This window comes from Wolbachia endosymbiont (group A) of Andrena fulva, from assembly GCF_964026815.1.
In the GTDB taxonomy this organism is placed as follows: Bacteria; Pseudomonadota; Alphaproteobacteria; order Rickettsiales; family Anaplasmataceae; genus Wolbachia; species Wolbachia pipientis.
The window spans coordinates 346,029-403,699 of the sequence record NZ_OZ034701.1; the positions used below are offsets into that span (position 1 = coordinate 346,029).

59 protein-coding genes, 2 tRNA genes, 1 other RNA gene and 1 pseudogene (2 of these 63 cut by a window edge) are annotated in these 57,671 nt (G+C 34.6%); 33 read left to right on the forward strand and 30 right to left on the reverse strand.

The features are described 5' to 3' along the window. Positions 1-642, reverse strand: the start of a protein-coding gene (gene guaB, locus AAGD84_RS01745; RefSeq protein WP_065095043.1) for an IMP dehydrogenase. It extends 852 nt beyond the left edge of the window; only the first 642 of its 1,494 coding nucleotides appear in the window; its start codon is at positions 640-642; its stop codon lies beyond the left edge, outside the window. A gap of 116 nt (positions 643-758) precedes the next feature. Beyond that, a complete protein-coding gene (gene rsmA / locus AAGD84_RS01750) occupies positions 759-1,571 on the reverse strand; it encodes a 16S rRNA (adenine(1518)-N(6)/adenine(1519)-N(6))-dimethyltransferase RsmA (protein WP_264339302.1) in 813 nt (270 codons plus the stop codon). 78 nt (positions 1,572-1,649) lie between these two features. Here rsmA and AAGD84_RS01755 point away from each other — a divergent pair. Together AAGD84_RS01755 and AAGD84_RS01760 are read left to right on the forward strand one after the other, a co-directional pair. After that, positions 1,650-1,722, forward strand: a tRNA-Thr gene (locus AAGD84_RS01755). Positions 1,723-1,746: 24 nt separating this feature from the next. Next, entirely contained in the window at positions 1,747-2,475 is a 729-nt protein-coding gene (locus AAGD84_RS01760) for a triosephosphate isomerase (protein ID WP_015588848.1), read from the forward strand. Between the two features lie 74 nt (positions 2,476-2,549). Here the strand turns inward: AAGD84_RS01760 and dprA are convergent, their stop codons facing one another. Beyond that, a complete protein-coding gene (dprA, locus tag AAGD84_RS01765) occupies positions 2,550-3,638 on the reverse strand; it encodes a DNA-processing protein DprA (RefSeq protein WP_265038060.1) in 1,089 nt (362 codons plus the stop codon). 61 nt (positions 3,639-3,699) lie between these two features. Between dprA and AAGD84_RS01770 the strand changes: the two genes are divergently transcribed. The 9 genes and pseudogenes from AAGD84_RS01770 to AAGD84_RS01810 all read left to right on the forward strand — a co-directional run. Further along, a complete protein-coding gene (locus tag AAGD84_RS01770) occupies positions 3,700-4,074 on the forward strand; it encodes a ferredoxin family protein (protein ID WP_010082601.1) in 375 nt (124 codons plus the stop codon). A gap of 188 nt (positions 4,075-4,262) precedes the next feature. Further along, positions 4,263-4,838 (forward strand): RDD family protein, encoded by a 576-nt coding sequence (locus AAGD84_RS01775; protein WP_341818076.1) that lies wholly within the window; start codon positions 4,263-4,265, stop codon positions 4,836-4,838. Continuing rightward, positions 4,832-5,305: an RDD family protein gene (locus AAGD84_RS01780; RefSeq protein ID WP_341818077.1), complete on the forward strand. Its 474-nt coding sequence runs from the start codon at positions 4,832-4,834 to the stop codon at positions 5,303-5,305. The genes AAGD84_RS01775 and AAGD84_RS01780 overlap by 7 nt, the downstream gene beginning before the upstream one ends. A gap of 60 nt (positions 5,306-5,365) precedes the next feature. Further along, the gene (locus AAGD84_RS01785; RefSeq protein WP_265038052.1) at positions 5,366-6,385 is read left to right on the forward strand and encodes a D-alanine--D-alanine ligase; all 1,020 of its coding nucleotides are present in this window, start codon (positions 5,366-5,368) and stop codon (positions 6,383-6,385) included. After that, positions 6,366-7,124: a cell division protein FtsQ/DivIB gene (locus AAGD84_RS01790; protein WP_265029837.1), complete on the forward strand. Its 759-nt coding sequence runs from the start codon at positions 6,366-6,368 to the stop codon at positions 7,122-7,124. Before AAGD84_RS01785 ends, AAGD84_RS01790 begins: the two co-directional genes overlap by 20 nt. 707 nt (positions 7,125-7,831) lie before the next feature. Beyond that, a complete protein-coding gene (locus AAGD84_RS01795; protein WP_264723253.1) occupies positions 7,832-8,938 on the forward strand; it encodes a D-alanyl-D-alanine carboxypeptidase family protein in 1,107 nt (368 codons plus the stop codon). A 114-nt stretch (positions 8,939-9,052) separates the two neighbouring features. Then, entirely contained in the window at positions 9,053-9,352 is a 300-nt protein-coding gene (locus tag AAGD84_RS01800; RefSeq protein ID WP_265038047.1) for a DMT family transporter, read from the forward strand. Between the two features lie 16 nt (positions 9,353-9,368). After that, positions 9,369-9,713 (forward strand): DMT family transporter, encoded by a 345-nt coding sequence (locus tag AAGD84_RS01805; RefSeq protein WP_265038045.1) that lies wholly within the window; start codon positions 9,369-9,371, stop codon positions 9,711-9,713. Positions 9,714-9,979: 266 nt separating this feature from the next. Then, a pseudogene (locus AAGD84_RS01810) lies at positions 9,980-11,023 on the forward strand (transposase); the annotation flags it as partial. 33 nt (positions 11,024-11,056) lie between these two features. Here AAGD84_RS01810 and AAGD84_RS01815 read toward each other — a convergent pair. The 4 genes from AAGD84_RS01815 to secB all read right to left on the reverse strand — a co-directional run bounded on the left by AAGD84_RS01815 (position 11,057) and on the right by secB (position 18,587). After that, a protein-coding gene (locus AAGD84_RS01815) for an IS630 family transposase (protein ID WP_264705388.1) occupies positions 11,057-11,916 on the reverse strand; the annotation gives its coding sequence in 2 pieces (ribosomal slippage) (positions 11,057-11,592 and positions 11,592-11,916; 861 coding nt in all). 292 nt (positions 11,917-12,208) lie between these two features. Then, the gene (putA, locus tag AAGD84_RS01820; RefSeq protein WP_264723249.1) at positions 12,209-15,349 is read right to left on the reverse strand and encodes a bifunctional proline dehydrogenase/L-glutamate gamma-semialdehyde dehydrogenase PutA; all 3,141 of its coding nucleotides are present in this window, start codon (positions 15,347-15,349) and stop codon (positions 12,209-12,211) included. A gap of 134 nt (positions 15,350-15,483) precedes the next feature. After that, positions 15,484-18,069: an aconitate hydratase AcnA gene (gene acnA, locus AAGD84_RS01825; RefSeq protein WP_236514421.1), complete on the reverse strand. Its 2,586-nt coding sequence runs from the start codon at positions 18,067-18,069 to the stop codon at positions 15,484-15,486. Positions 18,070-18,083: 14 nt separating this feature from the next. Continuing rightward, a complete protein-coding gene (secB, locus tag AAGD84_RS01830; RefSeq protein WP_006279761.1) occupies positions 18,084-18,587 on the reverse strand; it encodes a protein-export chaperone SecB in 504 nt (167 codons plus the stop codon). A 164-nt stretch (positions 18,588-18,751) separates the two neighbouring features. Between secB and AAGD84_RS01835 the strand changes: the two genes are divergently transcribed. The 9 genes from AAGD84_RS01835 to AAGD84_RS01870 all read left to right on the forward strand — a co-directional run bounded on the left by AAGD84_RS01835 (position 18,752) and on the right by AAGD84_RS01870 (position 26,641). Further along, the gene (locus AAGD84_RS01835; protein WP_264723246.1) at positions 18,752-19,402 is read left to right on the forward strand and encodes a Tim44/TimA family putative adaptor protein; all 651 of its coding nucleotides are present in this window, start codon (positions 18,752-18,754) and stop codon (positions 19,400-19,402) included. A gap of 24 nt (positions 19,403-19,426) precedes the next feature. Beyond that, positions 19,427-20,122 carry a DNA polymerase III subunit epsilon gene (gene dnaQ / locus AAGD84_RS01840; protein ID WP_264723245.1) on the forward strand — a complete coding sequence of 232 codons (696 nt, stop codon included), beginning with the start codon at positions 19,427-19,429 and terminating at the stop codon, positions 20,120-20,122. Positions 20,123-20,166: 44 nt separating this feature from the next. After that, positions 20,167-20,775, forward strand: a complete 609-nt coding sequence (locus AAGD84_RS01845; RefSeq protein WP_264723244.1) for an SCO family protein — start codon at positions 20,167-20,169, stop codon at positions 20,773-20,775. A gap of 808 nt (positions 20,776-21,583) precedes the next feature. Next, on the forward strand, positions 21,584-23,971 hold the full coding sequence (gene gyrB / locus AAGD84_RS01850; RefSeq protein ID WP_264723442.1) for a DNA topoisomerase (ATP-hydrolyzing) subunit B: 2,388 nt from the start codon (positions 21,584-21,586) through the stop codon (positions 23,969-23,971). Positions 23,972-24,668: 697 nt separating this feature from the next. Beyond that, complete coding sequence (locus tag AAGD84_RS01855; protein ID WP_341818078.1) at positions 24,669-25,022, forward strand: transposase; 354 nt, start codon at positions 24,669-24,671, stop codon at positions 25,020-25,022. Between the two features lie 79 nt (positions 25,023-25,101). Further along, positions 25,102-25,398, forward strand: a complete 297-nt coding sequence (locus AAGD84_RS01860) for an IS3 family transposase (protein WP_231115910.1) — start codon at positions 25,102-25,104, stop codon at positions 25,396-25,398. 3 nt (positions 25,399-25,401) lie between these two features. Continuing rightward, positions 25,402-25,566, forward strand: coding sequence for a DDE-type integrase/transposase/recombinase (locus tag AAGD84_RS01865; protein WP_341818073.1), 165 nt, complete (start codon positions 25,402-25,404; stop codon positions 25,564-25,566). After that, on the forward strand, positions 25,556-25,756 hold the full coding sequence (locus AAGD84_RS07505; RefSeq protein ID WP_353271890.1) for an IS3 family transposase: 201 nt from the start codon (positions 25,556-25,558) through the stop codon (positions 25,754-25,756). The genes AAGD84_RS01865 and AAGD84_RS07505 overlap by 11 nt, the downstream gene beginning before the upstream one ends. 25 nt (positions 25,757-25,781) lie before the next feature. Continuing rightward, positions 25,782-26,641 (forward strand): IS630 family transposase gene (locus AAGD84_RS01870; protein WP_264705388.1). Its coding sequence is split into 2 segments (ribosomal slippage): positions 25,782-26,106 and positions 26,106-26,641, totalling 861 coding nucleotides; the frame shifts between segments, so codons are not numbered across the junction. 196 nt (positions 26,642-26,837) lie between these two features. Here AAGD84_RS01870 and AAGD84_RS01875 read toward each other — a convergent pair. The 18 genes from AAGD84_RS01875 to AAGD84_RS01960 form a co-directional block, all read right to left on the reverse strand. Then, positions 26,838-28,163, reverse strand: a complete 1,326-nt coding sequence (locus AAGD84_RS01875) for an IS4 family transposase (protein WP_410541712.1) — start codon at positions 28,161-28,163, stop codon at positions 26,838-26,840. A 188-nt stretch (positions 28,164-28,351) separates the two neighbouring features. Further along, complete coding sequence (ispG, locus tag AAGD84_RS01880; protein WP_341818080.1) at positions 28,352-29,632, reverse strand: flavodoxin-dependent (E)-4-hydroxy-3-methylbut-2-enyl-diphosphate synthase; 1,281 nt, start codon at positions 29,630-29,632, stop codon at positions 28,352-28,354. A gap of 25 nt (positions 29,633-29,657) precedes the next feature. Then, positions 29,658-30,278: a TRP75-related protein gene (locus AAGD84_RS01885; protein ID WP_070356736.1), complete on the reverse strand. Its 621-nt coding sequence runs from the start codon at positions 30,276-30,278 to the stop codon at positions 29,658-29,660. Positions 30,279-30,475: 197 nt separating this feature from the next. Beyond that, a complete protein-coding gene (locus AAGD84_RS01890; RefSeq protein WP_151807755.1) occupies positions 30,476-31,021 on the reverse strand; it encodes a hypothetical protein in 546 nt (181 codons plus the stop codon). Between the two features lie 197 nt (positions 31,022-31,218). After that, the gene (locus AAGD84_RS01895) at positions 31,219-32,076 is read right to left on the reverse strand and encodes an Rpn family recombination-promoting nuclease/putative transposase (protein WP_341818081.1); all 858 of its coding nucleotides are present in this window, start codon (positions 32,074-32,076) and stop codon (positions 31,219-31,221) included. Positions 32,077-32,258: 182 nt separating this feature from the next. Then, a complete protein-coding gene (locus AAGD84_RS01900; RefSeq protein WP_264723228.1) occupies positions 32,259-34,373 on the reverse strand; it encodes an FtsK/SpoIIIE family DNA translocase in 2,115 nt (704 codons plus the stop codon). Continuing rightward, the gene (locus tag AAGD84_RS01905; protein ID WP_006279515.1) at positions 34,374-34,652 is read right to left on the reverse strand and encodes a YggT family protein; all 279 of its coding nucleotides are present in this window, start codon (positions 34,650-34,652) and stop codon (positions 34,374-34,376) included. It lies immediately after the preceding gene. 171 nt (positions 34,653-34,823) lie between these two features. After that, positions 34,824-35,099 carry a type II toxin-antitoxin system RelE family toxin gene (locus AAGD84_RS01910; RefSeq protein WP_264723229.1) on the reverse strand — a complete coding sequence of 92 codons (276 nt, stop codon included), beginning with the start codon at positions 35,097-35,099 and terminating at the stop codon, positions 34,824-34,826. Continuing rightward, positions 35,090-35,311 carry a hypothetical protein gene (locus AAGD84_RS01915; protein WP_006279415.1) on the reverse strand — a complete coding sequence of 74 codons (222 nt, stop codon included), beginning with the start codon at positions 35,309-35,311 and terminating at the stop codon, positions 35,090-35,092. The genes AAGD84_RS01910 and AAGD84_RS01915 overlap by 10 nt, the downstream gene beginning before the upstream one ends. 83 nt (positions 35,312-35,394) lie before the next feature. Beyond that, on the reverse strand, positions 35,395-35,706 hold the full coding sequence (locus AAGD84_RS01920) for a type II toxin-antitoxin system RelE family toxin (protein WP_010962380.1): 312 nt from the start codon (positions 35,704-35,706) through the stop codon (positions 35,395-35,397). Then, positions 35,687-35,908: a hypothetical protein gene (locus tag AAGD84_RS01925; protein WP_095742622.1), complete on the reverse strand. Its 222-nt coding sequence runs from the start codon at positions 35,906-35,908 to the stop codon at positions 35,687-35,689. The genes AAGD84_RS01920 and AAGD84_RS01925 overlap by 20 nt, the downstream gene beginning before the upstream one ends. Positions 35,909-36,010: 102 nt before the next feature. After that, the gene (locus AAGD84_RS01930) at positions 36,011-36,316 is read right to left on the reverse strand and encodes a type II toxin-antitoxin system RelE family toxin (protein ID WP_310732675.1); all 306 of its coding nucleotides are present in this window, start codon (positions 36,314-36,316) and stop codon (positions 36,011-36,013) included. After that, positions 36,285-36,515 (reverse strand): hypothetical protein, encoded by a 231-nt coding sequence (locus tag AAGD84_RS01935; protein WP_264339247.1) that lies wholly within the window; start codon positions 36,513-36,515, stop codon positions 36,285-36,287. Before AAGD84_RS01935 ends, AAGD84_RS01930 begins: the two co-directional genes overlap by 32 nt. Before the next feature lie 188 nt (positions 36,516-36,703). Further along, positions 36,704-37,141 carry a ClpXP protease specificity-enhancing factor SspB gene (locus tag AAGD84_RS01940; RefSeq protein WP_006279412.1) on the reverse strand — a complete coding sequence of 146 codons (438 nt, stop codon included), beginning with the start codon at positions 37,139-37,141 and terminating at the stop codon, positions 36,704-36,706. A 22-nt stretch (positions 37,142-37,163) separates the two neighbouring features. Next, positions 37,164-37,494: a transfer-messenger RNA gene (gene ssrA / locus AAGD84_RS01945) on the reverse strand. Between the two features lie 124 nt (positions 37,495-37,618). After that, positions 37,619-38,209, reverse strand: a complete 591-nt coding sequence (locus AAGD84_RS01950; protein ID WP_010962383.1) for a CvpA family protein — start codon at positions 38,207-38,209, stop codon at positions 37,619-37,621. Positions 38,210-38,266: 57 nt separating this feature from the next. Then, positions 38,267-38,863: a riboflavin synthase gene (locus tag AAGD84_RS01955; RefSeq protein ID WP_010082169.1), complete on the reverse strand. Its 597-nt coding sequence runs from the start codon at positions 38,861-38,863 to the stop codon at positions 38,267-38,269. Between the two features lie 189 nt (positions 38,864-39,052). Continuing rightward, complete coding sequence (locus AAGD84_RS01960) at positions 39,053-40,831, reverse strand: hypothetical protein (RefSeq protein ID WP_341818082.1); 1,779 nt, start codon at positions 40,829-40,831, stop codon at positions 39,053-39,055. A gap of 146 nt (positions 40,832-40,977) precedes the next feature. Here AAGD84_RS01960 and pheS point away from each other — a divergent pair, with 146 nt between their 5' ends. Beyond that, positions 40,978-42,021: a phenylalanine--tRNA ligase subunit alpha gene (gene pheS / locus AAGD84_RS01965; RefSeq protein ID WP_264723232.1), complete on the forward strand. Its 1,044-nt coding sequence runs from the start codon at positions 40,978-40,980 to the stop codon at positions 42,019-42,021. Next, on the forward strand, positions 42,022-43,314 hold the full coding sequence (gene glmU, locus AAGD84_RS01970) for a bifunctional UDP-N-acetylglucosamine diphosphorylase/glucosamine-1-phosphate N-acetyltransferase GlmU (protein WP_264723233.1): 1,293 nt from the start codon (positions 42,022-42,024) through the stop codon (positions 43,312-43,314). 620 nt (positions 43,315-43,934) lie between these two features. Here the strand turns inward: glmU and AAGD84_RS01975 are convergent. Beyond that, a complete protein-coding gene (locus tag AAGD84_RS01975; RefSeq protein WP_213863100.1) occupies positions 43,935-44,192 on the reverse strand; it encodes a hypothetical protein in 258 nt (85 codons plus the stop codon). A gap of 219 nt (positions 44,193-44,411) precedes the next feature. On the opposite strand from AAGD84_RS01975, the gene rplU reads away from it, so the two are divergent. From rplU to ruvC, 8 genes are all read left to right on the forward strand, one after another. After that, on the forward strand, positions 44,412-44,714 hold the full coding sequence (rplU, locus tag AAGD84_RS01980) for a 50S ribosomal protein L21 (RefSeq protein ID WP_006279565.1): 303 nt from the start codon (positions 44,412-44,414) through the stop codon (positions 44,712-44,714). Positions 44,715-44,724: 10 nt separating this feature from the next. Next, positions 44,725-44,994: a 50S ribosomal protein L27 gene (rpmA, locus tag AAGD84_RS01985; RefSeq protein WP_006279564.1), complete on the forward strand. Its 270-nt coding sequence runs from the start codon at positions 44,725-44,727 to the stop codon at positions 44,992-44,994. Positions 44,995-45,003: 9 nt separating this feature from the next. Further along, positions 45,004-45,080, forward strand: a tRNA-Ile gene (locus tag AAGD84_RS01990). Between the two features lie 57 nt (positions 45,081-45,137). Further along, complete coding sequence (gene metK, locus AAGD84_RS01995) at positions 45,138-46,310, forward strand: methionine adenosyltransferase (protein ID WP_341818083.1); 1,173 nt, start codon at positions 45,138-45,140, stop codon at positions 46,308-46,310. Between the two features lie 126 nt (positions 46,311-46,436). Next, the gene (locus AAGD84_RS02000) at positions 46,437-47,120 is read left to right on the forward strand and encodes a TenA family protein (RefSeq protein WP_038249063.1); all 684 of its coding nucleotides are present in this window, start codon (positions 46,437-46,439) and stop codon (positions 47,118-47,120) included. Between the two features lie 44 nt (positions 47,121-47,164). Continuing rightward, entirely contained in the window at positions 47,165-47,824 is a 660-nt protein-coding gene (locus AAGD84_RS02005; protein ID WP_265038238.1) for a TenA family protein, read from the forward strand. A gap of 46 nt (positions 47,825-47,870) precedes the next feature. Further along, the gene (locus AAGD84_RS02010) at positions 47,871-48,698 is read left to right on the forward strand and encodes a cytochrome c oxidase subunit 3 (RefSeq protein ID WP_264723237.1); all 828 of its coding nucleotides are present in this window, start codon (positions 47,871-47,873) and stop codon (positions 48,696-48,698) included. Continuing rightward, a complete protein-coding gene (gene ruvC / locus AAGD84_RS02015) occupies positions 48,699-49,187 on the forward strand; it encodes a crossover junction endodeoxyribonuclease RuvC (protein WP_209473140.1) in 489 nt (162 codons plus the stop codon). 44 nt (positions 49,188-49,231) lie between these two features. Here the strand turns inward: ruvC and ruvX are convergent, their stop codons facing one another. Beyond that, the gene (gene ruvX / locus AAGD84_RS02020) at positions 49,232-49,699 is read right to left on the reverse strand and encodes a Holliday junction resolvase RuvX (protein WP_010082183.1); all 468 of its coding nucleotides are present in this window, start codon (positions 49,697-49,699) and stop codon (positions 49,232-49,234) included. Between the two features lie 1,516 nt (positions 49,700-51,215). Between ruvX and gatB the strand changes: the two genes are divergently transcribed. Both gatB and AAGD84_RS02030 read left to right on the forward strand, forming a co-directional pair. After that, the gene (gatB, locus tag AAGD84_RS02025; protein WP_265037765.1) at positions 51,216-52,640 is read left to right on the forward strand and encodes an Asp-tRNA(Asn)/Glu-tRNA(Gln) amidotransferase subunit GatB; all 1,425 of its coding nucleotides are present in this window, start codon (positions 51,216-51,218) and stop codon (positions 52,638-52,640) included. 141 nt (positions 52,641-52,781) lie between these two features. Further along, complete coding sequence (locus tag AAGD84_RS02030) at positions 52,782-55,193, forward strand: NB-ARC domain-containing protein (protein WP_341818084.1); 2,412 nt, start codon at positions 52,782-52,784, stop codon at positions 55,191-55,193. Here AAGD84_RS02030 and AAGD84_RS02035 read toward each other — a convergent pair. Then, on the reverse strand, positions 55,170-56,495 hold the full coding sequence (locus AAGD84_RS02035) for an IS4 family transposase (RefSeq protein ID WP_341817859.1): 1,326 nt from the start codon (positions 56,493-56,495) through the stop codon (positions 55,170-55,172). The genes AAGD84_RS02030 and AAGD84_RS02035 overlap by 24 nt on opposite strands. A gap of 87 nt (positions 56,496-56,582) precedes the next feature. Here AAGD84_RS02035 and AAGD84_RS02040 point away from each other — a divergent pair, with 87 nt between their 5' ends. Further along, positions 56,583-57,110: an ankyrin repeat domain-containing protein gene (locus AAGD84_RS02040; RefSeq protein ID WP_341818085.1), complete on the forward strand. Its 528-nt coding sequence runs from the start codon at positions 56,583-56,585 to the stop codon at positions 57,108-57,110. Positions 57,111-57,221: 111 nt separating this feature from the next. On the opposite strand, the gene AAGD84_RS02045 is transcribed toward AAGD84_RS02040, so the two are convergent. Continuing rightward, the gene (locus tag AAGD84_RS02045) at positions 57,222-57,641 is read right to left on the reverse strand and encodes a DedA family protein (RefSeq protein ID WP_265037847.1); all 420 of its coding nucleotides are present in this window, start codon (positions 57,639-57,641) and stop codon (positions 57,222-57,224) included. Between the two features lie 6 nt (positions 57,642-57,647). Continuing rightward, positions 57,648-57,671, reverse strand: partial view of a cysteine--tRNA ligase gene (gene cysS / locus AAGD84_RS02050; protein WP_264723211.1) — the final stretch only. It continues 1,350 nt past the right edge of the window; 24 of the gene's 1,374 nt are visible here — the last part of the coding sequence; its start codon lies beyond the right edge, outside the window; it ends in the stop codon at positions 57,648-57,650.

Below are 57,671 nucleotides of genomic sequence, written 5' to 3' on the forward strand. Positions count from 1 at the left end.
ACTGTCTTTACATGAATTTGGGTATCTATTGTATTTTTCAATGTCTTTAACCGTAATTAAACCTATACAACAAGAATTTTCATCTACAACCAAAAGCTTTTCTATTCTATTTTCATGCAACAATTTCATTGCTGAGGCACTATTCACTCCCTGCTCCCGCACTGTCACTAACTTATCTTTTGTCATCACTTCGGAAACTTTTACATTCATGTTCTGGTCTTCAATAAATCTCACATCTCGGTTAGTTAAAATTCCAACTAACTTGCGTTGATCGACTACAGGAATGCCAGAATAATTGTGCTCTCTCATTAATGAAATTGCTTCCGCAACTGTTTTATCCGGTGAAATCGTAATTGGGTTATACACGATCCAACTTTCATATTTTTTCACCCTTCTTACTTCTAAAACTTGTTCATCTATTGATAAATTCTTATGTATGCAACCTATCCCTCCATGTTGGGCAATAGCTATTGCAAAGCCCGATTCAGTAACAGTATCCATTGCAGAGGATATGAGAGGGATATTTAGTTCTATACTATTTGTTAAATAAGTTTTTGTATCTGCATCGCAAGGCAATATATTAGAATAGGCTGGCAAAAGAAGTATATCGTCAAACGAATAACAAGCTTCCATTTTTTTCATAGGCTTTATTTAAAGCTTATACGCCAATTAATTAAATTGCAATAGGCAAAATTAGCTAGGAGCCTTTAATTGTATAGCTCTAACTGTTTTTAGGAGATAGAAAAGCTATATAGTTGCTAATACATTTTATTGCAAAATAAGCATTCTACATTATTTGCCAGCAAACAAAACTGCTCAATAGTTAAGTTTTCTGGACGCTGGTTTCCGCTCAATTTAGCGTTTTCAAGGACAGTTTCAGCGTGGTTCGTTATATTTTGCAAGCTATTTCTCAGCATCTTTCTTCTTTGAGCAAAAACAGCACGTGTTAATTTTATTAAGGTTTCCAAGTTTACTACAAACTTTGGGGTAGGCAAAGGATTTACTGTAATTACTGAAGAATGTATTTTTGGTCTTGGAAAAAACTCTTTAGGTTCAATATCAAATTCCTTTTTTATATCGCATAGTAATTGGCTTAGCACTGATAAGGAACCATAATCTTTAGAATTGGGTCTTGCCGTAATGCGATCTGCTACCTCTTTTTGAAACATTAATGTCAAGTTCGTAAAAAATTTTATATTATTTAACCACTTTAAAAATAACACTACCGAGATATTGTAAGGCAAGTTAGCAATAACTTTAACTGGGCGCTCTATCAGCTCTTCTTCTGTAACATGCAGTGCATCCGCTTCTATAATTCTATACTTTCCTTGATGCTCATTTAGCAGTTGGTCATGGTGTTTTACTAAATCTCTATCTTTTTCTATAGAAAGTAGAGACTTTGGATTATGCACCAATATTTCTCTTGTTAATGCACCATATCCAGGACCAATTTCAATGACATTAAAATTTTCCAGACTACCAGCTAAAGCGACGATTTTTTTTGTTATCTCACTCGATAAAATAAAATTTTGCCCTAGACTCTTTTTTGGCTTCAGTAAAAATTTTTTCATATTATTTTCATTATACAGTATTTTAAAAATTAGTTGACGAAAATTCATTGATAATTGTATATTATTAATGTGTTTAACGCCGGCTTAGCTCAATTGGTAGAGCAACTGACTTGTAATCAGTAGGTTGTCAGTTCAAGTCCGACAGCCGGCACTCTCGCCCATATAAGTAAAGTTGATGTCCTTTTTAATAGTAGCAAATTGGAAAATGAATGGAATGCGTTCTTCATTTGTTGACTTTATAGGCAAACTTAACAACAAGAGCAACGAAATTACCTCTAAGCTAGTGATTTGCCCTCCTTTTACATCATTTCCAAGCAGTATAGAGTTGAACAATAATATTAATATAGGAGCACAGAATTGCCATCATAAAAAGTTCGGTTCTTACACAGGTGAAATTAGTGCAGAAATGTTAAAGGAACTAGGGTGTACTTACGTAATACTTGGGCATTCTGAAAGGGCTAATGAAAAAGATAGTGAAATAAAACTTAAGTCGGAAATAGCAATAGAATCAGGCTTACACCCAATTATCTGTGTGGGTGAAAATTCAGAAGATTATAAGAATGAAAAAACAAAAGAAGTAATAGAATATCAATGCAAAAACCGTTTGCCAACACACGGTGAATATACCGTAGCATATGAGCCAATATGGGCAATAGGCACAGGTCATGTGCCAAATAATGATGCAATTGCTAAGGTGATAGAGGTAATAAAATTGTGTACTAGTAAAAAACACATTATATATGGTGGTTCAGTCAGTTCAGAAAATATAGAAAATTTGCTCAGTATCTCAAATTTATCAGGAGTTTTAATTGGCAGTGCAAGCTTAGATTTCGATCACTTTTATAAAATTATACAACAAGTTGAAAAAAAGTTTTCTCTTATCAATTCTAAAATCAGCAACTAAGAATCCTATAACAAATGGCATCATTTCAGTGTCAAGCATATGTCTGTACGAGCATCTAGTATAGCTAAAGTAATCTAGAAAATTAACGATATTTTATTCCCCGGTGAACGCTCTATTTTGTTTTCCAACTCTAGTTCTAAAAGAGCCATTAGAGCTATGTTGGTAGAAAGTCCGCTTGCTAGTATAAGTTCATCTATGTCAACAGGTACAGAGTTAATATGATCAACTATAACAGATTTTGCCTGTTGTAATTTTTCTTGTTTTTGGTTAACAAAATGGTGCTCAACATCAAATAGGTTTTTTTGCTGCGGAGGTAAACTAAACCTAATACTCTCTATTATGTCATCAGCGGATTCGATAAGCTTAGCACCGTTTTTAATTAAATAATTACTACCACTACAGCGTGAATCTAAAGGGAAACCAGAAACTGCAAACACCTCTCTCCCTTGATTTAAAGCAAAATCTGCTGTTATTAGAGAGCCAGAACGTTTTGATGCTTCAATCACTGCAACACCCAGCGATAGACCAGATATAATTCGATTCCTCTGAGGAAAATATTGAGGCTTTGGTTTAGTAGCAAATGGAAGCTCAGTAATTACTAACCCACCGTTCCCAGTGATTTTTTTGTATAGATCAAAATTCTCTTTTGGATACACCACATCAATTCCGCTTGCTGTAACAGCAATAGTGGGATGATTTTTGTATATTACACTGTTTGCTGCAGTATCGATTCCTTTTGCAAGTCCAGAAACGATAACAAAACCAGCTTCGCTTAAATCAAGTGCCAACTTATTGGCAAAATTTCTTCCATTCATTGAAGAGTTACGCCCACCGATTATTGCAATTATCTCACGGCTTAATAATGATATATCACCAAGTGCAGTTATTACAGGAGGACAATTAGAGATATTTCTTAAAAGATCAGGGTAATCTGGGTCACATGCGGGTATAATTTTAGCTCCAATTCTTTCTGCATTATTGATTTCTTCTCGTGCATCTTGAATGCCATACACCTTATTATTAGCCACCCTATTGAGATATTTCAACACCTCATCTAGCGATCCATGTGTTCTTAGTATACTAAAAAACTTTATTGGTCCTATAGTTCTAGCCAAGCTTAACCATACTTCTAATTCTTTGTTGTTCAATTTATTTATCTTCATAAAAGACTTGAATTTCTTATCAATTTAGTGTACCCAAGATAATACAAATATACAGTGTTTTATGACGCATTTTGTTACAGATAAATGCATAAAATGTAAATATACGGACTGTGTGGAAGTATGTCCCGTTGACTGCTTCTATGAAGGTAAAAACATGCTCGTGATTAACCCAGATGAATGTATTGATTGCGGAGTGTGCATACCTGAGTGTCCAGTAGATGCAATTGTAACTGATGATTCCATAAAAGATATTTTAGAACTAGATGAAGAGTTGCTGAGCAGCGAACAAAAAACTTTCAAGTTATTTTACGATATAAATGTAGAATACTCACAAAAGTGGCCAAATATCACAGCTAAAAAACAACCTCTCTATACTGCAGAAGAGTATAAGGAAAAAAAGGATAAAACAGCTTATTTTGACGAAAATTTAGAATAATGCTACTGAAGGAAAAAGAAAATTTCTCTTGTATCTCACAATTATTGTTTTGCATTGCTGAAAGTGGCTGTATTGTTTATGTCCTTGATAGCATAACTAGTTTACTTGAGAATACAAATAGTAATACAGCAATTTTACTGCTATTTAACTGTTAATAGGTACATTAGACGGATCATATGGGGTATAAAATGGATATTAAAGTAAAATATGCGGGAATAACTAAGCGTGCTGCAGCTTATATAGTTGACCAAATTATATTCCTAGTCTGTTATTCATTATTTTATTTATTAATTTTATTCATATTATCAGGAGAGCCCCTTGCCGATGTTTTTAATTATGTCTTTCCTGATATTGACACTAATAGTGACCTTATATCAGAGCGATATGAAATATTAGAAGATTTAGATATATTATTGAAAGATTTAGTATATATAGCATTGGAAGTATTAATGATAACAAGACTTGGTTGGACTCCAGGAAAGTTGCTACTTGGTATATACATAAAAGATGCAAACACACTTAAAAACGCTGCTTTAATGCAAGTAGTGATGAGAAGCACTCTCAAGGCACTTTTGTGGGTACCCACCTACATTTCTGAGTGGTTTTTTATTTTACCAATATTGGTTCTAATGTTTGCAATATTTGATAAGCGCAAGCAGCTTTTCTACGACAAAATTACAAAAACAGTAGTAATGGATTATAGGTCTGAAGCATGCTACCCAAAATTAAACTATGTATATGTGGGAATAACTAGGGTGTGTTAGCGCATATTATTGACAGTCTTATTATTAAGGGAATTCCTTTATTCTGTTTGATTCTTGTAAGAGTGGTTTTTCACATTGCTAGACCTAAATTATTAATTATACGTATTTGCTTATCTTTTTTGCTATCGATAGTATTCGGAGTATTCATGATAAGAAGATTTGGTGGTACTCCAGGACAATTGTTATGCGGTATTAATATCAAAGATGCAAATACACTTGAAAATGTTACTCTAGTGCAAGCAATAGTTAGGCATATTTCATTTGAAGTTATTTGCTTCCCCATATTCATCACGAGAAGGAAATTTTTTGATAAGTATACCTCTGAATGGTGGTTTGATCCTTTATTAGGCTTAATCTTTATGACCACAATACTAATTTTCATATGTGCAATATTTGACCAACGCAAGCAGTTTCTTCATGATAAAATTGCAAAGACAGTGGCAGTAGATTATAAACCTCCAAGCTAACTTTCCCTTCTGTTTACAAGGTTCATATATGTAGTTATAATTAATAAGGTTCTTCTAAGAGTGCCCATGGTTCCAACTATAGCAATTTTAAGTGGTGGATTTTCTTGTGAGAGAGAAATATCACTTATGAGTGGAAGAGCAGTAAAGAAGGCACTTGATAGCCTTTCATATAATGCAATAGAAATAGATGTTGACAGCAACATTGCTGAAAAGCTTAAAAAAATTAATCCGGGCCTTGCTTTTATCGCTCTGCATGGACCTTATGGTGAAGATGGCTGCATTCAAGGTTTATTGGAAATCTTAGGTATAAAATATACACACTCAGGAGTTATGGCTTCTGCTGTTGCTATGAACAAGGCAATGTCAAAGCATATATTTTGGTCCCTTAGTATTGATACTCCAAAAGGTTATGTAATTAGCCGAGAAGATCTACTAAAAAATAATATTAAAATTGATTATCCGTACGTCTTAAAACCAATTAATGAAGGCTCTAGCATCGGAGTACATATTGTTTCCTCACATGAGGATTATTTAAAACTGAAATTTGATGTCATTCCAGCGCGTGACCAGGAAAAAAAAACAGTATCTGGCTACTTGGATGACAAGGAAGGAGCTACTTCTATGACAAGAGATTTGATGATCGTAGAAGAATACATACCGAGCATAGAGTTACATACTGCTGTATTGCTGGATGAAGCAATTGGCACTATGGAAATACGACCAAAAAATAAATTCTATGATTATGAAGCAAAGTATACAGATGGATTTGCAGAACATATATTTCCTGCTGAAATTCCTGACAATATATATAAAATGACCTTGGAACACGCACTGAAAGTTCATCAATTTTTAGGATGCAAAACTATTTCCCGCTCAGACTTTCGTTATAATCCCAAGAATAACACTTTAAAAATGCTTGAGATTAATACACATCCTGGCTTTACTGAGTTATCGTTAGTGCCAGAAATTGCAAAATTGGCAAAAGGAATCAATTTTAATGAATTAGTTAAAATTATTATTGAAGATAGTTTGCAGCACAAAAATATTAGGGATTTAAGTCATGTTGAGCAGTATTACTAGAAGCCAAAGGAGTTTTTTGCGTAAGTGTGCCTTGGTTATTATCACAGCACTTTTTCTTACGCTAATACTTTACAGCTCACTTGATAAAATAATAAATCGATTTAATTACTACTTTACTTGGTATAATGACTGCCTATCTAGTTTATTACTCAGTAGTGGATTTTCAATCGACGAAGTAGTCGTGAGCGGCAATAAATTTACAAACAAAAAGGATATTCTAAGTTTGACAGATAGAACGCAACCTATCCTGTATATATCACTTTCAAAACTTGCCGGTAACATACAATCCGTAAGCAGGTGGATAAAACACGTAAGAGTTCACAGAATTTTGCCCAATACTCTACGCATTAATATAGATGAGCATAAACCGTTTGCTCTCTGGAAAGATAATAACAAAACCTCGGTAATTGATTTCGAAGGCAAAGTGATCGTAGATGACTATCCAGTAGATGATCTTGTTGTAATTACAGGACAAAACTCGTTATCAAACCTAGAATTTGTTAGAGATGTGTTAGAGAGTAAAACTCAATTAAGTGACCACATTTCTTCTTTTGCTTATATAGGGAATAGAAGATGGAATATCATACTTGATAACGATTCCACAGTAAAACTGCCTGAAGATAACCCTTATAGTGCATGGGAATATTTAAACCACTTGCAAAATACAACTGATTTTACTTTCAGCGATTGGAGTATTATTGATATGCGTATTACTGATAAAATTTTTGTGAAGAGGTGATCTGCTGTAATCCAAGTAGCCCCTTTTCCTGTCATCCCAGTGCCCAGACACTGGAATCCCGCCGCGAACCGTCATACCGCGATTCATTCGCGGTATCTCTTAACATAGATCCCTTATTTAACCGCCATACCTTAACATAGATCCCGCTAACACGTAGCGGGATGACGGTTGTCGTTTAGCTATAAATATTTAAGAAATTTACCAAATGAAAAAAAAGGCAAAAGAAGCTCCGATTAATATCTATTTAAAAACATTGGCGTTTTTTTATATTTTAAACGTCTAATAACCGCGACTCAGCTGCTTTTTAATGCAACTAACCTTTAGTCATAAATATTTAAGAAATTTACTAAGCAGAAAAAAAGACAAAAGATATCCCGTGTTAGCTAGTTGTCACTCTCTAATCCTGCAAATTGGCGTTCTATACTGTCTTAAACGCTTTATAAGCGCGTTTCAGCTTATATAGGTAAAAACCTAGAAATGTTGTGAAGACATAAGGTGCTCATAGTGCAAAAAATTAAAAATAAGACGCCAATTACGTAATACTGTTGTCGTTTAATCTGCACAGATTGAAGATAAATGAATACCTCCAGTACCATGATAAGGGGGCTGGCGAAGGGTGTCAAGGAATTTTTATGTAAGAGATCTATTGAAATGCCCCTGTAAAATTATACTATTAATTAGTACACTATAAATTTAAAATTATAGATATGTTAAGCAGATTGATAATTTTGCTATTAGTTTTTATACTTCCTTTTTCTTCATACTCATACCAGTTTAGAACCAAAGCAAAGCAAGCAATAGTCTTAGATTTAGCTTCAGACTCGTTCATTTTTGACCATAATTCCGATGAAAAAATGGCCCCATCTTCAATGAGCAAGCTAATGACTTTATATATAGCCTTCGATTATCTAAAAGCTGGAATAATACACATGGAGGATAAATTTCGAGTAAGTAGAAAAGCGTGGGAAAGGAGAGGCTCTTCTATGTTTTTGAAAGAAGGTCAATCCGTTACGGTGAGGGAATTACTTGAAGGAATTACAATAGTCTCAGGCAATGATGCCTGCATAACACTAGCCGAGGGCATTGCAGGATCAGAAGAGAATTTTGTGGCTGAAATGAATGAAGTTGCACAAAATTTGAATCTGAATGACAGTCATTTTGTCAACTCAAGCGGGTGGCCAGATGAAGATCATTTTATGAACGCAAAAGACTTGGTAATGCTGGCAAAAAGGATTTTCACCGATTTTCCTGAATATTATGATTTATTTTCCGAACAATATTTGACATATAATGAAATTGTACAAAAGAATAAAAATCTTCTACTTTTTCACGATATTGGGGTTGATGGCTTAAAAACCGGTTATACAAATGCTGGTGGTTACGGCATTGTAGCATCTGCAAAACGAAATGATAGGAGAATTTTTGCTGTCGTAAATGGTTTAAACACTGAGAAAGAGCGAATAGAAGAAGCAAAAAGATTGATACAATACTCCTTAAATCATTTTAACACTAAGAAAATATTCGTTAAAGACAGCGTAGTTGAGGAAGTAAATGTTCTCTATGGAAAAGATAGAAAAGTGCCTGTCACAGTTGCAAACGATGTTACCATAACTTACAACCGCAAATTGCATGACCAAATTAAGGTGCGTATTGAATATAAAGATATGATACCTGCACCAATTAAAAAAGGTCAAGAAGTGGGCAAAGTTTTTGTAGAAATACCAGGTATTGAGCAACAAACTACACCACTTTATGCAGCAAATGACGTACAAGAATTGAATTTCGTAGAAAAGTTTTTTAGGATGTTGTTTTAAGTTTGATATTAAAGCAATTCCGAAAGAGAGATCTATTGCACTTTAGTGTAGTTTTAACTAACAATTTCTGTTACAATACAAGATTGAAATGTTACGAAAATGTGCTGGTTATATTTGTTGCTGTCTAGTATTCTAGAGATACTGTGGGCTGTAACGCTAAAGTTTAGTAACAGTTTTACTAAAGTTGTGCCTTCGATTGCAACATTGGTAATTATGATCATTAGCATTTACTTTTTATCTCTTGCAGCATGCTTTCTACCTATTAGAGTATGCTATGCAGTTTCCTCTGGAATACGCACAATTGGAATAACTATAATTGGTGCAACCACTTTCACAGAGAATATTAATTTATCTCAAGTTTTATGTATCGTTTTAATTGTAATAGGAACTATAGGGCTAAAGCTCTCTATTTAAACCTAAAAATTTATGCATGAATTGGATATATTTACTCTTATCGTCACTAATTGAAGTGTTCTGGGTCATAACACTTAAGCATAGTTATGGATTTACTCATCTCGTACCATCAATAATTAGCATATTCTCCATGGCTCTTAGTACATATTTACTTTCGCTTGCTACACGTTCTATACCTATCGGAGTATGCTATGCAATTTGGACTGGAGTGGGCGCTATAGGAGCTTCGATACTTGGAGTTTACCTATTTGATGAACCAGTTAATTTATTCGAAGTAATATGCTTTATTTTAGTTACATTCGGGATTATAGGATTAAAATTGTTTGATACTGCAAAACAAACTGTTAATAAAATGGAATAAAAGATCCCACTGGGATGAAAGAAGCAGATACTCCATATTGTCATGCAAATTGGAATCCAGACTTTTTTCTATATAGCATGGTGAAGACGGGAAACCGTAACCGTTCACACAATGGCGTCAACTTAAGGAAAAATGTCAGAGATTGTGTATAAAATTTCTCTCCAAATTTTTTATCATTAAATTATCCAAAGAGTGCAAGGGACAGCACTTTTGTTTCTATTTTATTGCAACAAAAAAGTTTAAAATGTGTCTTTTTTAGGTGAAGCATGCAAAAAGGAAAAGATCTTATCTTACAAATTAAAAATGCAATATACTCGAAAACTTTTCAGAAAATCCATTGTGTTGAGTTTTACACGAACAAGAAAACTTCCTTTTTCGACAGTATTTTCTATGATTTTAAAGTTAGTTAAAAAAAGTTTGGGAATAGAATGTGAACTTATGGAGCCATTGACATGTACCCTCAAAGCAAGCTTTTTCTAAAGCAAGGTATAAGATTTGCCATACAGGCTTTCAAGAATTTAAGCATCCAAACAGCCTATCAGGATGAACCTGAGTTGGAGAGGCTATAGACTTATTGCAGCAGATGGTTCTGGTATGAGATTACCCAGCTCTGGGGAAATTGTATCCGAGTTTGAACCAAATGGAACAACAGGCACCATTGGCAATTTGTTTGTTGATTTGTGTACTTCATTGATTTGCAGTGCTCGTCTTGCAGCTTGGAATATAGGTGAACAAACGTTGGCGGCAGAGCAATTACCCGAAGTTATCACTCAAATGCGTTTATTAAATCAAGAGAAATTATTATTTATCTATGATTGTCTTCAGTAAAATTCATTCAGCAGCATTATGATTTGGAAGTAGATTTTATTTTTCGCTTGCAAAAAAGAAATTATAGTAAGCTATGGGAACGCTGGCGAATTAGATTTTGATTTTATATTAGAAAATGAAAAGCTAAAAAATAAAATGAAAGGACAGAAAGTAAGAGTTATAGTGCTGACATTAGCCAACTGAGAAACAGAGTTTTTGACCGAGACTTTGGAGCAAAGCTTATGTGTTAAGGTGGCACATAGAGGAAACGACTCAAAGTAGGAGCAGAGTTAGAGAATTTTTCTGGAGAGGCTGTATTACAAGAATTTTGGGCAAACTTGGTCATGTGCAATATATTATCGCTTCATATATGTGATGCACAAGGGCCTTGGAACCCAGATCAAATTACTGAGTATCGTTTAAATTTTTCAGTTTTATTTAGTGTAATGAGACAGAAACTCTATCAGGTACTTATTGCGCCAAAAAACTTTCAAGCCCTTTTTAAGTATAGCATTTCTCATAATAGTCCGAACAGGTCATAGGAAGGCAGAATCAACAGCACGACGAAAGGATTCGAATAGAGGAATGTTTTTCCTGGCTCTGTTTTTTATAGCAAACCAATGATGCTCAATTTTGTTGAAATCTGGAGAATAAGGCGGCAGATACAAAATTTCTGCACCAACCCCTTTAGCAAGCTCGATAATCTTATCAGACTTATGAAAAGTAGCATTGTCAAGAATGACAGTCTGTCCAGGTTCCAAGATCGGTGTCAAAAATTGCTCAAACCATCCATTAAAAACATCCATATTACAGTGGCCTTCAAAGGTTAACGGAACAACTATCTTTCTTCCACTTAAGGCTGCAACCATACTGATTCGTTGAGTTTTCTTTCCAGATTTTAAGGCATAAAACCGCTGTCCTTTCTGGCAATATCCGTAGGGGTAGTCTTCGGTGTTATCAATGCCAGACTCATCTATATACACTAAGTTTTTAGGTTCTTTTGTCGCTATAATTTTCAAAAATTCAGCACGTTTTTCTTCGTTTCTTTCCTTGTATCCATATGTCTTTTTTTGCGCGTAAATCCAATTTTTTTAAGGGCTCGATAGATCGTTTGGATACTAACGTTGTTCCAAAGTTTAGCCATTTCCGATAGAGTCTTTCCTCCGTGTTCTCTGGCAAATTTGGCAAAGGTATCCCAGTCGGTAATTTTGTGATTGTAACCCCCATTTCCAAGTTTTTTTGATTGAAAGTCTCCTGTTTCTTTTCTTCTTTGCTGCCACTCCCATAAAGTAGTTCGTCCAATCTTAAATCTTGCTGCCACTGTTTCTCTGCTTTCTCCTTCGTCTAGCGCTTCCATTGCTTTTTTTCTTAAATCATAACTATATGCTGCTGGCATTCAACCTCCTTATCATCATCTACCCTTATCCTATCACATCCGGACTTTTATGGAAAGAGCTATATATGCGCTAAAGTTAAAATCCGACCGGGACAGCCGCAATAAAGTAGATAAGCCTAAACGCCATCATGTCTTTAGGAGAGTTTGCTAATGAAAGTTCTTAAGTTGACGCCATTGGCTGAACGGATACGATTTATTTCAGTGCATGAGCTGGTCCTTTTCGGATTTTAGCGCTGTGTACATAACTGCACGAACGTCTAGTTTAGGGGTAAGAAAAATTAGGGCCTGCAAATTAATCCAAACACATAAGTGTAGTGTTACCACCAAATGCTGTAGTGTTAACACTTACAACTTTTTCTGTAGAAAAACGCTGTAAATAATGAGGACCACCAGCTTTTGGCCCAGTGCCAGATAGTCCTCTACCACCAAATGGTTGTATCCCAACTGCTGCACCTATCTGGTTACGGTTGATGTAGACATTTCCAACTGATATTTTTTTACTTATAGTGTCAATTTGACTTTGTATACGACTCTGCAAAGAAAACGTAAGCCCATATCCAGTACTATTTATATCACTTATAACTTCATTTAATTGTGACTTGTTAAAACGTATGATATGTAAAATAGGACCAAATACCTCTTGCTTTAATTGCGAAATTTTTTGTATCTCATAAATATATGGAGGAAAGAAATAACCATTATGAGAATTTGTATCCATGGGTACTTTAAATAACAGATTTGAATCTTCATCCTCTGACATTTTTTGCGTATGTTGAGTTAGCATATCGATAGATGCTTTATCAATTATTGGACCAATATCAGTACTAAGTTGTATTGGGTCACCAATCTTGAGTTCTTGCGCTGCACCGCATATCATTTTTATCTGCTTCTCTGCTATGTCCTCTTGAATAAACAGCACTCTAAGCGCAGAACAGCGTTGGCCAGCGCTGCGAAACGCAGAAAGCAAAACATCCGTAGTCACTTGCTCTAAGAGAGCAGAGCTATCAACTATCATAGCATTGAGCCCTCCTGTTTCAGCAATAAGTGGTACGATAGGACCATCCCTATTTGCAAGCATTTTATTGATTATTTGAGCAGTTTGTGTTGAGCCAGTAAAAGCTACTCCGGCAATTCTATTGTCTGGAACTAATATTTTGCCTAAATATCCACCATCCCCAGGAATGAGGTGTAACACATTCTTTGGTATCCCAGCTTCATGTAGTATCTTAACAGCTTCGTAGGCAATAATCGGCGTTTGCTCTGCCGGTTTTGCCAGCACTGCATTACCTGCTGCAAGTGCAGCTGAGACCTGCCCAATGAAGATAGCGAGCGGAAAATTCCACGGTGATATGCATAAGAAAACTCCTCTGCCTTCAAAAAAGATGAAGTTATCTTCACCTGTTGGGCCCGGCAATTTTTTCCAGTCGCTCAGTTCATTTTTTGCTATCATTGCATAACAACGCAGAAAGTCGATTGCCTCTCTTACTTCTGCTATTGCATCGGATAAAATTTTTCCTGCTTCCACAATCAGAATGTAAATTAACTCTTTCATCCTTTCCTCAAGCAAATCTGCAGCTTTTTCAAGGCATTTAGCGCGCTCTTCTGCTGAAACATTCTGCCACTTAGCAAAAGCACTATGTGCTATTTCAAGAGCGTTTAAAGCTTGATCGCTTGTTGCACTTGACACTTCTCCAATTACATTTTCCAAATGTGCAGGATTCACTACTTCGATAAATTCAGCATTATCAAATAGTGCTTTTCCATCAATTATTGGTCCAACTTGCCACTTTTTTTCACTAAAACCCTTTATATCATCTGCAAATTGTGAGACTATCACAGAATCACTAATATCCATCCCCAAGGAATTTTTTCTTTCTGGTCCCAAAATATCTTGTGGTAATGGAATGCCTGGATGAGGTTCATAATTAAAATTTATAGCTTTTTCCAGTGGATCTGAAATTAACTCATCGATTTTAACGTTAGGATCACTTATTTGATTAACAAACGAACTATTAGCTCCATTTTCAAGAAGGCGTCTTATAAGATAAGGCAACAAGTCACTATGTTCCCCAACGGGTGCGTAGACACGACAGCTAACATTTGTTGCAAGCTCTGACATTGCATAATCATATAAGTCTTTTGCCATTCCATGTAAGCGTTGAAATTCAAATCCAGGGTGGTTTTTATCAGCAAGTTCCATGATAGAAGCAAAAGTATAGACGTTATGAGTTCCAAAGCATGGGTAAAAGCTGTTTGGTTTACTCAAAAGTTTCTGTGCGCACACGAGGTAAGATACGTCAGTATAGCTTTTTCTTGTAAATACTGAGTAATCATTTAATCCCAATTCTTGCGTACACTTGATTTCTGAATCCCAATATGCACCTTTTACAAGCCTCACCATAATTTTATGATTTGATCGAATAGCAACATCCTCTACAAAGTCAAGAACAGATAAAGCACGTTTTTGATATGCTTGTACAGCCAAGCCGAGCCCTTCCCACTCAGAAAGTGATTCATCAAGCCGTAATTGTTCAAACAAGATTAAGGAAATTTCAAGCCTTTCTGTTTCTTCTGCGTCTATGCATAGTGAAATGTTGTATTTTTTTGCCTCGCGGCAGAGCTCTAAAACCTTAGTGAATATCTCACCAGCAATTCGGCCAAATTGACTAAATTCATAACGTGGGTGTAAAGCAGAAAGTTTGATTGAAATTCCATGGGATTTAAAACAATCATTTATTTCAGTGGATTCACCTATAGCTTTTATTGAGTGCATGTATGAATTAAAATACTCTTCTGCATCCTCAGTTGTGTGAGCAGCTTCGCCAAGCATATCAAAAGAGTATAAAAACTTACTATTGTCATCTAGTTTTGCGTACCTTAAAGCTTCTTCTATGGTTTCTCCAACAACAAAATGATTACCAAGCATAGACATTGCTTGTTTTACTGCTTTGCGAATGATCGGTTCTCCTAAATTCTTAAGTAACTTAGAAATTGCGTAATAGAACTTCGAATCGCCTTCATTATCTCTCAATATACTGCTACCTATCATCAAGCTCCATGTGGAAGCATTAACAAACAACGAAGAAGAGTGCCCTAAATATTTATTCCATTCCTGATTGGCAATTTTATCTTTGATTAGCTCGTCTATTGTATAATCATCTGGTATTCTAAGTAGTGACTCAGCAAGACACATAAGCGCTATTCCTTCATCATTGGAAAGCGAGTATTGCTGCATAAAGGAATCTACAATACTTAATTTATTGTGTTTGATTTTTTCAATAACTTGTTTTGCTATATTATAAATTCTATTTTTTGAATCAGCCGAAAGCTCTGCTTTTTCTACAAGATAACGTATATAACTCTTTTCATCAGTACGATAAAATCCTTGTAAACGTTTTCTGAGTTCATTAGGTTCTTGTATAGAGCTTATCATATATAATTATCTCCAAAAAATACTCCGACACCATATGTATGGTGAAATTATATCATAACTTTGCGCAGAGCAAATTGCTATTTACAAAGGGATCAGGGCTGGCTAAAAGAAGTCCATGCAATAACTTCACTAAATCAAAAAGATTGTGCAAGTATGTAGCTCAACACTCCACCACACATCAAGTATTTAGTCTCAGTTGCGGTTTGTACACAGCATTTGAGTTGAATTGATTGCCTTGAATTATCCTTTCTTTTGATGATACATTCTAGATTTCCACTCGGCACTATTTCACCTTTTATGCTTATTACCTCGCTACCATCAAATATCTTTCTGGTTATTCCATTTTGGAATATAAGTGGAAGAACACCCATACCAACTAAGTTGGACCTATGTATACGCTCAAAGCTTTCTGCAATTACAACTTTAATCCCCAACAATAAAGTACCCTTTGCTGCCCAATCCCTACTTGAACCTGTGCCATACTCCTTTCCTGCCACAATGATGAGAGCTTCCTTGTAGCGCATCGCCGCATCAAAAATTGGCATAGTTTCTTGAGAAGGAATATATTTTGTATATCCACCTTCGGTGCTAACCATTTCATTTTTTATTCTAATGTTAGCAAAAGTCCCACGCATCATTACATTGTGATTACCACGACGAGATCCATATGAATTGAAATCCTGTGGTTCAATTCCAAGCCCTTTTAAATATAGACCGGCAGGACTACTCGAGGCAATATTTCCCGCAGGGGAAATATGATCAGTAGTTATGCTATCGCCAAACATTGCTAATATTTGTGCACCCTTTATATCGATTTTATTATTTTTAGGTGATAAGTTATCAAAATAAGGCGGATTTTGTATGTAAGTGCTGTTTGCATCCCAATTATAGATTTCACTTTTTTCACACTTTATCTTTCGCCAATGTTCATCACCAGAAAAAACATCCTTATACTTTTGTATGAACATCTCACGTGTTACCACACTTTTAACACAATCTTCGATTTCATTGTTTGTTGGCCATATATCTTTGAGATAGACATCATTTCCATTCTTATCTTTGCATATTGAATCTTTTGTCAGATCAATTTGCACAGTACCAGCAAGTGCATATGCAACAACAAGTGGCGGAGATGCCAAGTAATTAGCTTTGACTAACGGATGAATTCTTCCTTCAAAGTTACGATTGCCAGATAAAACTGCAGCAACGGTTAAGTTTTTGTTTTTAATGCCATTTTCTATATCTTTATTAAGTGGACCAGAATTCCCAATGCAAGTTGTGCAACCATATCCAACTAGATTAAAACCCAAAGCATTTAGATCTACCTGCAATCCAGACTTTTCTAAATATTCTGTTACAACTTGTGACCCTGGAGCAAGAGAAGTTTTAACCCAAGGCTTTGATTTTAATCCAAGTTTAATTGCATTACGAGCTACAAGACCTGCAGCAATCATCACACTTGGATTTGAGGTATTAGTGCAGCTTGTTATTGCTGCAATAACTACACTTCCATCTTGGAGTTTATCGCTTTCCTTTGACTCATTAACTGAAAATGATTTAGAAAAAGACTCTGCCACTTGTGAAAGAAAAACCTTATCTTGTGGTCTTTTAGGACCAGCCATTACTGGCTTCACGCTCGATAAATCAAGTTCTAGTGCGTCAAAAAATGCTAACTCATTATTGCCACGCCACAATCCTTGCTCTTTCGCATAAGCCTCAACTAACTTAATCAGCTTTTCTGGTCGCCCTGTTAAATGTAAATAATCGAGTGTTTTCTGATCAATTGGAAAAAACCCACAAGTTGCACCATACTCTGGGGCCATGTTTGCTATAGTGGCTCTATCTGCCAAAGATAAATAATCTAAACCATCACCATAAAATTCTACAAACTTACCAACAACGCCTTTTGTTCTTAGGATATTGGTAACCGTCAGCACTAAATCAGTCGCAGTTACTCCTTCCGGCAATCTGCCAATTAATTTAAATCCAACTACTTCTGGAATCACCATACTAATTGGTTGACCAAGCATCACAGACTCAGCTTCTATGCCTCCAACACCCCAACCAAGAACTGATAATCCGTTAACCATTGTAGTATGGCTGTCAGTACCAACTAAAGTGTCAGGATATATGACTCCATCATTATTACACACAACTTGCGCTAAATATTCAAGATTCACTTGGTGGCAAATCCCTGTGCCAGGCGGCACTACTCTAAAATTTGTGAAGGACGATTCCCCCCACTTTAAAAATTGATATCTCTCCAAATTTCTTTTTACTTCTAGCTCAACATTCTTACTGAATGCGGAAACACTTCCATAACTATCTACTTGAACAGAATGGTCAATCACAAGATCAACCGGTACAGACGGATTTATGTTGCTCGGGTTTCCTCCATTTTTCTTAACATAGCTCCGCATTGAAGCTAGATCAACAACAGCAGGAACCCCTGTAAAATCTTGCATCAACACCCTTGCTGGTTTATAGCTAATTTCGTGATTAGTGTGTTTATTAACGCAGTCTGCTAGCACTCTTATGTCATCCAGCTTTACGTTTACTCCATCTTCATTGCGCAATAAATTTTCAAGCAGAACCTTAAGTGAGCAGGGCAATTTAGTCACATCTATTCCTAAAAATTCACTAACACTACTTAGGCTAAAATAGTTGTATGACTTCCCGTCAATGTTTAAAGTCGTTTTTGCGTTTAAAGAATTATTCATCAAGTTACATCATATTAGTTAAAATTGGAATTACTACCGTTACTTTTTTGTTGTTGACCTTGCTGCTCATACATAGTTTCAAAATCTATAGGATCTAGCATCAGTGGGGGAAATCCACCACTACTTGTAACTCTTGCAATTATTTCTCTTGCAAAAGGGAAAAGAAAAGTAGGTCCGCCAATAAACAAAGCTTGTCTTACCTCTTCCTCACTCAACTCTTTTAAATTTTCTATTGAAAAAATACCACAATATTTCGTCTCACAAATGAAAGCTACGCCATCTTTTATGCCTTCATCTTTTACCGTTGCTTTGACTTCTATATGCAAAGTAATTTCATGGAAAGATTTTTCTTCATTCACTTCTTCTTTGTTTTTCGTCCCTTCTAATTTTGCTGAATTGATATTAACCATTACATTAATATCTGGAGCTTTACTAGAAGAAAGGAATGGCGAATTCGGATTCTCAAATGATAGATCTTTAACATATTGACCGTGAATTCTCATTTTTTGTTGTGGCATTTCTTATGTCTCCTTTAATTAAGTTGAGATATTTAATACTTTCTTATATAATATATTCATTTACAAACGAATAGCAAACCTGATTATAAGTTGATATGAAAAACATATTTTCATTAATAATTAATAATGTTCGGATACTTTATATGCCAAGGAGTTGAGTTACTATGATAGAGCTTGTAATATATGCTTTATTAGCAGCGTTCATTTTTTCACGTTTGTATAATTCTTTAGGAAGATCAGCCAACCTCAACCTAAAAAAGCTAACTAGTGTATTGGATGTAAGCCGAAGTAGAGAAGATGTAGTAGAAAACATTGAGGGTTACATTGATAGCAATGATGAAAATTCAATAAAAGTTACTTATGAACAAATATTAAAAAAAAACAAAGATTTTTCTATTTCCCACTTTATAGAAGGTTCAAGCATAGCTTTTGAATTAATAATAAAATATTTCAATCAAGGAAATTTGTCCCAGTTAGAATCTCTCTTGGATAAAGATTTATATAACAACTTCGCAAAAAAGATTAAACATCGTAAAGAGATGCACGAGTCTATAATTGTTTCTATCGTTTCACAAAAGATTTTAGAAATAAAGCTAATAAAAAATGTAGTGTTTATTGCAGTATATTTCCTTTCAGAGCAAATTAACTTCGTTAAGAACAATGAAGGAGATATCATATCAGGTAGTACATCCACTATTAATAAAGTTGAGGATGTATGGCAATTCAAAAAAAATGTTAATTCATCAGACCCAAGCTGGTTGCTTGTTTCTATTCACTATAAAAAGACAAGTAACGATAAGACAAATGACAAGTAAGATTAGTTTTATTTAGAGTTAACCATGGAAAGCAAGCTACGCGAACTAGTACTTGACACTGAAACGACAGGTCTTGACACTGAATCTGGTCATCGAATTATTGAAATAGGGTGTGTGGAATTAATTAATCGTATTCCAACAGGTAAAGTATTCCATCGGTACCTTAACCCAGAAAGAGATATACCTTATCACTCGTTTAAGATTCACGGTATTAGTGAAGAATTTTTAGAAGATAAACCATTATTTTCAGATGTTGCACTTGAATTTCTTGACTTTATATCTAATGATATTTTGGTAATTCACAACGCTGAATTCGATGTTAAGTTCCTTAACATGGAGTTAAGCAAGCTGAATGCTGGGTTAATTTCCTCAGATAGAGTGCTAGATACATTACCTCTTGCAAGGAAAAAATTCGCAGGATCACCTGCTTCTTTGAATGCATTATGTAAGCGTTTTGATATATCGCTAGAGAATAGAGAATTGCACGGAGCACTAGTTGATGCTCAATTGCTTGCAAAGGTATATGTTGAACTTACAGGAGGGTTACAAACCTTTCTATTTGATAATGAATGCAATCAGGACAGTAACTCCACGTTCGTTCAGCATAAAGTGCGTAATCTAACTCCCAGAGAATATTCACCAAATAGTGAAGAAATTGATGAACATAAGAAACTGTTAGACAAAATTAACAATACACTTTGGAATAAATATATTGAATAGATCAACCAATAAAGATACAATTTAATTTTACTGAGAGCACCCTAATGGTAAGGTTTATAAGATTGTTATCTAATATGCTAGTAGCATTAGCAGTTGTTTTTTTAGGTTATTGTTATTTCACTAAAAAAGGCATATTTGCCCCAGCAGCGATTCACAACGCAGAAGTTAAGATAGGCGGAGATTTTTCTTTAATTAATCAGGACGGACAGATCTTGCGCAGTAGTGATTTTAAAGATAAATACATGATGATTTTCTTTGGGTTTTCCTCATGCAAAAGAATTTGCCCTATGAACCTTGGAATAATTTCAGAAACACTTGCAAAGTTAGATGAGAAAACTAACAACAAGCTACAAACATTCTTCATCACAGTCGATCCTGAGCGCGATAGCACGGAAAGACTTAAAGAATTTCAGCAGCAATTTGACCACAGAATACAAATGTTAACTGGTGAAAGAGAAAAAATAGACGAAGTAATTGCAAAGTATAAAGTATATGCTAGCAAAGTTGGTGGAGAAGAAGAAATCAACCATTCTTCAATAATGTACCTTATTGGCCCTGGAGGAAAATATGTTACACACCTTGCAGCTGATTTAAATTCAGACGAAAGTCAATCTGATAAGATTTTGGCTGAGATAAGAAAATACGTAAACTGAATTATAGATTTTTCTGTTAATTAGTCGAGCATGCAACTGCATGAGCATTATGATTTGAGAGCAATCTCCATGGGAAGACACACACAACTGTACGAACGTTGTAGTTTGGGAGCAATTCCCACCAGTGGGGTGTCATCCCAGTGCCCAGACACTGGGATCCAGCTTCTATGCAACTTAATTAAAAACGTTTGTTTTAGCGTAAGACAACTACCTTTAGCTCATCAGCTCAGTTATAAGCAAAATTTCTGGATTCCAGTGGGCTTTGTTGCATCGCTACTTATGAAAGGCTAACTATAGTTAGGATTATAAGTAACCTATTGAAAATCTTGTTTTTTTGCAATCAATCTGATCAAATTTAAGAATAGTAATTTGTTATTTATATTAATAAATTTAATTCTATTGAAAATAGCTAAAGCATTGAAATTCTTGAATTTTAGCCAGATTAGTGAGTGGTAGTGAAATTTCTTTTACTCAAATTTAGGTATTCATTGACCGTTCTTGTTATAAATACCAGAATAATAAGCTACTGATATTCTCCATCTTTTTTATCTTTAATCCATCATAGCTAGCGATGCAACAAAGCCATTCCAGTGTCAAGCACTGGAATGACATCATCTGTTGTGCAATTTACCTTCAAAAATGAATGTTCGTACAGTTATGGAAGACACATTGGAATGACACTATTTGCTGTCTTCAAAAATAAACATTCGTAAAGTTGTGCTTTTAATATGGGTTATCAGTTTAAAAATGTTGCTAATCAGCATATATGAATGTAATATTAATTAACATTCATAAACGAAGCAATACCATGGAAAATAGTTATAATGCCGATGCAATAAAAATCTTAAGGGGTCTTGATGCTGTAAGGAAACGTCCAGGTATGTACATTGGTGACACTGACGATGGATCTGGCTTGCACCACATGGTATATGAGGTTGTTGATAACGCAATAGATGAATCTTTAGCTGGATATTGTGATCAAATTGAAGTTAGCATAAATAAAGATGGTTCAGTATCTGTAACTGATAATGGTCGTGGCATTCCAACTGACATTCATGAAGAAGAAGGAATATCAGCAGCAGAGGTAATAATGACTCAACTCCATGCTGGTGGTAAATTTGACAGCAATACCTATAAAGTTTCTGGGGGATTACATGGTGTTGGAATCTCAGTTGTGAATGCATTATCAAGCTGGTTGGAATTAATTATTTGGCGCAATAAGAAAGAACACTTTATGCGTTTTGAAGATGGTGAGTCTATTGAACCTTTAAAGGTAGTCAACGAAAATACAAACAAAAGAGGAACTAAAGTCACGTTCATGCCATCAACAGAGACTTTTAATGGCATTAATTTCAGTTACTCAACGCTTGAAAGTCGTATAAGAGAATTAGCATTTTTAAATTCAAATATCGACATTACTTTACGTGATCTGCGCAATGAACCATATACAGAATCTCATTTCAATCAGAGCAATCAATCTAAAGACAATTTTGGTACAGCAAATTTTGTGCAGTATTTAGATAAGAATAAGACACATGTAACTAAAATTGCCAGTATGAAAGGAGATGCAGAAGATCTTGGCATCAGCTTGGAAATATCGATGGAATGGAATGATTCCTACTATGAGAATATGTTGTGTTTCACTAATAATATACGGCAACGAGATGGTGGTACGCATTTGGCAGGATTTAGATCTGCACTAACTAGATGTATCAATACCTATGCAACTAATGAAGGGTTTTTAAAGAAAGCAAAAGTAAATTTAACTGGAGAGGACGTTAGAGAAGGTTTAACTTGTGTTTTATCTCTTAAGATGCCTGATCCTAAGTTTTCTTCACAAACAAAAGATAAACTAGTTAGTTCTGAAGCACGTGCAGTTGTAGAAAGTATAGTTTCTGATAAATTGAGCACAATCCTTGAAACTGATCCCAAATTGGCAGCAAGCATAGTAGAAAGAGCAATCAGGTCAGCAAAAGGAAGAGAAGCTGCAAGAAAAGCGCGCGAGCTAGTTAAAAGCAAAAACAGTATTGATATTGCAACTCTGCCAGGAAAGCTTGCTGATTGTCAGGAAAAAGCTCCTGAGTTATCGGAATTATTTATAGTAGAGGGTAATTCAGCAGGTGGTACTGCAAAGCAGGGGCGTAATCGTAAAACACAAGCAGTGCTTGCCTTAAGAGGAAAAATTCTAAACGTAGAACGTGTAAGTTTAGATCGTATTTTTTCATCTGCAGAAATAGGCTCTTTAATTACTGCAATTGGTGCTGGAATAGGGAGTGAACACTTCGATATTGAAAAAGCTAGATATCATAAAATTATCATCATGACAGATGCAGATGTTGATGGTTCACATATAAGAACTTTGATTCTAACTTTCTTTTTTAGACATATGCGTGAAGTTATTGAAAAAGGTTACTTATACATAGCACAGCCACCCCTCTATAAAGTTACAAAGAATGCCAAAGACACTTATATTAAAGATGACGAAACTTTTGAAGAGTATATAATAAACTCAGCAGTTAAAAGATTAACACTAAGTGGTACAGCTACAGAATTTAACAACTTGCGCCTTATTTTGAATAAATGCGTTAGCACTTCTAATATTAGCAAAAATTATGATAGAGAAATACCACAAAATCTCTTAGAGTCATTGCTAATTTTAAGTAAAAAGAATGCTCTATCATCGGCTGATGAGATATTAAAGTATTTGAAGTTAATGTACAGCGAATACACTTGGGAAGTGGAAATAAAAGATGAAGAAAAAGAAATTCATATCTCTAAATTGTTTCAAGGATTGGCAGACAAATATATATTTGCACTTAGTATGCTTGAAGGCAAAGATATGCAAAACATATTAAGTTTGCTTGATGGTATAAGTAATTTATTTAATGGTGATTCATTTTTAAAGTCACAAGAAACTGAAATAAGAATCACTTCTCCAAGTACGCTTGCAAAAATAATAATGGACTATGGTAAAAAGGGTTTAACTCTGCAGAGATTTAAAGGTCTTGGTGAAATGAATGCCGATCAGCTATGGGATACTACGTTAAATCCTGAGGCTAGAACTTTATTAAAGGTTGAAATAAAAGATTGTGAAGAAGCTGATTCCATATTTTCAATATTAATGGGTGATATAGTTGAACCACGCCGTGATTTTATTAATAGCAATGCACTTAATGTGCATGATGTTGATATTTGAACTTTTAGCAAAATGTACGAACGTTACGGGTTTAAGCAAAGACTGTGTCATTCAAGTAGCTGACACTGGTTCCTTTATAACGGTGTCATTCCAGTGCTTGACACTGGAATCCAGGTTGCTCACAAGCAAACTAGCATAGAAAGTGGTTACAACGTTTTCGATGAGATTGCAGAAAGGCTGGATTCCAGTGTCAAGCACTGGAATGAAAGCAGTCCTACGTCATGCCGCGATTCATTCGCGGTATCTCTAGATCCCGCTAACAAGCAGCGGGATGACGGTTGTCAGGGTGTCATCCCACTACCTTCTCCTGTCATCCCAGTGCCTCCCTCCCCTGTCATCCAAGTAGCTTGACACTTGTATCTTTATGATGTGAGGCATTAGAGCTAAAATACCTCACAGGGAGGGTGAAGCTGATGCAACGCTAATGCCATTAAGGCCGAATCCCAGATTTTGCTTCCCTCCCATAGAGTTATAGCTCTTCTCATAATAATCCCAATAAGGTAAGAATGGATTTATGGTAGAGGGGTTTGTATGCCAGCAGCGTATAGTTACGACTTAAGGAAAAAAGCAATGGAAGCAATGGAAGCATTGGATGAAGGAGAAAGTAGAGCAACTGTTGCCAAGTGACCTTACCCAGAAAAAGTGGAGAGAAAGAAAGGAGTTTTTTCGGGTAAAATAAAATTTTGGAGGATTAGAAATGGCAAGAGAATATACGGCAGAATTCAAATTGGAAGCTGTTAAACTGGCAAATGAACAAAGAAAGGCAGGTCAAACAATTACAAAAATAGCAAAGGATTTAGGAATAAAGGGTGGTTTATTAGGAAAATGGATAAAGAAACACAACGAAAAAAAGTCGGCAGCAGATGCATTTCCAGGTAGAGGTAACATGGCTCCTTACGACAAAGAGAGGTTTGATTTACAAAGCAAGAGTAACAAGGGAAAGAGACATTTAAGAAAAAGCCCTGGCCAGTCAAAAAGAGTAAAATATTTTTTTATAAAAGAGCATAGTAACTGCTATAAAGTACAGGAATTATGTAGGATTTTCTGCTAGTGGCTACTATAAGTGGACCACAAGAAAAATAAGCAGTAGAGAATCAGCAAATAAAGAGCTACTCGCAGCTATTCAAAAAATATATCAAGTTTCTAAATGTAGATATGGAGCTCCTAAAATTCATGCTGAATTGAAGGCTTTGGGTAAAAGTTGCAATTTGAAAACGGTGCAAAGTATTATGCAGAAAAATGACATCAGGGCTATACTGAAAAGAAAGTTTAAAATTAAAAAACAACAAACAGATAATAGAGCTGTAGCTCCCAATATACTAGATCAAAACTTTATTGTTGATCAACCAAATAAAGTATGGGATTACTTACATCAAAACCAAGGAGGGATGGCTATATTTGGCAGCAATAATTCTCACGTATGGTAGTTAATGAGTAGTGCAATAAATAAACAATTGGTTATGAACTCTTTATTAATGGCCATTAATAGGCGTAAACCTGTTAAAAATCTACTGCTGCACAGTGACCAAGGTTCACAATATACTGCGCAAGGGTATCAATATCTCTTAGCTGTAAAGAATATAGATGAGTTATAAAGGTTGTTGTTACGACAATTCTGTTGTGGAAAGCTTCTTCAGTTCTCTAAAAAGGGAGTTACCAATAGACACCTCTCGGCACTCTAAACAGCATATCAAAACTGCTATATTTGAATATATAGAAATTTTTTATAACAAACAACGTCACTATTATAGCTCTTTCCATAAAAGTCCGGATGTGATAGGATAAGGGTAGATGATGATAAGGAGGTTGAATGCCAGCAGCATATAGTTATGATTTAAGAAAAAAAGCAATGGAAGCGCTAGACGAAGGAGAAAGCAGAGAAACAGTGGCAGCAAGATTTAAGATTGGACGAACTACTTTATGGGAGTGGCAGCAAAGAAGAAAAGAAACAGGAGACTTTCAATCAAAAAAACTTGGAAATGGGGGTTACAATCACAAAATTACCGACTGGGATACCTTTGCCAAATTTGCCAGAGAACACGGAGGAAAGACTCTATCGGAAATGGCTAAACTTTGGAACAACGTTAGTATCCAAACGATCTATCGAGCCCTTAAAAAAATTGGATTTACGCGCAAAAAAAGACATATGGATACAAGGAAAGAAACGAAGAAAAACGTGCTGAATTTTTGAAAATTATAGCGACAAAAGAACCTAAAAACTTAGTGTATATAGATGAGTCTGGCATTGATAACACCGAAGACTACCCCTACGGATATTGCCAGAAAGGACAGCGGTTTTATGCCTTAAAATCTGGAAAGAAAACTCAACGAATCAGTATGGTTGCAGCCTTAAGTGGAAGAAAGATAGTTGTTCCGTTAACCTTTGAAGGCCACTGTAATATGGATGTTTTTAATGGATGGTTTGAGCAATTTTTGACACCGATCTTGGAACCTGGACAGACTGTCATTCTTGACAATGCTACTTTTCATAAGTCTGATAAGATTATCGAGCTTGCTAAAGGGGTTGGTGCAGAAATTTTGTATCTGCCGCCTTATTCTCCAGATTTCAACAAAATTGAGCATCATTGGTTTGCTATAAAAAACAGAGCCAGGAAAAACATTCCTCTATTCGAATCCTTTCGTCGTGCTGTTGATTCTGCCTTCCTATGACCTGTTCGGACTATTATGAGAAATGCTATAACTATTGCATTCCTGAGCATTTTGATTCATCATTCTCTTTGTGAAAAACATTCCAAACTTTCTCTCCACTTTTTCTGGGTAAGGTCAGTCAAACCTCCATTTTTTTTATATCAATTTATTACTTTTTTTTCGGTTTGACACACTTTTTTGAACCATACGCGTCAAGTTAAGAGATTGTGAGCAAATTTAGAGAGGTTAAAGTGGATACTCTAGCCCTTCTACGTTTGTCTTTTAATGAAAATCGCGACCAAGTTATAGTGAGTTTTTTAAGAAATGCTTTTAAACTATTAATTTTGGTTAATACTAAAAATAACTCTCTAACCCGCCTTTTTAGCTCAATAAATGCCTTTGTTAAGCTAAGTTCTGTATTCTTTTTCACTTCTGTGCAACCAACTATGCCGTGAAATATAAGAATTGCGCACAATTTAGCATATAGTTCACATAATACTCTGCATGGCTTTCCTTTTAGCTTATCAAGCCTGATATGGCTTTTATACAATTTAAATAATAACTCAATTTGCCACCTTACTCTGTAAATCGTTAATACTTGCTCAGCACTAATTTTATTTTCTGGAACATTAGTTATAAATATTGACCAGTTCAACAATTTTTGATTTCTTTTAGAGGATGTATATCCCTGCGATCTTGCTAATCTATTAGCTTTCCTTCTTCTGGCCATAGACTGTTCTTCAGTTAGTTTCTGACATATAATTCTTACTCTAATTTTTGCTTCTTTTCCTAACAATACCTCGTTTTCTAAAAATAACTTATCCTCTAAACATTCTAATAACTCCATTTTTTGATTTGTTTCTACATCATATATGTTGGTATCGGATTTATAACGACTTATGAAATAAGCTCCTATTTCATTGATTTGTTTAAAAGAACTTGGCACAAAATAACCGAGATCAGATATTAGCAAATCATTGCTTAATATATTACTTAAATGTTTCCTATATCCCTGGTCTGATCTTACCCCCTCCGTTAAATTAAGTTGGTCTATTATCTGATTCATGTAGTCGAAAACTAATTGTAACTTTATTCCAGACTTAGTATTGCTTTCATAGCCACTGTAGCTAGTACCATAACCTTTATACATCTCTTCCATACTGTTAGGTAGAGTAATATAGCTACTGTCCAATAATTTAACACTATTAAATTGCTGTAAGATTTTGCAATCAACTTGCAAGATATTTTTAAAGAGAACCACAGATTCATTATACATCCTTTTCATAAATTCCACTGCTTCTTCAGTAAATCTAAAATCCAAACCTTGTTTTGTTATATCTATCGAGTCCTCGTTTAGTAATTGACACATTGTTTCTATGCTGCAATCATCAACTCCTATGTTACCAAAAACCATATCTTTTATGAATGATGAGCCATTAAGTTTTCTCTTTCTTTTTATAAAACCTACTGCAATTGATATTTCGTCTGCTTTTTCATTAAAGAATTCATTGAGGTCTTTTGATAAGCAAGCTATTCTGTCCATTGTAAGTTCTCTCATTCATATATCCAAGAGAATTTATACCTTATTATTTTCCTTCACTCTATCAACTTTACTTACACTTTTCCTTAACTTGACGCGTATGCTTTTTTGAACATTCCCAACGAAAAAAGAAAAACAAGGTTTAATTTTCTTTTTTATTTGCGATTTATCTATTAATTAACCGTGAAAGGTTACGTGTAATGCTTCTTCACATAATTATCAATAATTGCCTTAAATTCTTCAGAGACATTATCACCTTGTAAAGTTTTGAAATATTTGCCGTTTTTGTAGACTGCTGAAACAGGTTTTTCTCCATATCCAGGTAAGCTGATTCCCAAATTTGCGTGTTTGCTTTCTCCAGGACCATTTACTATGCATCCCATAACAGCAATGTTCATATGCTCTACACCTGGATTTTTTTTCTTCCACATCGGCATATGAGTTTTTATATAGCCATTCACCTCTTCAGTTAATATACGAAAACGATCGCTACTCGTGCGCCCACAACCAGGACATGAATTAACCTGAGGGTTAAAGTGTCGCAAGCCTATAGACTGCAATATTTCCTGACACACCACCACTTCATTAGTACGCGATTCACCAGGACGTTGAGTCAAAGAAGCCCGTATTGTATCTCCAATGCCATTTTGCAATAAATAAGTAAGCCCTGCTGCGGTATTTACCACACCTTTATTGCCCATACCAGCCTCAGTTAAACCCAAATGCAGCGCATAATTGGAAGATTTTGCAAGTGCCATATAAACTAAAATTAAATCTTGTACTTTGCTAACTTTACATGAAATGATTATTTTGTTTGAATTTAGACCAATTTCTTCAGCTTTTTTTGCACTATCAAGAGCAGACATTACAAGTGCTTTGCGCAGTATAACATCAGAAGGCCTTGAATTACTAAGCGAAGAGTTTTCATCCATCAATTTTTGCAAAAGGTATTTATCAAGACTACCCCAATTTACCCCAATTCTAACCGGAAGATCGTGCATTATTGCATACTCTATAACCCTTTCAAACTTCTCATCACGTTTGTTGCCAAAACCTATATTGCCTGGGTTTATCCTAATTTTACCCAGCATTTTGATGTTGTCTGGATAATCTTGAACTAATTTATCTAGCTCATACTGACCACAGCCTACCAATATTTTACCGTCAAAGCCTTCTTTATTTATCTCTTCTACTATATAAGGTATTGCTCTTGCTACCTCCTCTGAATTCAAAGCAATCCGTACTAACTCTGAACCTGCACGTGCTAGTTCTGTTATCTCTTTTGCATAATGTTTTGCGCTACTTTTTATATTATCAGAATCTATATGCACGCCAAGCGCCATAGATTGTACAACTACAGGATTATTTCCACCTATCTTTACTTTTCCAACTTCTACAACATGAGTTTTGTGCCTGGAAATCTGCGATAATTCATATGTATTATCATTCAATATCAGGTCTTTATCTAGCATATTATTAATGGCCAATATTGTGATACTATTTTACTGTGTCAGCTACACTGCCAAATGAACTTGAACCATTCAAACTATAAGCATCTACGTTATCCAAATTAGCAATAGAATCATGTGAGCACGTTCTTCTTGATGGAGTTTCTTTTATAGTGACATTTATAGGAGAAACTTTCTTTTCTCGTGTTGAAGTAACTTTCTTCTCTTCTTGTTGTTCACTTTCATGCTGCTTATTTTCATACTGGAAAACTGACTCTTGATCTATAAATACAGCACCCCTTAAACGTGCGATATTAATACCATGCTGATTTATCATAGTGCTCTCTTCATCGTCGACTATGCAAGCTTCCATGTCATTTGGCTCATTATCAAGACTAGCAATTTTTTTCTCTTTTAATTTTTTGATTAGATCTTCTTTATTTATAGCTCGATCTTGTAATTTTTTTTTCTTGAGCAATTCCCTACGCTTCTCATACAGTTTATATGACTCAGCAAAATCCTCATCTGTATGAAAGTTTGCACCACCAGGGTTACCAGGAGGTATGTATCTCTTACTGAGCTTAGATTTAGCTTCAGCACTATGCACAGTAAAAAAGCTAGAAACCAAAAACATTAATATAAATAAAATTTTAGAAAAAACCCTAAGCATATGGTGCTATAGTAAATATCGTGTTTTAAAAGATAGCAATTAACAAACTTTAAGTAAACCAGAATCTTTACTAACTTTACAATACAAATATTTTTCTAAAAAGTGATATGTTTGCTATCAAAAAAACCTACGCAGACTAAGAGAAGAGTAAGGTGTTACAAGTTGCGTAACACCTTTTCAAGAAAAGTGTTATGCAGCTATATGTTTGCAACTTTTAAGTTATTCTGTAGTTTTTCAGTACCATCGGTAGTATCTACATTACTAAGTTTTGCGTCTGGCGTATCTTTAGATAAGTCGTTTTTCTTCTCTTTATCAAGCTTAACTCCCTGATAGATACAGAATGCAACAAAACTAGTTATTGCTATTGCGGCAACAGCACTGACTATGATACAAATTGCCATTATTTTTTGTTGATCTGCTACTGCCTCTGCAAGTGTTTCCACTTTTTCTTGCAGGCCGTTTAAGTGCTCTTGCATAGCTTGAAACTGCTTAGTACCAATCTTGTCTTCTAATGCACTAAAAACTTTTTCAAACTGCTCAACATCTATCTTTTGAGCTTCTTGCCATTCTTTTAATGCACTAAATACCTCTTCAAACTGTTTAGCATCTATCTTTTGAGCTTCTTGCCATTCTTTTAATGCACCAAAAACTTTTTCAAACTGCTCAGCATCAATTTGTTGACTTTCCTGCAATGCTGTTATATCTGACTCATCAAAGCCAAGTACCCATTTAGTTATACCCATTTTTAACCCCCTAGTTAATTAATATATTATAATTTTACATTCCAAATATTTAAATTATTATTAAATCAATTGTCATTATGTATTGATCTTTTAATAATTTCGTTTGACTTGCTTTTTGAAAGTGCGAAAACTTAAATTAAGGTACTTACGAAATACATGAAGAAAAATGCTTATTGTATTTTTGTAACCATTCACACTTAATTCTGCAATTCTTTGATCTCACTCATGGAGAGGCCAGTAAACTTAACAATAGTGTTGACATCAACATTATTAGCTAGCATTGCTTTTATGACTTCAATTTTTCCTTTCCGTACACCTTTCTCTTCAGCAAGATCAAGTCTGTATTCAAGGATGGCTTCTTCTTTCTGTAGATCCATCACTCTTTCTTCATAAGCTAGGAGATCTTTTTCACTCCAGTGAAACTTGTCTAATTCATCGTATGCTAGCTTTATTATTGGTGATTCCTCTGCAATTTTCTTTAGATCTTCATCTGTCGTTTCTTCTGCATGCTTAAAAAAGAAGCACCACCTTTCTATTGTGCTTTCTAGTTCCTCCACTCTGCTTTTTGAAAATTTAGGTAATTCTATAAAGACAAATTGAAAATCTTTTAAGTAATGGCCGTTGGTTTTTATATCACGTATATTGTGAGTAGAAATATACTCAACCTCTTCAGGGAATAGCATACCATTGGAAATAACAATGAAGAAAACCTTCTTTAAATTAATGTAATTTTTATCAGCCTGCCTTGAGTAAGCCTTAGCAGCATAGAGTTGTGCGCGCTTTTCAAAGCCCTTGTCGCGAGCGAGCTGCATCTCAATTATATATCTTGACCCACTAAAATCCCTGCAAAGAACATCAACTATACTTTGTCTATCAGAGGCAATTTCAGGGTCCATAATGGTGCTTAAGAATTCTACTTCTTGTATAGTATTGACTTCAGTACATCCTAAAATATCATTTAAAAAATGGATAAGAATATTCTTATTTTTTTCAGTACCAAAGATTTTCTTAAATGTTAAATCTAACTTTGGATCGAGAAATTTTGAAAAAGCCATAATAAGTACAGTTAGGAAACGTTAATAATTATACACTATTATTAACAATTATTCAATCATATTTTTAAGGAAGACAACTTTTAACTTTGTAAAAGATAGCCAAGAAAGTTGCATTTGCAGCAAATTTTAAGATACCCATCTATGGCCTAACTTAACGCGCATGAACGTTCTCAGAAGCCCTGTTATTCCACCAATATCTCTCTCTTTCCTGAATAATTTGGAGCACTGACAATACCTTCTTTTTCCATTCTTTCAACGATGTTTGCAGCTCTGTTATAGCCTATTCTAAGTTGTCGCTGAATGTAACTGGTTGAAACTTTTTGATCTCTTTGAATGATGGCCACTGCTTGGTTGTAAAGGTCGTTTTCTTCATCCTCTGTTTCACCTTCTGATTCCACAGAAGAATTTTCATCTTCCTTGGTAATTTCCTCCATGTAATTTGGCTCACCTTGCATTTTCAGATGATCAACTATATCTTGCACCTCATCATCGCTCACAAATGGGCCGTGAATTCGAATAATCTTACCACCAGAGGCCATATAAAGCATATCACCCATGCCGAGCAATTGTTCAGCCCCTTGTTCGCCAAGTATTGTACGGCTATCTATCTTAGAAGTAACAGCAAAACTGATTCTCGTTGGAAAGTTTGCTTTTATCACACCTGTTATCACATCCACGGATGGACGTTGTGTTGCCATTATGATATGTATTCCTGCAGCTCTGGCCATTTGCGCCAAACGCTGAATAGAGCACTCTATTTCTTTGCCGGCAACAAGCATCAAATCTGCCATTTCATCCACGATCACTACAATATACGGAAATATTTCCATCTTGATTGGTATTTTTTCAAACAAAGGCTTACCTGTTGTTGAGTTAAAGCCAATCTGCACAACGCGCTCCAATTCTATTCCACTATTCATCGCTTCTGTGATTTTTTGATTATAGTTTATAACATTGCGTACATTCAAATACGACATCATGCGATAGCGGTTTTCCATTTCTTTCACGATCCACTTAAGAGCGACTACAGCCTTTTTTGGCTCTGTTACTACTGGCGTTATTAGATGTGGTATTGCATCATATATTGAAAGCTCAAGCATTTTGGGGTCGATCATTATCATCTTGCATTCGTCAGGACTTAATCGATAAACGAGTGAAAGAATCATAGTGTTAATCGCAACTGATTTACCAGACCCTGTGGTTCCAGCAACGAGCAAGTGAGGCATTTTAGTTAGATCTGCAATAACTGGTTTTCCACTTATTTCTTTGCCAAGCGCAATTGGAAGATTTAAGTTTGCATTTTGGTATTCTGGTGATTCAAGCAAATCACGCAGCATTACAATTTCCCGTTCCTTGTTCGGCAACTCTATTCCCATAGCATTTTGCCCACGAATTATTGAAATACGTGCAGAGAGTGCACTCATCGAACGTGCAATGTCATCTGCAAGGCCAATTACTCTTGCAGATTTCGTACCAGCTTGTGGTTCAAGTTTGTATAAAGTCACAACCGGCCCATAGCATACACTGATAATTTTTCCTTGCACGCCAAAATCACTCAGGACTTGTTCCAGCAGAGATAAATTTTTATTGCTCTCCATTTCATTCAGCTGTTTTCTCTGCAAAGACTCCTCTGCTTTGGAAAGTAAATGAATGCTTGGAAATTCGAACTCACTGAAAATTTCTTTGGTGGCTTTTTTCTGTCTTTCTTTTGGTTGTTGTTTAGTAGTGATTTTAGTTTTATGTTTTTCTTCTACTACTAATGGTGCAACTGAATATTCAGCAGTTTTATGTGATCTGAAGAATGGAACATTTACAAATAAGCAAGCTATTTTTTTACATAAGAAGAATAGAGAGTAAATTGTTCTCTTCCAACCAACCAATCCTACAAGACCTATTGATGTTACTATCACAAATACATAAAACGGACAGTGATTAACGAGTACATTCCCTATTATTCCACTGTGTCTGTACCTTGCAATGACGCCTAGCGAAAGTTGTGGTAATATAGCACATATCCCTAAATTGATTAATATTAAACAGAGAATTTTCAGCAGCCTTTTTGCTGGCCTGAAGATCAACAAGTAAACTATGGTTGTAGCTATTGTAACACTAGTTAATCCGAGAAATTGAACCAATATATCAGCTAAATATGAACCTACTATTCCACCTAAATTTGTCACTTCCTCATTTGTAGCCGTGTTTAAGGAAGGATCTTTATAGTTATAGCTAAAAACTGATATATATATATATATTAAAAGGGATAGATATATTGCTGATTTTAGATATTTTTTTAACATCTACCTAAAGTAGTAAGCTACTGTATATTTTACAAAGTGAATTGTTATTAGCAATATCATTATAGATAAATCTAATCCGTTGAACGGTGGTATATATCTTCTAATAATCTTTAGTGGTGGATATGTCAATTGGTTCAAGATGTGCATTATGCTACTGACAGTTTCATTATATATGTTCACCATATTAAGTTTAACCAGCCAGTTTAGGACAACCCAACATATTAGAATGAAGCTATAAAGATCAAGTAACGTATTGAGTAGATATATGATTGGATGCATACATATCTATTACACGAAAGTTATATAAAAGACAAGTATTGAGCCTTTTCAAACTCAAAATGTTGTTTTTGCTGAACCAAAAAAAACTTCATTTTTTGAGCTGCGCAAAGCCACCTAAAGTAGAGAATGGACAAGGAAGGAGGAGTGTATAATATATATTAATGTTGATATTTATTTCTTATAAATATCATCTCTATGTCCTATCTCTGTGATAGTTACTATATGATCTAATTGATTTACTCTGTAAATTACACGATAGTCACCAACTCTTAGCCTTCTACGTCCTTTTAAGTTATGATGTAGTGGTTCACCAAAATTTATTGGGTCAACTGTAAGACGTTCTTTTATAGCCTTTTGAACTCTTAGCCTTATTATCTTTGGAAGGTTTGGTAAATCTTTTTCAACAACACTCTTTAGAGACTTAACCTTGTAACGCTCTAATCCCACTTAATATCTTCAAAATCAACTGTTTCTGCACCTTCAACATCACGCTCATCAGAAATTTTAGATACTAAAAAATCCTCCATTTCAAGCTCAACTGCTTCTCTAAATAGTTTTCCTGCTAATTCTTGAACGGGCTGTTTAGTAAATTCAGATAATTCAGCAAGATGCTTTAAAGTTTCTTCGCTAAGAGCTATGTTAATGCCTGAATTTGCCATATGTTTTACCAAAGTCCACTAATAATTATACAACATTTTTTTTAATTTTTCAATAAAGAAAGGAGTGGTGTATAAAAATATATTTAATGTTTCAGTAGGTCCAATATTGCCTGCTTGTAAATATTGTCCCTGTGTCCTATTGAAACAATAATTACTATACGTTTTACAGTATTTACACGGTAGACAATACGATAATCATCAGCAACTTTTATTCTTCTATGTTCCTTTAATCTCTTGCGTAGCAACACACCGTTACCAATAGGATCAGTCTCAAGATACTCTTTTATTGCATCTTTAATACTTGGCTTTACATCTTCCGGCAAGGAAGGCAAATTTCTTTTAAGAACATGCTTTAGATATTTAATGGTGTATTGCTTATTTCCAGATGTCTTCACTATCCTCTACTTCTTCTGCATCATCAGAATTTAACTCCCTAATAATTTTGGAAAATGCAATATCTTCCGCTTCAAGTTCGATTGCTTCCTTGACTAGCTTTTCTGTTAATTTTTGAACAGACTGCTTGGTGGCTCTAGCTAGTTCAACAAGATGCTGCGAAGTTTCTGGGTTGAAAGTTACACTAACTTTTGAATTTACCATAAGTTTTACCAAAGTCTACTACTATAGCTATTTTACAACATTTTTTTTAATTTTTCAATAAAGAAAGGAAGGAGGGCTGTATAAAAATATATTTAATGTTTATCAAGTAGCCTTCTCATAAATGGTGTCTCTATGTCCTGCTGTAGCAACAAATACCTTATGTTTTGCAATATTTACAGTATAAATAATTCGATAATCACTAACCCTTATTCTTCTATACCCTTTTAGCCTGCCACGTAATGGTTTACCAAATTTAATTGGATCAGTTGTAAGCCGCTCGTTTATCGCTTTTGTAATCCTTGATCTTATTGTTTTTGGAAGATTTAGAAAATCTCTTTCAGTAAAGTTTTTTGAGTAGACAATATCGTATTTCAGTTTATGTCCTCTCCCTTTCAGATAGTACTGTATTCCAGTCTACATCCTCACATTCCTTAATAGTTTTATATAACGCAATATCTTCTACTTCGCACTCGATTCCTTCGATGACTAACCTTTTTGCTAGTTCTTGAACGGATTCCTTGGTGATTTCAGCTAACTTAGTAAGGTTATGTGAAGTTTTTGGGTCAAAAGTTATACTAATTCCTGAATCTGTCATATGTTTTACCAAAGTCTACTAATAATTATACAACATTTTTCTGAATTTTTCAATAAAGGAAGTTGATGATATGTAAGAAAAATTTTGCCACCTGCGTTAATAAATAATTAAAGATTTAGCATATTTATCTACCCTCTATTCTATTACTTAAGTTAGACCACTTTTTTCTATTAATATTTTTTGTTTATAAAGATGAGCAGTTACTCATCACGCAGTTGATCTATGGATATAATACTACCGTTTGATAGTTTTTCAGTACATTTTTCACTTTTGTATTCTTTATCAGAGTCGATACTGATTTTGTCAAATATTAAAACATCTCCTGAAATTTTATCACGAAACTCACTAATAGCAAAAAACGGTATAGTAATTCGCTCTTGTTTTCCTTGAAAACTCAAACTGACGCTAAATTTATCCTCAGAAACTTTTAAATCATAGAATTGATGCTGTAATATAATAAGCATTTGAGTAGGGTATGACTTTTTCAAACGATCTGGCATGGTCACACCATTAAAATATGTGAAAAATAATATTTCTAAGTGAGGGATAAAACCATTACCTGATATAACATCTAAAGTCTTTTTGATAACTTGAAACTTAGCAGAATTAAGCAGTTTTTTGTAATCTGTTTGCTCCATATAACTTTCACATACGTAAATTTTGGGGGAACTTCTGTTACCCGGCGTTCCCTAAACCGTGCTTTAGTAATAAACCGGTTGTGCTAAATTAAGCAGCAACACGATATTCTTCAGCAGCAAAATTATCGTTTGCATTTAAATTATGAACTCTTAGCGGTGGTGTCTAACCGAGCAAAGCTACCATCTTTACTATGCATGTCGATCCTTAATCGCCCCCGTATAATTAAAAAACATGGTGGAGGCGCCGAGTACTGCCCTCGGGTCCAATACACCTATTACAAGGTAATTTTATTGCTATAGTACACAAAATGTACATAGCTATTATATAGCAAAATTAAATAAATGTCAAGATATTATGACCTTAAGTTGATTTATTGCTAAAACAAAATTAATATTTCCAGTAAAAAATTCTGTGCTCTTAACCTGACACATATGGCTTTTTGAATACTCCCAATGAAAATATTTATAAATAAATATTTACTCTTCTTTTTTATTGTTTTTAGGTTTTTCTTGATCAACCATTTCTCCACCGATCTCTTTTATTTTTAGTATCAACGACTCTGGTACATACATGTCAATTACTTCTTCTGCTGTCACAAATAAAGCCTGATAAGAGTGTGAATTTATTATCCAATTAGGCAATATGTCTTCTGCTTCTATTTTATACTCTCCCTCTTTTTTGTCATATACTGTGTAGCAATATAAGTGCACAGCAAAAAATAATACATAAGAGAGCAATATTCCTTTAAGCACTCCGAGAAAGATTCCAGTAACTCTATCGATAAACCCCAACCTTATGGGTGATAATATGTACATTAGCCAGTTATTTATTATCATGAATATAAGATTAAGTATAATAAATACAGAGATTGTAGAAAGTATGTTTAGTGTAACTTTAGAATCAAAATATTTACTATAATTTGGAGCGAAAAAATCATAGTGATTAGCTGTCAGAAAGACCGATAAAAATAGAAACATTAGTGCGCATAGCTCTTTTATAAAGCCTCTAGTTACCGAGATTATTACGCATAGAACAACAATGAAGATAATTAGGCTATCGAAAAGCATGTTTTATATCTATATGGTTTTCAAGATATAATAGTTGTAAATAACAAGGTTGTAAAATTAATTGTATTTATGCTGCATCAATTGATCTAAATACCTAGCGATCATGTCAATTTCTAAATTCAAATAATCATTTACTTTGTTGTACTGAAAAGTTGTATTTTCCCATGTATAGGGAGTGATATTTACTGTAAATTCCTGATTAATAACTGAATTCACTGTGAGGGAAACCCCATCTAGTGTAACGGAGCTTTTTTTTGCAACAAATTTAATTAATTCTTGTGGGCACGATAGTTTGATTTCATGAGAATCTAAATTTTGATTAATTGTTAAAAATTTTACTATCCCATCAACATGACCCTGAACCAGGTGGCCATCGATCTTATCGCTTAATCTCATTGCTTGTTCGAGATTTATTTTTTTTCCTATTCTCCACGTATTTAAGTTAGCAACCTTCATAGTTTCTTGAGATGCTTGGACTGTAAATGTATCGCTCATTATATCAACAACAGTTAAACACACACCAGAGCAAGCTATTGAATCTCCTTTATTTATAGAGGATAAATTTTGTGTCTTGATATGGAAAATTTGATCAGAGTTGGAGTGAGTGGTAGTATCAGTTATAGTCCCGATATCCGTGATAATTCCTTTAAACATATGGTGAAAATAAATAATTTTACCATGAAAAATTTTTTACAACAACTTATTTCTATTTTGTTATAGTTAAAGTAATTCTGGTTTACCGACAATTTAAAAAACGACAAATTCGTCATCCCGCTACGTGTTAGCGGGATCTAGAGATACCGCGAATGAATCGCGGTATGACGCAGGAAAACTGAGTCTGCACTAGCTATAGGCGCGAGAAAGGGGATCGTTTTTACTTACTTGCTTAACAGATTCTATAGAATACTCAGAATATATAAAGTAAGCTAAACTCAGAACACATAATGCAGTTAATATTGGTAACCCTATGTTCAATGCTAGCCCAATACTTTCTCTTTTTTCTGGTGGCACTAATCCTTTTAACATTGACACTTCTCCTAATGGAAAATGCCATAAGCAAAGTGTTGATGCAGATGCTACTATTATAAATAGACAAAAATAAGCCTTTTTTGAGGAAAATACAGTTTTTAATGATGATTTGAGTGTAATGTTAGTAGGTGGTAGAGTTTTAGCTTCATTTGTTGCTGGTGAAAGATCTTTAATTGGTAAAGGGTTTGTAGATTTATGAGGAGTATTTTCATGTTGTGGAGAAGGTTGTTGTATATAAACACCTGAAACTAATTTAAGCAATTGCTCTTTTTTTCTATATACTTGTTTTTGTAAATATTCTTTACCTAAAAGTGAGTTACTAAGAGGTTGTGGCCTTTCGAGTATCTGTAATACTTCTGATATTTCGCCTGGCTCTAATATTGCATGTAATTGTTTATCTTGAAAGTAAACAATATTAAATACTGAGCTGAAAATATTGCAAAATGTTTCTGGATCTTGATTTTTGTATCCACTCATCACTTCAATAAATATTTTATCGAGTTTTTTCCCCCTGTGCTCAATTTGGTTATCTATCATAGCTACTCTAGCATCATTTTGTGCTTGTTTTATGGCTAATGGTTTTTCTTTCTCTGATAGTTCTTTGGTCTGCTTTTTTGACTTCTTTTTTCTGTTAGCCTTAAAATACTCTGTGTGCGAAGTGGTTTGACCTACATTCTGTTCTGCTTCTTGAGGTATTGGATTTCCTATACTACTTGTCATCCAAGTAGCTGACACTGGGGTCCATTTTTCTTTTTTTTTCTGGATTCCAGCGTCAAGCGCTGGAATGACACCAAATGGTATATTGTTGCTCTGTATAGAAAGTTTTGGTGTTCTTAAAAGGGATAACCTTATTACATCATTAAAAAAATTAGATAAGGGAAGGAAGATTCTATATTTTGGTATATTAGCTTTTATTGCAGCAGTAACCACTGGAGCTTTACAATTTACTTTGCTTGCTACGTTAAAGCCAAACGAGCCTGTAAATAGTACAATTTGTCTATTTTGTGCGTTTTTTTGCTCAGTTTCACTCTGTTCTTGTCTGTTTTTATTTTCTGCTTCTTTTACTTGTAGTGTAACTTGACTCCGTTCCTCATTTTCAGTTTTTTCTGCATGTTTTAGCTTTTCATTTAAAAATGACCCTATTTGGTGCAAATTATCTAAGTTAATGTCTTTAACATCTGTTTGTAGTGTTATTGTTACTCCTTGTAAGAGAATTTGAGATGGAGCATTATTTATGAATTCTTCTACAGTTTTGTAACTGTTAGTTTTACAGTGGTTATTATATAATTCACTGCTTTCTTTCGGCACTTTCATGTTGACTGTAAAATTTTTTTCCTGAGGAAGACAGATTTTGAAAAAATCAATTAAAGGGTTTATTCGAAATAATCTTATATTAAAGGTGTCTTTATCTGTTGCTGTTAGCTCAAATGAAAATTTTTGTATATTGCTTTCAATACTTCTCGAGCGAATAGCACTGATCTTAATTGTTTCGCTAGAAAATGCTTTACTTATGTTTTTGGATTTTTCCTTAAAGAGCTTAGGTAAATCCTCTATTTTATACTTATTCTTAGTTTCAGTGTTACTGTTGTGCATAGTTGATACAGTGAATTCATCAACGCAAAGGTAAATAAAAAAGATTAATCAGTCAATAAATTAATAATCAGAATAGGGCAATTTTTCGAATTGTTGATGATATTTAAAATTTCACTATAATGAAAGTTTAAGCCAGCGTTTTTAAGATGAATAAAGAGTTATTAGATGACATACTTTCACTTGAAGATAAAGCAGTTTCCGAAATTGAGAATGCTTCTTTTTTGCAAGATTTAGAAAAAGTTAGACTATTATATTTGGGAAAAAAGGGTGTAGTTAGAGCGTATTTTGATAACTTAAAAAAGATAGAAAATGCAGAGAAAAAGCGTGATTTAGGCGAAGTTATCAACGTTTTACGTAATAAGCTAGATCAGCTTATAATGAATAAGGAAAATATACTAAAAGCCGAAGAAGTTAGCTTTAAATTGCAGAACGAGGCGGTTGATATCACGTTGCCCGTTAGACCAGAAAAAATGGGCAAGGTCCATCCACTCAGTAAGGTTATAAATGAAGTAAAGCTTATTTTTGCACATATGGGTTTTAAAGCAGTTGATGGCCCTGATATTGAAGATGAATTTCATGTATTTGATGCACTGAATACTCCAAGTCATCATCCTGCGCGAGAGGAGCAAGATACCTTCTACTTAAAGAACAAAATAGATGATAAAAGAATGGTACTGCGCACTCACACCTCATCTGTACAGATTAGAACCATGGAAAAAACAAAAAAGTTCCCAATTAAAATAGTAGCTGCAGGTAGAGTATACAGAAATGACTTTGATGCAACTCACACTCCTATGTTTCACCAGATAGAAGGGTTATATGTCGATGAAAGTGTCAATATGGGCCAGTTAAAATTTACTATCCATCACTTCCTTAATAAGTTCTTTAGCGATAAAGGGCTGAAGATACGCTTTCGTAATAGTTTTTTTCCTTTTACTGAACCCTCTGCGGAAGTGGACATAAGTTATAAAGGTAGTAAATGGATAGAAGTGCTTGGATGTGGTATGGTGCATCCAAATGTCTTTCAAAATGTTGGAATAGACCATACTAAATACAACGGTTTTGCGTTTGGCATTGGTATAGAAAGGCTTGCGATGCTAAAATATCAAATCAGCGACCTAAGAAGCTTTTACGATAACAAAATCAGTTGGCTTGATCATTATGGTTTTCATTTTTCATCTTTAAGATAAGTGATAAATAAAGCTCATACTTTTATCATACTTGCTGCCGGGCATGGCAGGCGGATGAATTCAGATTTGCCTAAGGTTCTGCACGAAATAGGCAATTTTTCCATGCTTCAGCATGTCATTTACAATGCAAAACAGTTAAATCCTGAAAATATTGCTGTTGTAGTTGATCAGCCTTTAATTGAAAGACTAAAGTGCTTTGAGGATATACAGTTAATTACACAAGAATCAACACTCGGCACGGGAGATGCAGTCAAAACTGCGATGAGAAACCTGAAAGAATTGCCAGATTTGAACATAGTTGTTGTGCAGTATGGAGATACTCCGCTCATAAAAAGCAGCACAATAACTAAAATGGTTAGTTATTTAGAAGGCAAGACTCTAGTTTGCCTAGGTTTTAGGGCAAGCAATAAAGAATATGGTAGGTTAATCATTGAGAATGGTTCCTTAAGAGAAATCGTAGAAGCAAAGAGTGATAAAAATAATCATGAAGAATTTCTTGCCAATGCTGGAATAATGGTGGCATGTGCAAAGAATTTACGTGAATTGGTGGAGAAAATAGAGTGCAATCGCTCAACTCATGAATATTATTTGACTGATATAGTTTCTATTGCAGTGAAGAGTAATTTAAATGTCGGTTACGTTATTACCGGTGGAGAAGAGGCAACTGGAATAAATAACAGAAATGACCTTATAAAAGCTGAATTTTACTTTCAAGAAAATAAAAGAAAAGTTTTTACCGACTCCGGAGTAACGCTTGTTGCACCAGAGACTGTTTTCTTTTCTCTTGATACGCAAATTGCCAGAGATTCAGTTATTTACCCATATGTTTTTTTCGGTACTGGAGTGAAAATAGAGTCTGGTGCGAAAATACTGCCATTTTCGCATTTAGAAAATTGCTTAATTAAAAGTAATGCTGAGGTCGGTCCATTTACCAGAATACGCGGAAACACAACAATTGGTAATAAGGCAAAAATAGGAAATTTTGTGGAAGTGAAAACAAGTGAAGTTGGTCAAAACACTAGAATAAAACACTTAAGTTATATAGGAAATGCTAAAGTAGGGCAGGAGAGTAATATAGGAGCAGGCACTATTGTTTGTAATTATGATGGGAAAAATAAACATGAAACGAATATAGGGAGCAATTGCTTTGTTGGCGCCAATAGCTCACTAATTGCGCCGCTTAATATTCATGATGAATCTGTAATTGCAGCAGGTAGTGTTATAGTTGAGGATGTACCAGAAAAAAGCCTTGCAATAGCAAGAGAAAAGCAAGTAACTAAGAGAATAAAGTAGTCTAATTTAATTATGTTGTTGTGTCATTTTTAATATTAGACTTCTTGCACAACCATATAACAAACTTTTATTGGGAATAGAAACAAAAAAACTTCCTTGACAAACTCCGCCAGCCCCCTTATCATAACAGTGAAGCTATTGTATTTGCTTTCGCCAATCTGCAGATTAAAAGGTAAGGATTACTTAATGTATCGGCGTCTTATGTTTAATTTTTTGCAGTATATAGATACTGTATGTCTTTACAAAACTTCATCTACATCTAGATTTTTATCTAAATAAGCTGAACGCGCTTATAAAGCGTTACAAGACATCAAAAAATGCCAATACTCGACAGAGATAGTAAAAGACTAGCTAACTCGGGGGTCCTTTGTCTTTTTTTCTGCTTAGTAAATTTCTTAAACATTTGCAGCGTAGGTTAGTTGCAATTAAAAGCAGCTGAATTTCGCTTGTCAAGCGTTTAAAACATAAAAAACGCCAATATTTTAAAGCGGACAATAACCACGGGGCTTCTTTTGCCTTTTTTTTCGCTTGGTAAATTTCTTAATATTTATAGCAACATGAATTGGGCAGGAAGGTGTCATTCCAGTGCTCCTTTTTTTGTCACCCGAGCCCCTATGATGTCATTCCAGTGCTTGACACTGGGATCCAGTTTTCCATATAATCTCATCGAAAATGTTGTAACCACTTTCTATGCTAGTTTGCTTGCTCACAAGCAAACTTTCCTGGATCCCAGTGTCTGGGCACTGGGATGACAGAAGAAGGAGGCGCTGCCGTCTTGGATGAAAAGGCTGGATTCCAGTGTCAGCTACTTTCATGACATCATCATAAGGTAAACCAGTGTCAGCTACTCGGATGACAGGAGAAGGGGCTACTTGCATGACGGTGTCGGTAAACTTAGAGCTATAATAACTATTTGCCTTTTTTCTGCTTAGGTTATGCAAGAAGTCTACTGTCTGAGAAAAGGTAGATAAAAGATGAAAACAAATAGAAGTATTTTAGTAGCTCAAAAAGAACGTTAAGTCATGCTTTTTATTTATATTGACAGCGTATATGACATCGTTTACGATTAAAGTTAATAACAATAATTTATATTTATCATGTTTGCAGTAATTGAGACTGGTGGAAAGCAATATTTAGTAAAAGAAGGTAGTATAATAAAGGTAGAGAAGTTAGAAGCTGAAGAAAAAAAAGAGGTGGAAATCAATAAGGTGATTTGTATTTCAAATAATGGCTTATCTTATTCATCTAATGCTACTGTTAAAGCTGAAGTGTTGGAGCAGTGCAGGGGGGAAAAAATTATAATCTTTAAGAAGAAAAGAAGAAAAAATTACCGTAGGAAAACTGGTCATAGGCAGTATATAACTGTTCTTCGTATAAATGAAATTAGTCTTCAAAAGTAAGAGGTAAGATATGGCAACTAAAAAATCAGGTGGTAGTTCCTGTAATGGTAGAGATTCAGCGGGTCGTAGGTTAGGAATAAAGAAGAATGGGAAGGTTATTCCTGGTAACATAATTGTGCGCCAAAGAGGCACAAAATTCCATCCTGGGAAGAATGTTGGTATAGGTAAAGATCATACGATTTTTGCTAAAATAGAAGGCTGGGTCAGCTTTAGAAGGTCAGCAAATAAAAAGACTTTTATTGATATCGTGCCTACAGATAATATGAAAGCTTCAGCTTGAATAAATCATGGGTCTGTAGCTCAGGTGGTTAGAGCGCACGCCTGATAAGCGTGAGGTCGGAGGTTCAACTCTTCCCAGACCCACCATTTAGTAGTTACTAACTGTGTTTTCTATAGCGGTTTTGATATTGTATAAGCAAAAACATGAGTTTATATAAAAATTTAGTAACCAGTGAATCAGTGGCGGCTGGTCATCCAGATAAAGTAGCAGATCAAATTTCAGATGCAATACTTGATGAGTACCTTTTTACTGATCCTTTTGCGCGAGCTGCAATAGAGACTTTAGTCACCAAAGATAACGTTATTATAGCTGGGGAAGTGTTTGGGCCTAACATCAAAAATAGCAGGATTGAAAGTATTGTACGGAATACAATAAAAGATATTGGTTACAAGCACGATGGGTTCCACTGGAGAAAAGTGAAAGTAAATATATTGCTGCATGAGCAATCAAATGACATTGCAATAGGGTTGGATCAAGGTACTGGAGATCAGGGCATAATGTATGGCTATGCAACAACAGAGACAGAAAACCTTATGCCGGCACCCATTTTTTATGCACACTCGATTCTGAAAAATATCATGAGCGCAGTTAAAGAAGCAAAACTTGGTCCAGATGCAAAGTCACAAATCACTTTGGCATATGAGAATAACCTCCCGGTACGTGCTGAAAGTATTATTGTCTCAATACAGCACCCTGAGGATTTGGATCAATCAAAAGTAAAAGAAATAATTTACCCTTACATAGTTTCATCTTTACCTGAAGGATGGATGTGTCCTGAGGAAAATCTCTTAGTCAATCCAACTGGTAGATTTGTTATTGGTGGACCGGTTAGTGATTGTGGATTAACCGGACGAAAAATTATGGTTGATACTTATGGAGGTTATATTCCACACGGTGGAGGAGCGTTTTCCGGAAAAGATGCAACCAAAGTTGATAGATCTGCGGCTTATATGGCAAGATATCTTGCTAAAAATATTGTCTTTGCAGGTTTGGCTGAACGTTGTCTTGTGCAGCTTTCTTATGCAATTGGTGTATCAAAACCTACTTCATTCTATATTGATACATTTGGTGCGAATAAGGTAGAGGAAAGAGTAATTAAAAAGTTTATCGAGAATAATATAGATTTATCAACAAAAGGCATAATCAAGCATTTATCGCTTAATCATCCTATATATAAACGTACAGCCTGTTATGGACATTTTGGTAAACAGTCGGAAAGGGACGGTGGATTTTCTTGGGAAAGCATGAACTTGTCTGCTGATCTTTGTAGAGAATTCAATATAGAAGGTAATAGTAAAATTTCTTTAGATTGCTAAAATTTTTGATTTACAGCCCCATATTTATATACTAGCTTATTGTTAAAGCATAGCACGCTTTTTCATAATAATTATACCACATTAGTAATAATTTTTATATTCAATTTTTATTGTGAGGCTTATAAAGTGTATAACGAAATAGAAGGAGAACTGTACAACGTAATTGTAAAAGAGTTTTCTGATCTTATTGATAAAATAAAAGAACACCCTTTTAATGTTGAATTGATAAATAATACATTAGATTATGAAAAATTCAAATTCTACCTTCAGCAGGATTTTCTGTATTGTATAGATTGCGCTCGTGCTTTTTTAATTGTTGCAGCTAGAGTTGATGATATTGAAATGATGAGTAGTTTAATCAATTTGGCACAAGGAGCATTTTATGTTCGAGAACAGTATAAAAAATATTTTGAAGATTGTGATCTATCTGATGATCACAAAAAGTCAAGAGCTTGTTCTGCCTTTACTGACTTTTTCATGAGTGCCGCATATCACAATTCTGTTAATGAAGCTTTAGTAGCATCTTATTCTTGCTTTAACATATACCAAATCGTTATACGCCATATGGTAAATGAGATAACAACTAAAGGGGTTAAAAATAACAAATACAAAGAGTGGATCAACATTTATAGTAGCGAAACAGTAAATGCTGTAATTGATGAGGTTACTGATATTACAAATAAGCTATATAAAAAAGCTAGTGACTGTGAAAAAAAGAGGATGTATGAGTTTTTTAAGAAAGGGCTGGAATTAGAAATAATGTTTTGGGATGAGGCATATTACTCTAATATATCTAGCAAAGAATATTAGCAGCGGATTATTTACGTTAACTTGATCTTTTATCGGTAACTACAGTGTTCAGTGGCATAATTAGGAGCTGTTACGGGTCAAATCTTTTAAAGGATATAATTGAGCATCCTTTTAATGTTGAGTTAGCGAATAACACCCTAAATATAGAGAACTTCAAATTCTATGCTCAACAAAAGACGTTGTTCTTAGGTGATTATATTCGTACCACCTTAATTACTGCATCCAAAATGGAAGATTATAGTAGTATTATCTCGCTTGCTGAAGTAGCCCAAAGAGTAGTGACTGTTAATAGAATGCTATATGACTACTACTTTACTATGTACGGTATAAGTCGCGAAAAGAAATCTCTTGAGTGTTTTAATTTCACTAATTTTCTTTTATCCATCTCGCATAGTAATACCTATGAGGCTATGACGGTTTTGTATTCTTGCATGTTTATATACAAGACTGTCGTTGATAGCATGAAAAATAGATTCAAGAAAAATAATAGATATAGGGATTGGTTTAATTTTTGTTACAGTGATTCAGTAAAGTCTGGATGCATTATTTTAGAAAATATTGTTGATGGATATTGCAGCAGAGCAAGAGAAAACGAAAAGAGCAGAATGCTTGAGTTGTTTAGAATAACTGCACAATTTGTGTTAGATTTTTTGAATGGTGCATATAGTTTTTCAAAATTCAATCAAGATTTTGAGAAATATTGACAATTTTAAGCTAATTTGTATTCTTAGTATGTATTTTTAAGATGGTATGAAAAGTAAGGAACATGATTTTCATTTAGTGGACCCAAGCCCTTGGCCAATTGCTATATCAGCAGCAATTCTTATTCTTGCACTTGGATTAGTTGGCGCGCTTCATAAACAAATTTTCGGAATGTTTTGTTTAGTTCTGGGAATCTCCGCAGTATCAGGGGTGCTGTTTTATTGGTGGAGAGATGTAATAAGGGAGGCCATTTATGACAAATGTCACACTGCCATTGTAAAACATGGACTCAAATTTGCAATGTACTTATTTATTCTCTCGGAGGTCGTATTTTTTATAGTGTTCTTTTGTTCATTCTTTAAAGCCTGGCTTGATCCAGTTTTTTTATTTGAGGCGTTTTCTCCTGCAAAAAAAGTTGAATGGCCCCCTGAGGGAATTTTGCCACCTGATCCGTGGTCACTACCGTTCATGAATACGTTAATATTATTGCTTTCTGGTACAACAATTACTTGGGCAAATCACTCTTTACTTAAAAATGATAAAAAGAGCATGATTAAAATGCTGTCCATAACTATATTGCTTGGAGTTTTTTTTATAATAGTGCAAGCAATAGAGTATCATGAAGCGAGTTTTTCTCTACAAGAAACAGGAGAAAAGCTTATTTATACATCCAATTTTTATATGATTACCGGTTTTCACTGCGCACACGTTATAATAGGAATAATATTTTTATCAGTGTGTTTATTTAGAGCACGGAAAGGCCAATTTACACTTCAGGACCATTTGTGCTTTGAGTTTGCCTCCTGGTATTGGCACTTTGTAGATGTAGTCTGGATATTTTTATTTTTGTTTGTCTATTGGTTAAGCGTTTATTAAGTGGTTAAAATAATAGGTCTAGATCCAGGAATAAGCAAGACTGGGTGGGCCATTATCAGCCTGAACGAAAAAAATAATATTGAATTTTTGGGCGGCGGTACCATATCAACTGATGGTAAATTGGGTACAGGTGAACGCCTACATACAATTTTTGAACAATTAAAGAAAGTAATTTCCCTATACTCTCCGAATGAAGCTGCGGTGGAGAAAATTTTTGTTAATAAAAATCCTAAATCTTCACTAACTTTAGGATATGCAAGAGGGGTTGTAATTTTAGCGTTAAAAATAACAAAGCTAACTATGAATGAATATGATGCAAACTATGTAAAAAAAAGCATTACCGGAAATGGCCATGCTGATAAGGATCAGATTATATTTATGGTGAAGCAAATAGTTAAAAATTTGAGTATAAAATGCCACCATGCTGCTGACGCTCTTGCTGTAGCAATTTGTCATGCTTATACGAAAGGTTCTTGTTTTGTTGAGTAACTTTTATATGGGATTCAGTTTGAAGATTTCCAGATCTGGAAAAACTATTTGATTGTATTTATCTTGTCTAACGTTCGTTGCAAAATAATACATGCGGAGATTTTATCATCTATTTTTTTCGATTTTGTGATTGATATTCCAGTAATTTTTAGTGTATGAGTTGCGATAGATGTTGAGAAGCTTTCGTCTTGTAAGTATATATTTACTTTATATTTTTTTATTATTTTATTTGCGAATTGGATTATAGTTTTACACCATTTAGTTTCTTGCTCGTCCATTTTTAATGGTAGTCCTATTACCATTGATCCAGATTCATTTTCTTTGAATATTCTATGCAGATAACCTAAATCTTTGCTCATATTTTTTCTGTGATATATGCTATGAGCTGTGGCTATGAGCTGTGTTTTATCGCTAAATGCTATGCCTATTTGCTTTTCTCCCATGTCAAGGCACATTATGCGCTTATCTTTTGGAATAGACTTTAGAAACTCATCTGGATTTCTATGTAGCATCTATTAGACTTCCTTTAAAGTGACCTTACCAAAAAAGTGGAGAGAAAGTTAAGAAAATTTTTTACAAAAAGAATAATGAATCAAATTGCTCAGGAATGCAATAGACTTCTTGCATAACCCAAACTAAGTAGAAAAAAGGTATCATCTAAGTAGCTGACACTGGTTTCCATCCAAAAGGGCAGTGCCCCTATGATGTCATTCCAGTGCTTGACACTGGAATCCAGACTTTAATTGTTATACTTGTAAATAAGTCTGGTGAGAATAGACGTTCATCTCAAAATGCAGTATTTTTGTTGAAATAGCTCAACTGGATTCCAGCGTCACGCGCTGGAATGACACCTTTGTGTTTGCATAGCTGTACGAACATTGTGATTTGAGAGCAATCTCCACAAGGGAGGATGTCATTCCAGTGCCCAGACACTGGAATCCAGGAAAAAGAATGGTGTCATCCAAGTAGCTGACACTGGGATGGCTTTGTTGCATCGCTAGCTATGATGGATTAAAGATAAAAAAGATAGGGAATATCAGTAGCTTATTATTCTGGTATTTATAACAAGAACGGTCAATGAATACCTAAATTTGAGTAAAAGAAATTTCACTACCATTTACCAATCCGGCTAAAATTCAAGAATTTCAATGCTTTAGCTATTTTCAATAGAATTAAATTTATTAATATAAATAACAAATTACTATTCTTAAATTTGATCAGATTGATTGCAAAAAAACAAGATTTTCAATAGGTTGCTTATAATCCTAACTATAGTTAGCCTTTCATAAGTAGCGATGCAACAAAGCCCACTGGGATCCAGAAGACTTAATTTCAACCAAATAATAAAGGCTGGATCCCAGTGCTTGGCACTGGAATGACAGCAATCCTACGTCATACCGCGATTCATTCGCGGTATCTCGGCCGCTAACAAGTAGCGGGATGACGGTTATCGTTTAGCTACAAACATTAAGAAATTTACCAAACGAAAAAAAAGGCAAAAGAAGCCCCGTGGTTGGCTAATTACTTACATTATACTTTCAAGTATGGCGTTTTTTTATTCTAAACACTTAATAACCGCGATTCAGTTGCTTTTAAACCGCAACTAATCTAAATTATAAACGTTAAGAAATTTACTAAACAGAAAAAAAGGCAAAAGAAACCCTAGGGTAGCTAGTTATTCACTATCCATTTTTTAAGTTGGCGTTTTTTTATGTTTTAAACGCTTTATAAGCGCGTTTCAGCTTATGTAGGTAGAAGTTTTATAAAGACATAAGGTGCACATAGTGCAAAAAATTAAACATGAGACGCCAGATACGTGAGTTTTTTTGTCATTTAATCTGTACAGAGAAGATAAATAAATAGCTTCAGTTTCATGATAAGGGGGCTGGCGGAGTTTGTCAAGTAAGTTTTTCGTTTAATTTTTCGTCCTGTTTCTACGGGTTGCATACCACTTAGCTAACATGAGTTTTGTTTTGACTTTTTGTGTTAATTTTGCAGAATATTAAGATTATCATCTAAATAAAATACATGACAAAAGAGGATTGGGAAGCGGTAATTGGGCTTGAGGTGCACGCTCAAGTTTCTTCTAATACGAAGCTATTTTCTAGCTCATCAACGGAGTTTGGTGCTGAGCATAACACTCAAGTTTCTCTAGTTGATGCGGCAATGCCAGGTACGCTGCCAATACTAAATTATTACTGCATAGAGCAAGCAATACGCACCGGTCTTGCACTTTCTGCAGAAATTAATAAGTGTTCTTACTTTGATCGGAAAAATTATTTTTATCCTGATTTACCGCAAGGTTACCAGATAACTCAGTTTTTTGAGCCAATAGTTAAAAATGGTAGAGTATTTATCAACGATAATGAAAAAGAAATAAGAATTGCGAGAATTCATTTAGAGCAAGATGCAGGAAAGAGCGTTCATGAGGAAAGCAAAACTTATGTGGATTTAAATCGTGCAGGGGTTGCTTTAATGGAAATTGTTTCAGAACCAGATCTCCGTTCATCTGCGGAAGCTGCAGAATGCATGAAAAAATTGAGGCAGATTTTGCGTTACATTGGTTCGTGTGATGGTGATATGGAAAAGGGATCACTTCGTTGTGATGCAAACGTTTCTGTCCGCCTAAAAGGCAGTAGCACATTTGGCACTCGTTGTGAGATAAAAAATCTGAACTCGATACGTTATATTGTGCAAGCTATAGACTATGAAATACAAAGACAAATTGAAATTATAGAAAGTGGGGAAGAAATAAGTCAAGATACTTTATTGTTTGATGTTGCTTCGGGAAAAACAAAAGTGATGCGAAACAAAGAGGATGCAAGCGACTATAGATACTTCCCTGAGCCTGACTTGTTGCCAGTTGAGGTAAGCCAGGATAAAATCGATTCTATTAAATCATCTTTGCCCGAGTTACCAGATCAAAAAAAGCTGCGATACATTGAGGAATTGGGTATCAACGAATACGATGCAAACGTCATTACTTCCGATAAGGCAATTGCTGATTACTTTGAGGAATTGATAAAAAAACATGATTCAAAGCTTGCGGTCACCTGGTTAACCGTAGAGCTTTTTGGTCGTTTAAATAAAGCAGGTATTGATATTGTAAGCTCCCCAATCAAAGCCAATGCCTTGTCCGAGCTCTTAGATTTTATCGTTGATGGAACGATCTCTGCTAAACTTGGCAAACAGGTATTCGATAGTATGTTTGAAACTGGCAAACCTGCATCTCTAACTATAGAAGAGCAAGACCTAAAACAGATCACAGATAAAGGTCAAATAGCAGAAGTTATCGACAAAATCATCAATAACAACCAAGATAGGGTTCAAGAATACAAAAGCGGTAAAACAAAGTTATACGGATTCTTTGTCGGCGAAGTCATGAAACTCACCAAGGGAAAAGCCAGCCCTGATGTTGTGAATTCAATTTTGAGTGAAAGATTAAGTAATTAGTCACATTTTTTTATTTACATAACAGCACATCTCGTAGATATTCTCAGATTTACACTACGATATCTTTAATCTCATGACATATAATTTTATTATTTTTTTACCATTTGTCGGCACCATCTTTAAAATTATGTGAGGTTGAGGATGCCTGAAACTTATCCTACTGGAGGGGCGAAAAACTTTATTCATGGTATTGACTATCAAAAATTGTGGCTAATGCTGTTTTTTAGACGTGCAGTGAATAGAAAGTACTTTTTCCGCTTAGCCACGGAAATGAGTTCGGCTGCAGGTTTTGACGATATTGTTTTCCGGTATGAGCAAAATGGGACAACAGTATGTATGCTTATACAAGTTAAACATAAACAAGATGGCAGCAAGAAGATCTGTGTAGGCGACTTATTGACAAAAAGTGGTGAACTTAACTTAGTAAAACATTTTGCTGCCTTTTTAGAAATTCAAGGTAATGAAGAATTCAAGGATAAAATAAAGGATTTTTTTATTGTTATAAATGTTGATTTTGACTATGAAAGTCTAGCAAGCAAGGGAATTACAGTCGAAAAAATAGAAACACAGGATGAGTTTCTGAATATAGGCGATAGTGCAAAATATAAGCTTAGAGACTTACGTAATAATATTGCTCAATACTTAAAGCAAAGGATGAGTGCTGAAGATAGGGAAGTAAGCGATGAAGAAATAAAAGGCTTTTTAAATGAGCTAGTGTTTGTAGTGAATTTGCCTAGTGATGTTGAGCTAGAAAAGTTAATCAGAAATGAGATAAATGATGACTTGGCCAGAAGGTTCAAATACTTTGGTGATAATGACTCCGTTCTCAATGCCCTTTCCACAATGATATCAAATTGGATGAAGGATAAAAGAGGGCGTTTTCTCACACCAGAAGAAGGAAAAGAATTTTTCCAAAAAGTGGAGCTATGGGCCAGTACTGTAAGTGAGATAAGACAAGGAGTAGAGAGAATAGAAGGAAAGGTTGATGAGATAGGAGAAGTATTAAATAATCAGCAAGCACGTAAAGAACCTATTTGGTTTAATATGAAGTATCCAGTTAAAACGTTTACTGGTAGAAGGAGTGAATTACAAAAGATATACAAAGAGTTGCACAAAACTACAAATGAGCAAGCGGAAGTATCACAAATAGTTGTCATTAGCGGTCTTGGGGGAATAGGTAAGAGTGAGTTAGCTAGGAAATACGCTTATGAATATAGAAAAGATTATGATGGCAATGTTATATGGATAAATGCTGAGACACAAAAGGATCTTGAAGGGTCATTTAGGGGATTAGCTGAGGAGTTAAAAAAAAGGTTAACTGAAGGTTCAAAAATTTCTATTACAGAGGAAGGAATCAAGTCTACCATTAAAGACGTATATAGGTATTTTAGGAACGTAGAAAGTCTTTTTATTTTTGACAATGCCAAAGGATATAGAGACGTCAATAAATTTTTACCACTATCTTTTCCTGACTGTAAAAAACCTTATGTTTTAATTACTTCTCATGACACAAAATGGGAAGTAGAAGGAGTAGAATATGAGGAAGGAAGAATAGAAGTAATAAGGTTAGGTGTACTCGATGAAACTGAAGCTTGGGAATTTGTTAAAAAGGCTTTGGACATAAAAGACAATTTACAGGATGAAAAAATAAGGGAACTGACAGAAGAATTACAGTATCTTCCGTTGGCTTTAGGACAAGCGGTTGTATATATTTACAACAAAAACGAGGAGTTAGCACCTTACGAAAAATTTGAAATAAGCGATTACTTGAAGAAATATAAGCAACAAGCAGAGAAATTGTTTGAAGAAACAGAAAGCCTATTAAAAAAATGGTTGTATGATGAGGAAGAGGAGAATGAAGGAGAGTATAGTAAAAGAGTTCGTTATACTAAAACAATTTTAACAACGTGGAATGTTACAATTGATGCTATAAAACAAAAAGAATGTGGTCCTGAAGCATTGGATATTCTGGAAGTAATGGTTTATCTTGCCCCTGATAGAATCCGTGTAAAAGAGATCTTTTTAAAGTTAATATATGATAAAGCAAAGCTGTGTAACATTTTTGGATTACTCAGTGAATATCCGGTGATTGACTTAAAAGAAAAAGAGGCAAGCGTTTACATACCAGCGGAATTAAAGTTACAAATAGAGGAAATCTTTTTAAAGTTATTAGTGAACAGTGAAAAGAGGATGTGGGAGGCTGTTAAGTTACTCAATAGATATTCAATGATTGACTTAGAAGGAGGAGTAGCAAACATTCATAGACTAGTGCAAAAAGTGACTGAATTAAAATTAAAAAAAGAAGGTCGGGAGGAAGAGGTCTTAAGGAAGACTATAAAATTGATAAACGCTGATTACATATTCGATGATTCTATTGTTGCATCTGTTTGGGGATATGCAAGTAAGTACGATGAGTTGATTGATAATTTTTATTTTAATTTTACTTATGGTATACAAAAATGTACGCCATTACATTCGCTTGCTAAAAGTGGTGATTATGAGGCAGTTAAGCGTATCATACGCGTCAAGTTAAGAGATTGTGAGCAAATTTAGAGAGGTTAAAGTGGATACTCTAGCCCTTCTACGTTTGTCTTTTAATGAAAATCGCGACCAAGTTATAGTGAGTTTTTTAAGAAATACTTTTAAACTATTAATCTTGGTTAATACTAAAAATAACTCTCTAACCCGTCTTTTTAGCTCAATAAATGCCTTTGTTAAGCTAAGTTCTGTATTCTTTTTCACTTCTGTGCAACCAACTATGCCGTGAAATATAAGAATTGCGCACAATTTAGCATATAGTTCACATAATACTCTGCATGGCTTTCCTTTTAGCTTATCAAGTCTGATATGGCTTTTATACAATTTAAATAATAACTCAATTTGCCACCTTACTCTGTAAATCGTTAATACTTGCTCAGCACTAATTTTATTTTCTGGAACATTAGTTATAAATATTGACCAGTTCAACAATTTTTGATTTCTTTTAGAGGATGTATATCCCTGCGATCTTGCTAATCTATTAGCTTTCCTTCTTCTGGCTATAGACTGTTCTTCAGTTAGTTTCTGACATATAATTCTTACTCTAATTTTTGCTTCTTTTCCTAACAATACCTCGTTTTCTAAAAATAACTTATCCTCTAAACATTCTAATAACTCCATTTTTTGATTTGTTTCTACATCATATACGTTGGTATCGGATTTATAACGACTTATGAAATAAGCTCCTATTTCATTGATTTGTTTAAAAGAACTTGGCACAAAATAACCGAGATCAGATATTAGCAAATCATTGCTTGATATATTACTTAAATGTTTCCTATATCCCTGGTCTGATCTTATTCCCTCCGTTAAATTAAGTTGGTCTATTATCTGATTCATGTAATCGAAAACTAATTGTAACTTTATTCCAGACTTAGTATTGCTTTCATAGCCACTGTAGCTAGTACCATAACCTTTATACATCTCTTCCATACTGTTAGGTAGAGTAATATAGCTACTGTCCAATAATTTAACACTATTAAATTGCTGTAAGATTTTGCAATCAACTTGCAAGATATTTTTAAAGAGAACCACAGATTCATTATACATCCTTTTCATAAATTCCACTGCTTCTTCAGTAAATCTAAAATCCAAACCTTGTTTTGTTATATCTATCGAGTCCTCGTTTAGTAATTGACACATTGTTTCTACGCTACAATTATCAACTCCTATATTACCCAAGACCATGGCTTTTACGAATGATGAACCTTTTAGCTTTCTCTTTCTTTTTATAAACCTTGTTGTAATTGAGATTTTCTCTGCTTTTTCATTAAAAAATTCTTTGAGCTTTTTTGATAAGCAAGTTATTTTATTCATTGGTTCTCTCACTAAAAGTATATCTGGGAGAACTTATACCTTATTATTCTATCTCTTTCATACCTTTATTTCCTTAACTTGACGCGTATGAAGCGTATACTAACACGTATAGAAGACGCGCACTTAGGTAGATTAAATTGTATTGTTAACGCTAAGAATAAAGATTGTATTACTCCGTTACATTCAGCTGCTTGTGGTGGGAAATTAGATATATTGAAGTATCTTATCAGTAAGGGTGCTGACATTAATTCTGGTGACAGAACACTACTACACTCTGCCGTTCTTGGACAAAACTTGAGAATAGTAGAGTATCTAATCAATAAAGGTGCTGATGTTAATGCTAAGGATGAACGTGGTTTCACTCCATTGTACCTCTCTGCTTTGTGTAAAGGCTATGATATAACAGAACATCTCATCGAAAAAGGTGTCGATGTTAATGCTAAGAATAATGGTGGCAACACTTCACTACACCTTGCTACTATTATGAGAAATTTTGACACGGCTAGAGTGCTACTAAAACACAACGCAGACGTTAACACTAAAAATAATGAAGGAAGAACAGCATTACATTATGCCACTGATTTCAATCATGGGACCTTGTGGAATTGCTTTTAGCTCATGGTGCATCCTTATAACTATTGAAATTTTGCATTTAATTTATAGCTCCGCTTCTATCAGGGCATAGGATGACAGAAGTGGGCTTTAATAGCTGTAGTACTATAGCTGTTATACTCCAAAAGTAAGTATTAGATATAACAAATAGAAGAAATTAGATAGAATGATTAAAGGGGTAAGGATATAAAGGTTTAACTTAAAATAACCTGATAAAATTTGAATCACACTTCCAAGTGCTGGCACCCACGAAAGTAATAAAGTTGCAAAAATTAGCAAATTTTTTGTGGCTTTTGGCGTTGTACGTTTGTTTTCTAGTTTGTGGTATAATTCTCGCATTAAGATTGTTATTCTACCTAAGTACCAATTAACTGTTCCACCAAGGCTTGATCCTAGTACTCCAAAAAATAACATAAGTAGTAGATTGTGATGTGATCTAAAGTACAGCATAGCTTCAAACATAAAGCCTTGGTGTATAGGCAAGATTAACGATGATAATAGGCTGTCTTTAAACAGCAGAAAGTAATCTTCCATATAAGTTTACCAAGTTGTTGTACCATCTTC

Coding starts and splice junctions, on each gene's coding strand:
- AAGD84_RS01770 (WP_010082601.1), top strand. CDS start 3,700: ATGACGCATTTTGTTACAGATAAATGCATAAAATGTAAATATACGGAC.
- AAGD84_RS01905 (WP_006279515.1), bottom strand. CDS start 34,652: ATGCATCCAATCATATATCTACTCAATACGTTACTTGATCTTTATAGC.
- AAGD84_RS01875 (WP_410541712.1), bottom strand. CDS start 28,163: ATGGACAGAATAGCTTGCTTATCAAAAGACCTCAATGAATTCTTTAAT.
- AAGD84_RS02045 (WP_265037847.1), bottom strand. CDS start 57,641: ATGGAAGATTACTTTCTGCTGTTTAAAGACAGCCTATTATCATCGTTA.
- pheS (WP_264723232.1), top strand. CDS start 40,978: ATGAATAAAGAGTTATTAGATGACATACTTTCACTTGAAGATAAAGCA.
- ruvX (WP_010082183.1), bottom strand. CDS start 49,699: ATGCTACATAGAAATCCAGATGAGTTTCTAAAGTCTATTCCAAAAGAT.
- AAGD84_RS01915 (WP_006279415.1), bottom strand. CDS start 35,311: ATGGCAAATTCAGGCATTAACATAGCTCTTAGCGAAGAAACTTTAAAG.
- AAGD84_RS01855 (WP_341818078.1), top strand. CDS start 24,669: ATGGCAAGAGAATATACGGCAGAATTCAAATTGGAAGCTGTTAAACTG.
- secB (WP_006279761.1), bottom strand. CDS start 18,587: ATGCCACAACAAAAAATGAGAATTCACGGTCAATATGTTAAAGATCTA.
- AAGD84_RS01790 (WP_265029837.1), top strand. CDS start 6,366: ATGTTGAGCAGTATTACTAGAAGCCAAAGGAGTTTTTTGCGTAAGTGT.
- AAGD84_RS01885 (WP_070356736.1), bottom strand. CDS start 30,278: ATGCTTAGGGTTTTTTCTAAAATTTTATTTATATTAATGTTTTTGGTT.
- AAGD84_RS01890 (WP_151807755.1), bottom strand. CDS start 31,021: ATGGGTATAACTAAATGGGTACTTGGCTTTGATGAGTCAGATATAACA.
- gatB (WP_265037765.1), top strand. CDS start 51,216: ATGACAAAAGAGGATTGGGAAGCGGTAATTGGGCTTGAGGTGCACGCT.
- AAGD84_RS01940 (WP_006279412.1), bottom strand. CDS start 37,141: ATGGAGCAAACAGATTACAAAAAACTGCTTAATTCTGCTAAGTTTCAA.
- AAGD84_RS01795 (WP_264723253.1), top strand. CDS start 7,832: ATGTTAAGCAGATTGATAATTTTGCTATTAGTTTTTATACTTCCTTTT.
- rsmA (WP_264339302.1), bottom strand. CDS start 1,571: ATGAAAAAATTTTTACTGAAGCCAAAAAAGAGTCTAGGGCAAAATTTT.
- AAGD84_RS01975 (WP_213863100.1), bottom strand. CDS start 44,192: ATGCAAGTAGCCCCTTCTCCTGTCATCCGAGTAGCTGACACTGGTTTA.
- AAGD84_RS02040 (WP_341818085.1), top strand. CDS start 56,583: ATGAAGCGTATACTAACACGTATAGAAGACGCGCACTTAGGTAGATTA.
- AAGD84_RS01925 (WP_095742622.1), bottom strand. CDS start 35,908: ATGGTAAATTCAAAAGTTAGTGTAACTTTCAACCCAGAAACTTCGCAG.
- AAGD84_RS01865 (WP_341818073.1), top strand. CDS start 25,402: ATGAGTAGTGCAATAAATAAACAATTGGTTATGAACTCTTTATTAATG.
- rplU (WP_006279565.1), top strand. CDS start 44,412: ATGTTTGCAGTAATTGAGACTGGTGGAAAGCAATATTTAGTAAAAGAA.
- AAGD84_RS01775 (WP_341818076.1), top strand. CDS start 4,263: ATGGATATTAAAGTAAAATATGCGGGAATAACTAAGCGTGCTGCAGCT.
- dprA (WP_265038060.1), bottom strand. CDS start 3,638: ATGAAGATAAATAAATTGAACAACAAAGAATTAGAAGTATGGTTAAGC.
- ispG (WP_341818080.1), bottom strand. CDS start 29,632: ATGCTAGATAAAGACCTGATATTGAATGATAATACATATGAATTATCG.
- AAGD84_RS01960 (WP_341818082.1), bottom strand. CDS start 40,831: ATGCACAACAGTAACACTGAAACTAAGAATAAGTATAAAATAGAGGAT.
- AAGD84_RS01805 (WP_265038045.1), top strand. CDS start 9,369: ATGAATTGGATATATTTACTCTTATCGTCACTAATTGAAGTGTTCTGG.
- AAGD84_RS01895 (WP_341818081.1), bottom strand. CDS start 32,076: ATGGCTTTTTCAAAATTTCTCGATCCAAAGTTAGATTTAACATTTAAG.
- AAGD84_RS02035 (WP_341817859.1), bottom strand. CDS start 56,495: ATGAATAAAATAACTTGCTTATCAAAAAAGCTCAAAGAATTTTTTAAT.
- metK (WP_341818083.1), top strand. CDS start 45,138: ATGAGTTTATATAAAAATTTAGTAACCAGTGAATCAGTGGCGGCTGGT.
- AAGD84_RS01955 (WP_010082169.1), bottom strand. CDS start 38,863: ATGTTTAAAGGAATTATCACGGATATCGGGACTATAACTGATACTACC.
- AAGD84_RS07505 (WP_353271890.1), top strand. CDS start 25,556: ATGAGTTATAAAGGTTGTTGTTACGACAATTCTGTTGTGGAAAGCTTC.
- AAGD84_RS02030 (WP_341818084.1), top strand. CDS start 52,782: ATGCCTGAAACTTATCCTACTGGAGGGGCGAAAAACTTTATTCATGGT.
- dnaQ (WP_264723245.1), top strand. CDS start 19,427: ATGGAAAGCAAGCTACGCGAACTAGTACTTGACACTGAAACGACAGGT.
- AAGD84_RS01760 (WP_015588848.1), top strand. CDS start 1,747: ATGTCCTTTTTAATAGTAGCAAATTGGAAAATGAATGGAATGCGTTCT.
- AAGD84_RS01950 (WP_010962383.1), bottom strand. CDS start 38,209: ATGCTTTTCGATAGCCTAATTATCTTCATTGTTGTTCTATGCGTAATA.
- acnA (WP_236514421.1), bottom strand. CDS start 18,069: ATGAATAATTCTTTAAACGCAAAAACGACTTTAAACATTGACGGGAAG.
- AAGD84_RS01900 (WP_264723228.1), bottom strand. CDS start 34,373: ATGTTAAAAAAATATCTAAAATCAGCAATATATCTATCCCTTTTAATA.
- gyrB (WP_264723442.1), top strand. CDS start 21,584: ATGGAAAATAGTTATAATGCCGATGCAATAAAAATCTTAAGGGGTCTT.
- AAGD84_RS01845 (WP_264723244.1), top strand. CDS start 20,167: ATGGTAAGGTTTATAAGATTGTTATCTAATATGCTAGTAGCATTAGCA.
- rpmA (WP_006279564.1), top strand. CDS start 44,725: ATGGCAACTAAAAAATCAGGTGGTAGTTCCTGTAATGGTAGAGATTCA.
- putA (WP_264723249.1), bottom strand. CDS start 15,349: ATGATAAGCTCTATACAAGAACCTAATGAACTCAGAAAACGTTTACAA.
- AAGD84_RS02010 (WP_264723237.1), top strand. CDS start 47,871: ATGAAAAGTAAGGAACATGATTTTCATTTAGTGGACCCAAGCCCTTGG.
- AAGD84_RS01835 (WP_264723246.1), top strand. CDS start 18,752: ATGATAGAGCTTGTAATATATGCTTTATTAGCAGCGTTCATTTTTTCA.